The sequence below is a fragment of the Microbacterium sp. NPDC058062 genome (genome assembly GCF_042885375.1).
GTDB classification, from domain to species: Bacteria; Actinomycetota; Actinomycetes; order Actinomycetales; family Microbacteriaceae; genus Microbacterium; species Microbacterium trichothecenolyticum_C.
This window is the reverse complement of sequence record NZ_JBHVSC010000003.1, coordinates 258059-313802: the sequence shown is the minus strand read 5'-3', so window position 1 is coordinate 313802 and position 55744 is coordinate 258059. Positions and strand designations below refer to the sequence as shown.

Genomic DNA, 55744 nt, shown 5'->3' with positions numbered 1-55744 from the left:
TTTCCGGCGCTGGCTCCCACGATTCAGTACGGCGATGAGGGCGCCCACACTGACTTCAACATCTACGCCGGCACAGGCGCCGACGCCAGGCTCGACGAGATCCGCTTCGACGGTGTCGCTCTGGAGGATCTGCTCGCTGAAGAGGGGATCGAGTTCGCGAATGAGGCGGCCGCCATCATGAGGATGCCAGCACCTGACGCTGCCGTTCAATTGCGGTCGGTACTCGACAAGCTGTTCGCCCGCCACACGGCAACATGACTGCCCGATGGTCAAGCTCATCCGATTCGTTGCGCGCTGACGCACCGTCATTCGACCAGAAAGCCGGTGCGCCGGTCGATATCCGAAAGAAACGCGGATCTCGGAACGGACATGCTCGCACGACCCCGTCGAACTTGCTGTCCGTGGCGAGCTGCTCGATGGCGGCATCGAGCCGGTCGCGGCGCGCCTTGATCTGCAGCACCCTCTCGTACTCGGCCTCGAGTGCGGCCTGCGACGAAGGAAGGCTCAACCGCTGGTGCATGAGCCGCCGATCGTGATTACCGGTCCAAGTGGACTCCACCGCTACGCGTGAGGCATTTGGCTCTAGCCGTCGAAGACCTCCCCGCTCGCGAACGCGGCGTCGGTGGAAACCAACTGTACAAGCGCTCGGGGGCACTCGCTGAAAACATCGCGGTCGACCGATGGCCCTTGAGCCGGTCCAAAGTGCGCCGCGACGCGGTAGCAGGTGTAGACCTCGGTCGGCCCCGAGTACTTGTGATCGGCATCGGTTGGGCTGGCAACCCGCGGCCCTGAAGCAATGAAAACTGACGCTTCGGCTGACCTTGCGGTTGAGGACATGTCGTACAGGACGACACCACCATCGTCCAGATCTATGTCACGTGCTCCGGATTCGCTCCCATCCCATCGAGCGCCTGGGAGGGCGGCTAGGTAAGTCGCGGGTTGATTCTCCGTGGGATGGAACATGAGCTCGGACAACGGATCCTCGAATGCCGCAATCTGGCGCCACAATACGTTGTCGATCCCACTGCTGTGCCCGTGGTACTCCGTTGCGCAACCAGCGAGTGAAACGACCACGATGGCTCCGCAGAGCACTGCTGCCGCCCGACCACGCTTCCTCACCGCCATTGGACCTCCACCTTCTCACCATCCCACGTGCGTTCCTCAGATTGAACTCGCCGACGTTGCGGATCGCCCGTCACGGTCGCGGGCAGAACGTTCGTCCTCGTCAGTGATCGTTCGTGACGACTCGATACGGCGGCTGACTCGGAACCTGCTGACCGTGGTCAGCCGCCGCACTGCCGGTGGTGCTCGTTAGCTGCCCGCGCTGCACGCCCACGGGAGGGGATCGGTTGTTCCCCAGTCGAGCGACACCCAGCACTTGTCGGGCGCCGTCCAATTGCGGCTGAGCGACAGAACACCTCGGCTGTTCGCGCCGGGGCCGGGCCATACGACCGACGGAGTAGCGCCCATGCAGTCGGTCAGGGGCATGGATGTGTTCGTCTCGCACGTGTGGCGCTCGACAGCCTGGATGTTCGCGTCGATCTTGCTCCAGGTGTCCTGGCCCCGGTCAGGGAACAGCGACAGCATCACCTCGTTTGACCCCCAGGACGAATAAGGCATCGCCCAAGGCTGCGCCATTCCCACGCTGACGCTGCTGCGCGTGCACTCGTCGGACAGGTCGTTGTAGTCGCCGTAAAACCCGATCTGGCCGGGCGCATAGACGTAGTCGTTGCCATCCATCACCATGGCAAACCAATTGAATACGTCATTTGATGCCGCCGCCCAGTCCTTGTAGTCGCCCCACCCGCACCATGGACGGTAGCCATAGGTGACGGGCGGCACATAGAACGGTGGTGGCGTCCGCATACTGGTCCAAAAGTCCACGGTGAACTCCATACCCCAGTGATTCGGCATGTTGTATACGTTGCTGGTGAATGTGTCCGGCCAGCTGTACTTTTCGATAATGTTGATGGTGGAGCCCAGATCGAGAATCTGAACCTCGGCGACCTCCGGATCCCAGCGCCCCGCCGCGGAGGCGGCGGCAACCCCGGCTTCCGGCGGTGCCTCTGCCGTGGCTGATGGCCTGAAGTCGCTCGAAGGGTTCGGCGCGCTCGCATGGAACTCCGGGTAGCCCGTGACGATCACTCGCGCGGCGGCGTTCCGAGCCTTCGTGTCGTCGGCAGACGCATCCGCCGACAGATAGGCATTGACAACTTCTGGCTGAGTGCCTGTCAAGCGCTCCATCTCCGCCAGGAACTCGTCCATCGTCTGATTAGTCCCCAGCCAGTAGTCGCCCACTGTCGAGTCGCTCTCGAAGTGATAGCCCAGAACGGGCGCCCCGAGAGCCGACTGGATCCTTGTCGCGTCCTCCAAGCTCAATGCATGGTCGAAAGGGGCAGCTTCAAACTTCTTCTCCGGCCGTGGAGAATCGCCTTCAGAACTCTGCGCGGAAGCGCGCGCTGGTGCGGCCACCAAGAGCGCTGATAGGAGAACGGCTCCCGTCAACACCCCACTGGCCAATTTCCGAACAGTTGACGCCGGTTTGAGCATTGTCCCTCTTTTCGATCTGATGACCCAGTGACAACGAGGTATCGATCTGCGAACGTCTCCTAATCTCACGCAAAGCCGCCGCAGCGTCTCTCCTCATTCTGTTATGTCCCGCATGCCCGCCCGTCGGACATGTGCCCGCGACTTTGACCAGTTCTCTTCGATGATTGCTAAAGTGCCACGATCCAGGCTTACAGAGGTGTCGAGGTGCGTGACTGAGACGGTTCTCCTGGCAACCAATCTGCGTCCGCGGCCCCCACCGTCTCGGGCACGTTCTCAAGCGCCGCGCTCGCACTTGACGTTCGCGCCGGGGCCCGGGTCGATCATTGCGGAGGCGGCTGCGCGCCCGGCCCACGAAGACTTCACCCAGCCACTCAAGAGCGGGTTGCGGCGCGACTTTGTCGAATGTCCGTCAAGAGCGGGGAACGTGGGTCGGTGGCCGACGAGTGCGTTCGGTTAGCGACGCGATGATCCGTCTGGGCCGCAGGCGGTAGCTCCACCGACAGCCAACGCTCCTAATGCCTGCGTTGGTGGCGGCCCCGATGGCGTCGCGTGGTGTTGCTAGTCGGTCGCAACCCATGCGGAGAGCGTTGTGACGGCTTTGCGGCCTTCGGTGGTGAGGACGTGGCGGTAGGGGTCGGAGGCTTCGGGGCTGCCGTGGCCAGAGACACCAGCAGCGGCGGCCCAGGGGATGCCGGCGTGCTCTGACAGGGTGACGTAAGTGTGTCGGAGCCAGTGGGTCGTCGCGGCGGGTTCGTCGATTCCCGCGCGGGTGAGGATGGCGCGGAGGTGGTCGTTGTCGTCGGAGTTGGTCTGGGGTGCGCCGTTGTCGCGGTGCCAGACCAGCCCGTAGGGACTTGGGCTGTCCTCGGTGTCGCGAAGCCGTCGAAGTTGATCGGCGACGGCGGGGGTGAGGGGGATCTGTCGGGGTGTGTCGTTCTTGGGGCGCACCAGGACCAGCCGGCCTTCCAAAGGGATGGCTTCGAGGGAGTCGGAGATCTCCAGGATTCGCTGCTGGCAGTTCCCGGCGCGGATCTTCCCGCAGGTCCCGCCGCAGCCGTGCTGGAAGGACGCCTCGGTGAGCGACCAGGACAGTTCCGCGACGGCGTGGTCGAAGTCGATGTCTTCCCATCGCAACGCCATCGCCTCACCGCTGCGCAGCCCGGTGAGCAGCCCGAGCGTGACCCGGGCATCCTCCACGCCGAGGAGCGCCTTGGCTTGTTCGCGGGTGAAGGAGTCCTTCGCCTTCCCCACCCGGCCGCGTCGGGGCGGGGCGAGCATGGCGACGTTCTCACCGGAGATGACCCGCTCGGATTTCGCGTACTCGAGCATCGTGACCAGGGTGCGGTGCGCGCTGGCGACGCTGGAGTACCCCGCCCCTGACGCGCGAATCGCGGCATGCATCCGCCGCACATCCGCCGGCGTCAACTCGGACACCACCCGGCGGCCGAGGGAGGGGAGCACCTTGGTGCGCACGTTGGACCGGTAGTTGGTCAGCGTCTTCGGCTTCGCCCGCTCGGCGACATCGGCCAGCCATGCGTCGGCGAGTTCGGCGACCCGGGTGGAGCGGTCCATCACCATGCCGAGGGAGTCGCGTTCCCGAATCATCGCGTTGAGCTTCTTGACCGCCTCGTCTTTGCTCTTGGACATCCGGGCCTTCTGTACCCGTTTCCCGGTGGTCTCGTCGAAGCCGACATCGAGCACCGCGCGCCACATTTTGCGGGATTCGACCCAGTACAGGGCGCCCTGGCCGTGCTCGCGCGACTTAGGCATGGCCGTCACGATAGCAACGGTGTACACAAAGGTGTACACATGCGGGTCGCGCTACAGCACGTGCTGTGAGAAACCGACCCTCGGAGATCCGCGGAAAATCAATGCTCGTACAAGGCATCGAGACCGCGGCGCTTACTTGGGAAGCAGAAGTTCTGCCATTGAACTACAGCCCCGGACGCCGGCATCCCGGCGCTCGCGCGCCTGTTATAGCGCCCGGCCAGCATAACAGCACGGTCCGGATAGGCTGGCTCCGTGCTGCTGAGTGACCGCGACATCCGGCTCGAGATCGACGCGGGGCGCCTCGCGCTCGACCCGTGGGACCCCGCGATGGTGCAGCCGTCGAGCGTCGACGTGCGGCTCGATCGGTACTTCCGGCTGTTCGACAACCACAAATACCCGTTCATCGATCCCGCCGAGGACCAGCCCGAGCTGACGCGCCTCATCGAGGTCGACCCCGAAGAGCCGTTCATCCTCCACCCGGGCGAGTTCGCGCTCGGCTCGACGTTCGAGCAGATCACGCTTCCCGACGACATCGCCGCCCGCCTCGAGGGCAAGTCGTCGCTCGGCCGCCTGGGGCTGTTGACGCACTCGACCGCGGGCTTCATCGACCCCGGCTTCTCGGGCCACGTCACGCTCGAGCTCTCGAACGTCGCGACACTGCCGATCAAGCTCTGGCCCGGCATGAAGATCGGCCAGGTCTGTTACTTCCGACTCACCTCGCCCGCTGAGAGCCCCTACGGCTCGGGGCCGTACGGCAACAGGTATCAGGGGCAGCGCGGGCCCACAGCATCCCGTTCCTTCCAGAACTTCCACCGCAGCGACGTCGGCGCGACGGATGCCGGGAGCCGCGGCGCCTGAAGCGCTCAGGGTTCGGGCTCGACGATGCCCGGCTCGCGCGCGTAGACGTGCACCTGCTCGCCGTCGAGCACGAACTGCAGCGCCGTGCCCTCGGCGAAGCGTTCGCGCAGCTCAGACGGCGCCTGCCGTCCGACCACCAGCGCCGCCTGTGCGGGGAACGGGCCGGCGCCGCACGCGCCGCCGAGGTAGGAGGGGTTGTCGCCCACCCCGCTGAAGACGATCAGACAGGGGACAGCCCCCTGGGTCCCGTCACCCGTGACCTGCGGCTGCGACAGCACCGAGAGGCCGTAGAACGACTCGAAGGCGAGGGAGTCCTCGGTCGGACCGCCCCAGACCTCCTCCGGCCAGTCGGCGTCGGGGTCCACTCCGAGCACGCCGACCCGGCCCGCCTCCATGCTCTGCACGAGCACCGTCAGTCCGACGCCGACGAGCATCGCGACGACGACCGAGGCTGCCCACACGACAGGTGTGCGCCGCCACCACGGGCGGGCGGTCGCCCCCTCGACAGGGTCGGAATCGTCGACGTCGCCGGCATCGCTGCCCGAGCCGGCAGCATCCGTCCCGCCGCCCGCGGGGCCGCCCGAGCTCAGAGCATCCGCGAGAGAGCCGCGCTCGTCGCGATCCGGGGTGATCGGGTCCGCTGCGGCCGGGGCATCCGTCTCCTCCGATGCGGGCAGGGCGAGCGCCTGCAGTTCCGCGACTTCCTCGTCGTCGTCGGGGGCTGAGCCACGCGGGGATCCGCCGTTGGTCGAGACGCGCGCGCTCGCCGCGACGTTCGCCGCGCTCGCGGCTGCGGCCTCCTCCTCGAGCTCGCGCAGGCGGGCGAGTGCGGCGGGGTCATCGAGGATGTCGGCGTCCGGTCCGTACGCGCGCATGCGCAGCTCGGCGAGCTCGTCGCGCGAGGAGTCGGTCGGCGTTGACATCGATGCCATCCTTCCCCATCGCGCCCGGCGCGCTAGCTTCCGACGACGAGGGCGAGCGACGTGTCGCCGCAGGCGAGCACCGAGGTGCCACCGGGCAGCGTGACAGGGGCTGGCGACAGCGCCCGCACGGCGGCGGTGAGGTCGTCACCGCGGAGCATCGATCCCGGCTCGCGGCGCGCGTCGGTCGAGGTCACGACCCTGCCTGAGGCGTTGACGAGGGTCGCGGGCAGCTCGCCCGCGCGCAGCACCGGAAGGAGCACGCGTTCCAGCCGGTCGACCAGGGCGTCCGCTCCGACGACGCCGATCATCGCACCGCCACGCACCACGGGCGTGGTGATCGTGACGGTGTAGTCGTCCGTGCACACGTAGTCGACGTAAGGGCCGGTGAGGTGCCGCGCGCCCGTCGTCTGCGGAACGCGCCACCACTCGAGTGCGGTGTAGTCGCGGAACTGCTCGTGGGTCGGGTCGTCGATCGTCGCCAGCCGCCGCACCCCGTGGGTCGAACCGGTGGTTCCGAGCCACCAGGCGAGGTGCCACTCGGCGTCCGTCAGCACACCCGGCGCCGCCACGAATCCCGCGCCGGTGAGCAGCGTGTCTCCCGAGACGGCCGGCACGGCGAACGCCTCGACGAGCGGATCGACCGTCTCCGCCGTCAGGGCGGGGGCCGAGGCGAGCTGCTTCTCGAGCAGATCGCGCCACCCGTCGATCATGGCGAAGATGCCGTCGATGGTCGCGGCGACACTGATCGCCACGTCGGCCGGAGGCCTGGTCGCGATGGTGGTCATGGGACGTCCTTCGGGTCGGATGCTGCGTCCTCGGTGCGCGCGTCGATGCGCGCTCGCTCGTCGATGAGCCATTCGAAGGCGCTGTTGATATGTGTGATCGTCTCCGCGCGGGCCTCGTCGGGTGCGACGTCGCGGATGGCGTCGATGACCCGCGTACGGGCGATGGCGCTGCGGTCACGGTACTCCTGCTCCCGCAGGCACATCCAGAGGAGGGAGCCCGCCTCTCCCTGCAGGCGCATCTCCTCGTGCACGAGGCGGGGCGACTGGCTGACCGCCGCCACCTCGAGCTGGAACCGGCTCACGGCGCGCCTCGCGCCGCCGGCCGTCGTGAGATCCGCGGCGTCGGCGATGCGGACGAGCGTCTCGATGTCGTCGTCGCTCGCGCGGTTGGCGGCGGTCTCGGCCGCTGTGCCGGCGATCGCCGAGGTGTGCAGGGCGAAGTCGCGCAGCTCGATGCGGCTGAGCTCGCGCAGGCGCCGCTCCAGCAGACGGGTCGCGGCGTCGCGGTCGAAGGTGACGAAGCTGCCGCCGTCGCGGCCGCGCCGCGTCTTGACGAGCCCTTTGTCGCGCAGCACCTCCAGCGCCTCGCGTGCGGTGACCAGGGCCACTCCGAGGCTCCGCGAGAGGTCCGCCTCGCTGGGCAGGCGCTCGCCGTCGTGGAGGACGCCGGTCACGATCGCATCGGTCAGCCGCTTCTCGACGAGCTCGGCCCTGCCGGTGCCGTCCAGCGGGGCGAAGACGACGGCACGGGCAGCGTCGACTCTTCCCGTCGCGTGCGGCATGGGACCCCCGGGTGGATGGCGGAGGAACGCGTCCTCCGCAACTGTGACCCGACCGTAACACGGCCATCCCTCTTTTGACATATGGATCCATATGATTAACTTCCATCGACATCGAGGGAGACGTCCATGACCGAGCAGCAGCCTGCGATCCGGCTGACCGGACTCACGAAGGAGTTCGGTGCCGTCACCGCCGTCGACCACGTAGACCTCGAGATCGCCGCCGGCGAGTTCTTCTCGATGCTGGGACCATCGGGTTCAGGCAAGACCACCGTGCTGCGACTGATCGCCGGCTTCGAGCAGCCGACCGACGGCACGATCCAGCTGTTCGGGCAGGACGTCACGAAGAAGGCGCCCTTCGACCGCGACGTGAACACCGTCTTCCAGGACTACGCGCTCTTCCCGCACATGACGGTGCTCGACAACGTCGCCTACGGCCTGCGCGTCCGGGGGATGGGGCGTGCGAAGCGCCGCGATCTGGCGATGGCGGCGCTCGCCGCGGTGCGGCTCGACCAGATGGCGGCGCGCAAGCCCTCGCAGCTCTCGGGCGGTCAGCGCCAGCGGGTGGCGCTCGCCCGCGCCACCGTCGTGCAGCCGAAGGTGCTCCTCCTCGACGAGCCGCTCGGCGCGCTCGACCTCAAGCTCCGCGAGCAGATGCAGGTCGAGCTCAAGCAGATCCAGCGCGACCTCGGCATCACCTTCATCTTCGTGACCCACGACCAGGAGGAGGCGCTGACGCTCTCCGACCGGATCGCGGTGTTCCACGACGGCCGCATCATCCAGCTGGGCACTCCGCAGGATCTCTACGAGCGTCCGGCGTCACGATTCGTCGCGGACTTCGTCGGCACCTCCAACCTGTTCGACCACGAGCGGTCTGCGGCCCTCATCGGGCGTGAGGGCGAGCACTCGATCCGTCCGGAGAAGCTCAGGCTGGCCTCGGCGGCGGCCTCGGCGCCCGGCGAGCATTCGGCCGAGGGCACCGTGGTCGAGTCGATCTACGTGGGAAGCGGCATCCGTCGCGTCATCGATCTGGATGCCGGCATGCGGGTGACCGTGCTCGAACGCAACGACCGCACCCGCCTGGCCGACGACGATCGCGGCAACCGCGTGCACGTGACGTGGCACGACGAGGACGTCGTCTCGCTGATCCCGCCCGGCACCTGATCCATCCCGACCTGGGCGCCCGCGCCCCGGAGCACACAACAGCACAGCCCGATATCAACAGCACCGAGAGGAACCACATGTTGCGCACATCACGCGGACGGCGCATCGCCGCGACCGCCCTGGCGGTCGGTTCGATCGCCGTCCTGGCCGGCTGCGGCACATCCGGCGGCGGGGGCAGCGCCCCCACCCAGGCCGTCGACGAGCTCGGAGACTACGAGGACGGAGTCTCGATCATCGCGTGGGCCGGCTACGTCGAGGACGGCAGCAACAGCCCCGACTACGACTGGGTCACGGGCTTCGAGGAGAAGACCGGCTGCCAGGTCACCTCGAAGACGTTCAACACCTCCGACGAAGCCGTCAATCTCATGAAGACCGGTGAGTACGACGTCGTGTCGGCATCGGGCGACGCGTCGCTGCGCCTCATCGCCGCCGGCGACGTGCAGCCGGTCAACGTCGACCTCATCCCGAGCTACGCGGGCATCTACGACTTCCTCAAAGACCAGCCGTGGAACACCGTCGACGGCGAGCACTACGGGGTCCCGCACGGGTACGGCGCCAACCTGCTGCTCTACAACACGGACGTGGTGACTCCCGCGCCCACGTCGTGGGACGTCGTCTTCGACAAGGCGGCCGACCACACGGGCAGGATCACCGCCTACGACAACCCGATCTACATCGCCGATGCGGCCGTGTACCTGATGGCCCACCAGCCCGACCTCGGGATCGAGAACCCGTACGCGCTCGACGAGACGCAGTTCCAGGCGGCGGTCGACCTGCTCAAGGAGCAGCGGCAGCACGTGGGCGAGTACTGGTCGGACTACCTGAAGGAGGTGCAGGCGTTCGAGACCGGCGACTCCGTCGCGGGCACCACGTGGCAGGTGATCCAGAACGTCCTGGCCGGCGAGGGCGCGACCACCGACGTCGTCCTGCCCGACGAAGGGGCCACCGGCTGGTCGGACACGTGGATGATCTCGTCGACGACCAAGAGCCCGAACTGCTCGTACGCGTGGCTGGACTGGATCTCCAGCCCCGAGGTCAACGGCGTCGCGACCTCGTACTTCGGTGAGGCGCCGTCGAGCCAGGCGGCCTGCGACTACCGCGAGGACTGCGAGGCGTACCACGCCGGTGACGCCGACTACGCGTCGCAGATCTGGTACTGGACGACCCCGATCGCCGAGTGCCTCGACGGCCGCACCGACGTCGAGTGCATGGATTACTCGGCGTGGACCGAGGCCTGGTCCGAGATCAAGGGCTGACTCACGCAGCGCGCCGGGGGCGGACGGATGCCTCCGCCCCCGGCTTGAACGGACCCCGAACCGGAGGCACTCGATGACCGACACCGCGACCGCCCCGCCGCCCGCCCGCACGGTGCCGCCGCCGCGAGCGACGCCCGCGCGGCGCTCGTCGGCGTGGCTGAGCGCGCACCCGCGGTTCCGGCTGGCGTTCCTGCTCACCGCCCCGCTGTTCTGGCTGGTCGTGGTGTACATCGTGGCGCTGGCCCTGCTGCTGGTCACGGCGTTCTGGCAGGTGGACTCCTTCACCGGCGAGATCATCACCGACTGGACGCTCGACAACATCGTCACCGTCGTCACGGGGTCGCTCTATCAGACGGTGACGCTGCGCACGGTCGGGATCGCGCTCCTGGTGACCGTGATCGACGTCGCGATCGCCCTTCCCATCGCGTTCTACATGGCGAAAGTCGCCTCGCCACGGGCGCAGCGCCTCCTCGTCATCGCCGTCCTCATGCCGCTGTGGGCGAGCTACCTCGTGAAGGCGTACGCGTGGCGGTCGGTGTTGTCGCAGGAGGGCATCCTCGAGTGGATCCTCGCCCCGTTCGGCCTGCACACGCCGGGCTACGGCCTCACGGCGACCATCATCACGCTGTCGTACCTGTGGCTGCCGTACGTGATCCTCCCCATCTACGCAGGGCTCGAGCGCGTGCCGGACTCGCTGCTCGAGGCGTCCGCAGACCTCGGGGGGAAGTCCTGGCGGACACTCGGATCCGTCGTCCTGCCGCTGGCGTTCCCGGCGATCATCGCGGGCACGATCTTCGCCTTCTCGCTGTCGCTCGGCGACTACATCACCGTCAACATCGTGGGCGGCACCAACCAGATGCTCGGCAACCTCGTCTACACGAACGTCGGCGCGGCCAACAACCTGCCGCTCGCCGCGGCGATCGCGCTCATCCCGATCGTCATCATCTTCGGCTACCTGGCCCTCGTGCGGCGCACCGGCGCCCTCAACAACCTCTAGGACCCGCCGATGCGACTCTCGCGACTCTCCCGCACCGTGCTCGGCGTCGTCACGGCTCTCATCCTGCTGGTCGTCTACCTGCCGCTGTTCGTGGTCCTCGTCAACTCGTTCTCGACGTCGACGTCGCTCAGCTGGCCGCCACCGGGGTTCACGCTGGAGTGGTGGGGCAAGGCGTTCCAGAGCACCGGGGCGATCGAGGCGGTGGGCACGAGCGTCGCGATCGCGCTGGTCGCGACGGCGATCTCGCTCGTGCTGGGCACCCTCATCTCGCTCGCGCTCCAGCGGTTCGAGTTCTTCGGCCGCGACGCGATCTCGCTGCTGATCATCCTGCCGATCGCGCTGCCCGGCATCATCACGGGCATCGCTCTGAACAACTTCTTCCGCACCATCATGGGTGTGCCGCTGTCGATCTGGACGGTGGTGATCGCCCACGCGACCTTCTGCATCGTGACGGTCTTCAACAACGTCATCGCCCGCCTCCGGCGCACCGGCACGAACCTCGAGGAGGCGTCCGCGGACCTGGGGGCCGGCATCTGGACGACGTTCCGCCTCGTCACCTTCCCGCAGCTGCGCTCGGCGCTGCTCGCGGGGGCGCTGCTCGCGTTCGCGCTGAGTTTCGACGAGATCATCGTCACGACGTTCACCGCAGGGTCCGGGGTGACGACGCTGCCGATCTACATCCTCAACAACATGTTCCGCCCGAACCAGGCGCCGGTCGTCTCGGTCATCGCCGTGGTGCTGGTGATCGTGTCGATCGTGCCGATCTATCTCGCGCAGCGGCTGTCGGGGTCGGAGCAGACCCGCCGCTGACCAACGGGCGGAGAGATGGGCGGCGGGCGATCCCCAGATCGCCCGCCGCGGGGTGAGACCCCGTCCCCACACGTCAGGCCCACCCTCGGCGCGGTCCGAGTCCCCACACAGGATTGACGCGCCGACGCTTACTGCAATCTGCAGTATAGGGTCGTTCCAACGTCAGCGGGATACCCTTTACGTTCCGCGCCGACGACCCGAAAGCCGGCCGGAAAGGAGCCTGTCGTGCCCGAACGCGAGCCCTCGATCACGGGTTACCTCACGCTCGGCCTCCTGGCCGGGCGCGACTGGTCGGCCTACCAGCTCGCCGAGCAGCTGGGGCGCGGCGTCTCGGAGCTCTGGCCGTCCGCCGATCGCGGGCGCTATGCCGTGCTCAACCGTCTGCACTCCGCCGGGTTCGTCGAGACCCGGCAGGAGCACACGGGCAAGCGCGCCCGCACGATCTACTCCATCACGCCGGAAGGGCGCGAGGCGCTCGCCGCGTGGCTGCGCACCCCGGTGCGCCCGCCGACCCTCGAGTTCGAGGGGATGGTGCGGGTGCTCCTGTCGGACCAGGGCTCACTCGACGACCTACGCGCGACGCTCGCGCTCACGCGCGAGCAGGCGCTCGCGAACCGCGAGATGTTCGCGCGGTACGCCGCGTTCATCAGCGAGACCGGCGGCACGTTCCCCGAGCGCAAGCATCTGTTCGCGCTCGCCAACACGTTCATGATCGGCCACTACGAGCACGTCATCTCGTGGACCGAGTGGGCCGAGCAGCAGATCGCCGACTGGCCCGACGCGGTGGCGCCCGCCCACACCCACGGCGGGCAGGTGCACGACATGCTCGCGCCGGGCCGCGAGGCGCTCGCCGGCGACCACGCCACCGACTGGTGATCCCTCGCGCCTACGGTCGCTGGGCGTAGACGATCACCCGGTCACCGTCGCGGACGAACTGCAGCGTGGTGCCTTCGGGGAACTCGTCGAGCAGAGCCGGAGGTGCCTGGGGGGTGACGACGATCGTCGTCGACGAGGGACCCGACCCGGTGGCGCACGACCCGGCCGACAGGCCGAAGTTGACCGACGCCGAGTCGTAGACCCATAGGCAGCTGCTGTTGGTGCCGTTGCCGAAGTCGCGGGCCGAGGCGATCGCGGTCAGGCCGAGGTACTCGTCGAACGTCACGCCGTCCGGCGGCCGCGCGCCCCACATCTGCTCCGGCCAGAGCCCGTCGGCGTCTTCGCCGAGATCCGCGACCTGCTCCCGGCCCGGCGGCAGCTGCACCGACGCGACGCCCGCCCCGAGAAGCGCGGCGATCAGCAGTGATCCGCCCCACAAGAGCGCGCGGTGCCGCTCCCACCACGGGACCGGCACGACGGGCCCGGGGGCAGGCGGTTCGTCCTGCCTTGTGGTGAGAGGCGCGGCCTCGGCCACCACAGGGACGTCAGCCTCCTCCGCGCCGACGGCGCGCGCTTCGAGCTCACGGAGCCGGCTCAGCGCCTGCGGATCGCCGTCGATGTCGGCATCCGGTCCGTAGGCGCGCAGCCGCAGCGCCTTCAGTTCGCCCGCGGCGTCGTCGGTCAGGTCGTCGGACATCGGCGACATCTTCGTCGATCGCGGCGTCCGGGAACCGAACGGGCAGGTGTCCGATCGGTGAACATCCTGCGGCGCGCGCCACGGAAGCGCGCACCGGCTCAGTGGGCGGTGCGCACCCCGACGAGATCGTGCACGAGCACGGCGGCGGCCCGAGCGCCCTGGCCCGCGGCGACGATGAGCTGCTGCGGGCCCGGGGACGCAGCATCCCCCGCCGCATAGAGCCCCGGCACCGACGTGCGTCCGGAGCGATCGGTCACCAGGTTGCCGAACCCGTCGCGCTCGAGGTCGATCCCGCCGACGAAGTCGAGCGCCGGGTGCCACTGCGGGCGCACGAACCCGCCCTCGATCTCGACGCGCGCGCCGTCGACGAGGCGTACTGCTGTCACGGTGCCGCGGTCGCCTTCGAGGTCGTCGATCTTCCGTCGTTCGACGATGATCCCGGATGCTGCGAGCTCGGCCTCTTCGACCGTGTCGACGGCATCGGTGCCGTTGGTGAAGACCGTGAGCCGGTCGGTCCAGCGGGCGATGAGCCGGGCACGCGCGGCGAGGTCGCGGGTCTCGCCGATGAGGGCGAGCGGCCGGTCCTGGAGTTCCCACGCGTCGCACGCGGCGCAGCTGAAGAGCGTCATGCCGTAGAAGGCGCGCAGGCTCGGGATGGCGGGGAGCGTCTCACGCAGGCCCGTCGCGACGAGAACCGAACGCGCGGCGACGGCGGGCGGGATGCCCGCGCCCCTGCCCTGGAGCGCCGCGAGGAAGCGGAGTCCCTCGCCGCAGTCGCGCTCCTGCAGCGCGGTCACCACGGTGCGGTCGAACACCTGCACGTTCGGGTAGGCGGCGAGCTCGGCGCGTGCGAGCTTGCGCAGCTCGAGCGGCGGAACGCCGTCGCGCGTGAGGAAGCCGTGCGAGCGCAGGGTCGCGGCGTTGCGCGGGCGGCCGGCGTCGATGAGGACGACGGACGCGCGGGCGCGACCGAGGTTGAGCGCCGCCGACAGTCCGGCGGGGCCCCCACCGACGATGACGACGTCGACCTCGGTCGAGGGTGCGGGAGGAGTGGAATCAGTCATGGCCGTCTCCTTGGGGAGGAAGCGCCGCGATGACGGGGTGGTCCTTCGCGATGACGCCGGTCTTGGCCGCATCGCCGGGCGACCCGATGTCGTCGAAGAACTCGACGTTCGCGGTGTAGTAGTCCTGCCATTCCTCCGGCAGGTCGTCCTCGTAGTAGATCGCCTCGACCGGGCACACCGGCTCGCAGGCGCCGCAGTCCACGCACTCGTCGGGGTGGATGTACAGCGACCGCTCACCCTCGTAGATGCAGTCCACCGGGCACTCGTCGATGCAGGCGCGGTCCTTCACATCGACGCACGGCAGGGCGATCACATAGGTCACGGGACGAGCGCTCCCCGCGAGATCGCGACCTGCTCGTCGCGGGGCACGACCTTGACGCGCTCGCGCGTGTGGAGGTGGTTCGCACCCAGCTCGCGCTCGTGCGCGTCGAGGGCGAGCCAGCCGTCCCACGTCGTGTAGGCGACCTCGCGCTCGTCGAGCACGTCGAGCACGTCTCCGTCCACTGTCGGAGCGCCGAGGCGGCCGGCCGCGACGTCCGCCACGAGGTGGGCGATGGTCTCCATCGCGTCGGACTTCGTGTGGCCGATGAGGCCGACCGGTCCGCGCTTGATCCAGCCCGTCGCGTAGAGCCCGGCGATCACGGGGGCGTCCGCGTCACCCGTCACCGCAGCATCCTTCACACGTCCTTCGACGTTCGAGACGACGCCGGCCTTCTCGTCGAACGGCGCGTCGATGACCGGCGTGCCGTAGTAGCCGACGGCGCGGTAGACCTGCTGCACCGCGATCTCGCGGAACTCGCCGGTGCCGCGGACCGCGCTGCCCTCGCCCGTCGGCTCGGTGCGCTCGAAGCGGAGGGCTTCGACCTTGCCGTCGCCGAGCACCTCGACGGGCGAGTGGTAGAAGTGCAGGTGCAGGCGACGGCTCGCGCCGGTCGACTCGCGCGTGCGCCAGCTCTGCAGGATGCGGAGCATGACCTTGAGCTGGTTGTTCGACGGCACGAGGCCCTCGAGGTAGGCGAAGTCCTCGTCGTGCACGACGATGTCGACGTTCGGCACCTCGCCGAGCTCGCGCAGCTCGATCGGCGTGAACTTGATGTCGGCGGGGCCGCGGCGGCCGAAGACGTGCACGTCGGTGACGGCCGAGGCCTCGAGGCCTGCGAGCACGTTGTCGGCGATCTCGGTCGAACGCAGGTCCACGGCGTGCTTGGCGAGCACACGGGCGACGTCGAGCGCGACGTTGCCGTTGCCGATGACGGCGACCTCGCGCTGGTCGAGCGTCCACTCGGTCGGGACGTCGGGGTGCCCGTCGAACCACGCGACGAAGTCGGCGGCGCCGTACGAGCCCTCGAGATCGATGCCCGGGATGTCGAGCGCGGCGTCGCGGATCGCGCCTGTGGCGAGGATCACGGCGTCGTAGCGCTCCTGCAGCTCGTCGATCGAGATGTCGCGGCCGACCTCGACGTTGCCGATGAAGCGCGTGGTGCCGGCATCCAGCATCTCGTGCAGCGAGTTGACGATGCCCTTGATGCGGGGGTGATCGGGCGCGACGCCGTAGCGGATCAGTCCGTAGGGCGCGGGGAGCGACTCGAACAGGTCGATGGCGACGGTGCCGCCGGCCTCGACGACCGAGTTGGTGAGGATGTTGCCCGCGTAGATGCCGGCGGGACCGGCGCCGACGATCGCGACGCGGAGGTTCTGGAGGCTCGAAGAAGTCACTGTGGTTTCTTTCGGGTCAGGCGGAGAGCGCGAGGGCGGCCGTCAGGCGCGCCGCGGCGGGGTGAGCGGGTCGTACTGGGAGAGATCGAGGGTCGCGAGTTCGGCGGGCGCGTACGGGCTGAGCCGGACGACGTCGCCGACGACCACGACGGCGGGGGAACGGATGCCTCGTTCCGCGGCCTGGTGCGCGATGGTCGAGAGTGTGCCGACGGTGACCCGCTGGCGGGGTCCGTACCCGTCCTCCACGACGGCGACCGGGCAGTCCGCACCGCGCTCGCCGCGGGCCAGCGTGATCGCGGAGTTCGCCAGGGTGCCGATGCCCATGAGCAGCACGACGGTGTGGTCGCAGCCGCCGCCGAGCGACTCGATCTGGTCGTGCGCGGTGGCCACGGTGAAGGCGGTCGCCACGCCGCGGTGCGTAAGTGGGATGCCGGCGATCGCGGGCACGGAGATGGCGCTGGTGATGCCGGGCACGACCTCCACGGGCACGCCGGCCTCCTGGCAGGCGTGGAGCTCCTCGCCGCCGCGGCCGAAGACGTACGGATCGCCGCCCTTGAGGCGGACGACCGTCTTGCCTTCCTGGCCGAGGTGCGCGAGGAGCGCGTTGATCGCGTCCTGCGGCACGGCGTGGTGGCCGGGGCGCTTGCCCACGTCGACGACCTCGGCGCGGAGTTCCACCCCGTCGGCCTTGAGGCCGTCGAGCACGGCGCGCGCGCCGAGCCGGTCGGCGACGACGACGTCGGCCGCCTCGAGGGCGCGGAGGCCCTTCACCGTCAGCAGGCCGGCGTCACCGGGGCCGGCCCCGACGAGCCAGACTTTGCCTGCGGCGGTCATCGCGAACCTCCCGAGATGAGCAGGCCCCGGCGCTTCAGCATCCGTCGCTCGAGCGGTCCGAAGAAGACGAGCTCGATGAGCACGCCGATCGCGAGGATCACGAGGATCGTGCCGAGCACACCGGCGAGGTCGGCGAGGTCGCGGTTGTTCTGCAGCATCGACCCGAGGCCGAAGCCGATCGTGCCGCCCATCGCGATGATCTCGGCGGCCATGAGCGAGCGCCACGAGAACGCCCAGCCCTGCTTGAGGCCGGCGAGGTAGCCGGGGAGTGCGGCGGGGAGGATGACCGCGGTCGCGAGCTGCCAGCGCGACGCGCCGAGCACGGTGCCGACGCGGCGCAGCTGCGGCGGCACCTGGTCGATGCCCGCGATGAGGCCGTTGACGATCGAGGGGATCGCGCCCATGAGGATCACGAAGTAGACGGTGGCGTCCGACAGGCCGAACCAGATGATGGCGGCGGGCACCCACGCGACCGACGGCAGCACCTGCAGGCCCGAGATGATCGGCCCGACGGCGCGGCGGATGGGGCGCACCTCGGCGAGCAGCAGGCCGATGGGCGTGCCGACGACGATCGCGATGAGGAAGCCGATGATGCCGCGCTCGAGGCTCGTGGTGACGGCCTCCTGCAGGCGGCCGGAGTCCCACGCCTGCCCGAGGGCCGCGGCGACGTCCGCCGGGCCGGGGATGATGTCGGGGCGCGGCTGCGCGATGACGACGTACAGCTGCCAGACGACGACCAGCAGGATGACGAAGACGATCGGCGGCACGACGCTCGCGGCGAACTGGCGCCAGCGGCTCGGGCCGCGCTCGGCGTCGGTCTGGAGGCGGTCGAGCCCGGCTTCGAGCGAACGGAGGTCGTCGGAATGAGCGGATGCTGCGACATCCGTCTTCGAAACGGTCAGGGTGTCATGCGGCATTGCGGCGGATCTCCTTCCGCAGCTGGTCGGTGATCTCCACCGAGAGGGCGGCGACCTCGGGCGACTCGATACGGCGTCCGCTGGTCTTCGTGATCTGCCACTGCTGCACGACGCGACCGGGACGGCTGCCCAGCAGCACGACGCGCTGGCCGAGGCGGGCCGCCTCGCGCACGTTGTGCGTGACGAACACGATGGTCCGGCCGGACGCGCGCCACACGCGCTCGAGCTCCTCGTGGAGGAGGTCGCGCGTGATGGCGTCGAGCGCGGCGAACGGCTCGTCCATCAGCAGCACGGGCCGGTCCTGGGCGAGGGCGCGCGCGAGCGCGACGCGCTGGCGCATGCCGCCCGAGAGCTCGTGCGGACGCTTCTCCGCGGCATCCGCCAGGTTCACGGTGTCGAGCAGGGCGAGCGCCTTCTCGCGGCGCTCGCCGCGGGCGACGCCGCGCAGGCGGAGTGCGAGCTCGACGTTCTTGCGGGCCGTGAGCCACGGCATGAGCGCCGACTCCTGGAACATCACGGCCGAGCCCTCGGTGGGCGTCTCGATGCGGCCCGCGCTGGGCTTGTCGAGACCCGCGACGAGGTTCAGGAGGGTGGACTTGCCGCATCCCGACGCGCCCAGCAGGCACACGAACTCGCCGGGGGCGATGTCGAGCGACACGTCCTCGAGCACGACGGGCCCGGTGCCGAAGCGCTTGGAGACGCCGTCGATGCGCACGGCGGGCGTGGGCGCGGGGGCCGCGACGGGCACCGGCGTGACGCTGTCGAAGCTGGGCGCCAGCGGCTTGGTCGTGCCCGCCGGCGCCGGCGGGCCGGAGTGGGTGGGCGCGCCCGCCCCCGGGACCGCGTGCGCGGACCCGGAGGCGGAGGCGGGAGCGGTGCTCATGTTCAGTCCTCGCCGAGCCCAGCTGCCGAGACGGTGTCAGCGCCCTCGGCCTCGAGCTGCTTGTTGAGCAGGCGCAGATCGAAGAGACCCTCGATCGACCCCTTCTTCTGGGTGCCGGCCTCGATGCCGTTCTCGACGAGCGTCTCGAACGTGTCGGCGTGCGGGTCGACTGAGAACGACACGTGCTCGAGCGCACGGGCGATGACGTCGTCGGCCAGCGGCTTGCCGGTGTCCTTCTCGATCTTGTCGTTGATGACGGCGGGCGCCTCGTCGGGGTTGTCGGCGATCCACTGCACGGCCGCCTCGTGGCCCTTCAGCAGATCGGCGACGACGTCGGGGTGCTCGTCGAGGAACTGCTTGCGCACCAGCAGCACGGTCGTCGGGAACTCGCCGTCCTCCCAGAGGTCGGCCTCGTCCTGCAGCACGTGCGCACCGGCGTCGATGATGAGACGCGAGACCCACGGCTCGGGCAGCCAGGCGCCGTCGAGCTGGCCCTGCTGGAACAGCGTCAGCGTCTGTGCGTTCTCGGTCGGCGTGATGTGCACGTCGCCGCCGCCCGCGGTGTCGGTCTCGAAGCCCTCGTCCTCGAGCCACACGCGCGCGGCGACGTCCTGCGTGTTGCCGAGCTGGGGCGTCGCGATCGTGGTGCCCTCGAGGTCGGCCGGGTCGTCGATGCCGTCGCGGACGACCAGTGCCGCGCCGCCGGTGGCGGCACCGGCGACGATGCGCGCGGACTCGCCGCCGGACTGGATGAACGTGTTGATCGACGGGTTGGGACCGATGTACGTCGCATCGATCGCGCCCGCCGAGAGCGCCTCGATCGCGGCCGGTCCGGCGTTGAAGACCTGCGTCGTGACGTCGACGTCGCCGAGGGCGTCATCGAACAGGCCCTCTTCGAGGCCGACGAGCGCCGGTGCGTGCGTGACGTTCGCGAAGTAGCCCAGGCGCAGCTCGCTCACCGGCGCGCTGTCACCGCTCTCGCTCGGGCTTGCCGCGGCGGAGGCGCAGCCGGCCATCATCGCTGCCACGAGTCCCAGGGTTGTGATTGCGGTCGCAGTGCGGATTTTGTTCACGGTGTCGCCTCCTTAGTTCGGGTGTTGCTCAGTGGGTGGTCTGTGCGCGACAGGTCAGTCGCGCACGATGCCGGCGGCGAGCGTCGCGCCGTCGGACGGATGGATCACGAGGAACGAGCCCCCGTGGCGGCTGGCGGCATACGGCTCGAGCGGCAGGTCGGCCGCCAGCCGCAGCCGCACGCGGCCGATGTCGTTGGTCTCGAGCGTCTGCGCCGGCCCGTGGGTGAGCGCATCGAGGTCGTAGCGCGACTCGATCTGCGCGACGATGGCCTGCACGGTCGCGGTGCCGTGCTTGACGAGGACACGGATGCCGGGGGTCAGCGCCCGCGCGTCGAGCTGGAACAGCTCGGCATCGAACTCGCGGCGACCCGCAGGGAGCGTGCCGGCGGCGACGACGAGCGCGCCGCGCGCGGTGTCGATGTCGCGGTCGAACTCGAGGGAGACGGACTGCGGGGCCGTGGCCTCCTCGACCTCGGCGCCGGCGGCACGGATGCCGGTGACCGTCGTCGCCGAGCCGCCCGGGAAGATCTCGACCCGGTCGCCCACGCGCACGACGCCGCTCGAGATGCGGCCGGCGACGGCGCGGTAGTCGCGCAGGCGCTCCGCCTCGGCGGGGTCGATGCCGGGGGCGAGGCCGCCCTGCGGGCGCAGGACGAGCTGCACCGGGAGGCGGAACGGCTCGAGCTCCCGCTCGGTGTCATCGGCGGCGGGAAGGGTCTCGAGCAGTTCGAGCAGCGCCGGCCCCTCGTACCAGGGCGTGCGCTCCGAGCGGTCGACGATGTTGTCGCCCTCGAGGGCCGACACCGGGATGACGTGCAGATCCTCGATGCCGAGCTCGGCGGCCACGGCCTCGGCCTGGGCGGCGACCTCGGCGAACGTCTCCTGCGAGAAGCCGACGAGATCGATCTTGTTGACGGCGACGATGACGTGGGGAACGCGCAGCAGGGCGACCACGGCGAGGTGCCGCTTCGTCTGCTCGAGCACGCCCTTGCGGCCGTCGACGAGCACGATCACGGCGTCGGCGGTCGTCGCACCGGTGACCATGTTGCGCGTGTACTGCACGTGCCCGGGGCAGTCGGCGAGGATGAACGACCGCGCGCCCGTGGAGAAGTAGCGGTAGGCGACGTCGATCGTGATGCCCTGCTCGCGCTCGGCGCGCAGGCCGTCGGTGAGGAGGGCGAAGTCGAACGCGCCGTGCGCGAAGCCGCGGTCGGCCGAGGTGCGGGCGACCTGCTCGAGTTGGTCGGCGAGGATCGCCTTCGAGTCGTGCAGCAGGCGGCCGACGAGCGTCGACTTGCCGTCGTCGACCGAGCCCGCCGTGGCGAACCGGAACAGCGTGGGCTGGGCGGTGAGAGTCGCGGTCATCAGAAGTACCCGTCCTTCTTGCGGTCCTCCATGGCCGCCTCGCTGAGGCGGTCGTCGGCGCGCGTCGCGCCGCGCTCGGTGATCGTGGAGATGCCCACCTCGGCGACGATCGCGGCGAGGTCCGCAGCATCCGATTCCACCGCTCCGGTGCAGCTCATGTCGCCGACCGTGCGGTAGCGCACCGTGCGGCGCTCGACGGTCTCGTTCTCGCGCGGCGGCGAGAACGGGCCGACGGGGCGCCACATGCCGTCGCGGGCGTACACGTCGCGCTCGTGCGCGAAGTACAGCGGCGGCAGCGCGATGCCCTCGCGCTCGATGTAGCGCCAGACGTCGAGCTCGGTCCAGTTCGAGATCGGGAACGCACGCACGTGCTGACCGGGGGTGTGGCGGCCGTTGTACAGGCTCCAGAGCTCCGGACGCTGGTTGCGCGGGTCCCACTGGCCGAACTCGTCGCGCAGCGAGATGATGCGCTCCTTGGCGCGGGCCTTGTCCTCGTCGCGACGGGCGCCGCCGAAGACGGCGTCGTGGCGGCCGGCAGCGATCGCGTCGAGCAGCGGCAGTGTCTGCAGCGGGTTGCGAGTGCCGTCGGCGCGCTCCTGCAGGCGGCCGTCGTCGATGTAGTCCTGCACGCTCGCGACCTCGAGGCGGATGCCGAGACGCTCGACGGTCTCGTCGCGGAAGGCGATGACCTCGGGGAAGTTGTGGCCCGTGTCGACGTGCAGCACGGGGAAGGGCACCTTGCCGGGCGCGAACGCCTTCGTCGCGAGGTGGAGCACGACGACCGAGTCCTTGCCGCCGGAGAACAGCAGCACGGGCCGCTCGAACTCGGCGACGACCTCGCGGATGACGTGGATGGCCTCGGCCTCGAGCAGGTCGAGGGCCGAGAGCGCGGTGGGGGCGGCGATCGTTCCGGTCATTCGTGGAGCCCGCATTCGGTCTTGGCCGAGCCGGCCCAGCGGCCGGATCGGGGATCTTCGCCGGGCGCGACCGGCTTCGTGCACGGCTCGCAGCCGATCGAGGGGTAGCCGAACCCGACGAGCAGGTTCACCGGAGCCTTGTGCGCGGCGGCGTACTCGAGCACGTCGTCGAAGCTCCACGCCGCGACGGGGTTCACCTTGACGAGCCCGTTGCGCTCGTCCCACGTCACCAGCGGCGTGTTCGTGCGGGTCGGCGCCTCGTCGCGGCGCACGCCCGTGAACCACAGCTCGTACCCGCCGAGCGCATCCTGCAGGGGCGCGACCTTGCGGCGCGCGCAGCACAGGCCCGGGTCGCGCTCGAAGAGCTTCGCGCCGAACTCGGCGTCCTGCTCAGCGACCGTCTGGTCGGGGGTGATGTCGACGATCCGCACGTCGAGTGCGCGCTGCACCTCGTCGCGCGTCGCGTAGGTCTCGGTGAAGTGGTAGCCGGTGTCGAGGAACAGCACGTCGACGCCGGGCAGCTGCTCCGCCACGAGGTGGGGGAGCGCGGCGTCGGCCATCGAGCACGCGACGGCGGCAGCATCCGTCCCGAAATTGCGCGCGACCCACGCGACCACGTCGGCAGCGGATGCCTCGTGGTCGGTCAGGCTGCCGAGCTCGAGGTTGCCCTGCTCGGCGAGAGCCTGCAGCTCTTCGCGGGTGCGCTTGACGGCGACGCGGGGGGCGAGGGAGACGGTCACTGGAGGGCCTCCTCGTCGGCGCGGTGCGCCCACTGGGCGAACGTCTCGTCGGCGGTGACGTCGCGCTCGGCGAGGAATCGCTTGACCACGCCCTCGGTGTAGTCGGCGATCCCGTCGGCGGCGACCTTCAGGCCGCGCACCGTGCGGCCGAGACCGGCGTCGTCGCGGTCGGCGTTCACGAGCCCGCCGCCGAGATGCACCTGGTAGCCGGGGACCTGCTCGCCGTCGATCGTGACGAGCTGGCCCTTGAGGCCGATGTCGGCGGTCTGGATGCGCGCGCAGGAGTTGGGGCAGCCGTTGACGTGCAGCGAGATCGGATGCGGAAGCTCGAACTGCTCGAGACGCTTCTCGAGATCGAGCACCGCCGCCGTCGCGTACGCCTTGGTCTCGACGATCGCCAGCTTGCAGAACTCGATGCCGGTGCACGCGATCGTGCCGCGGCGGATGAGGCTCGGCCGTGCCGACAGGCCGAGCTCGTCGAGGCCCGCGATGAACGGCTCGACGTTCTCGTCGGGGATGTCGAGGAAGACGAGCTTCTGGTGCGGCGTCGTGCGCAGGCGCGTCGAGCCGTGGGCCTCGACCAGATCCGCGAGCTTCGCGAGGGTCGGGCCGGAGACGCGGCCGACGATCGGCGTCGCGCCGATGTAGGAGCGGCCGTCCTTCTGCTTGTGCACGCCGACGTGGTCGCCCTGCGTCAGCGGCTTGGGCGCGGCGGGGCCGTCGGGCAGTGCGTAGCCGAGGTATTCGTCCTGCAGCACCTGGCGGAACTTCTCGGCACCCCACTCGGCGAGCAGGAACTTGAGGCGCGCCTTGTTGCGCAGGCGGCGGTACCCGTAGTCGCGGAAGATCTGCGCGACGCCGTGCCAGGCCTCCGCCACCCGCTCGGGCGCGACGAAGACGCCGAGGCGCTCCGCGAGGCGCGGGGTGGTCGACAGGCCGCCGCCGACCCACAGGTCGTAGCCGATGCCCAGCTCGGGGTGCTCGACGGCGACGAACGCGACGTCGTTGATCTCGTGCACGACGTCTTGGCTGGGGTGGCCGGTGATGGCCGACTTGAACTTGCGCGGCAGGTTCGCGAGCGACTCGTCGCCGATGAAGCGCGACGTGATCTCGTCGATCTGCGGCGTCGGGTCGATGAGCTCGTCGGCCGAGATGCCGGCGACGGGCGAGCCGAGGATGACGCGGGGCACGTCGCCGCACGCCTCGGTGGTGCCGAGGCCGACAGCTTCGAGGCGGCGCCAGATCTCGGGGACGTCCTCGACGCGGATCCAGTGCAGCTGGATGTTCTGGCGGTCGGTGATGTCGGCGGTGCCGCGGCCGAAGTCGTTCGAGATGCCGGCGATGACGCGCAGCTGCTCGGTGGTGAGCTGGCCGCCGTCGATGCGCACGCGCATCATGAAGTACTCGTCCTCGAGCTCTTCGGGGGTCAGGGTCGCGGTGCGGCCGCCGTCGATGCCGGGCTTGCGCTGCGTGTAGAGCCCCCACACGCGGAAGCGGCCGTGAAGGTCGGTCGGGTCGATCGACGCGAATCCGCCCTTCGAGTAGATGTTCTCGATGCGGTCGCGCACGCTCAGGCCGTTGTCGACCTGCTTCCACTCCTCGTTGCCGTTGAGCGGGGTCGTGCCGTCGACCTTCCACTGGCCGTTCGGCTTCGACGACGGGCGCGGCGGGCGCACGGCCGCGCGCGGGCGTTCTGCGGCTGCGCGCGCTTCGGTGTCGCTGATGGTCACGGTGGCCTCCGGGGTGAATCCCGGGGCGTCCCCCGGGCGGGACCCTATCGAGTCCATTCCGTGAGGCTAGAAGCGGTCGTGCGTGTGACCTATCCGAGCGTCAAGAGGCGTTAACCGACGTAATGGTGCGTCACACAGTTGCGGGTGCGGGTCTTTGTGGACTCGGTCCGACTACTTCGCGGCTTCGTTGTAGCGATCGACCACGATGTCGACGAGGGATGCCGGGGGCTCGTCGTCGCCGAGAAGTGGCGGCGCGACCGGGGCTCCGGCCGCGAGCCGCACGGCGAGGTCGTGGAAGTAGCCCGGGGCGAGGAGATAGTCGGCCACGACGACGCGCTCGGCGTTCGTTCCGGCGTCTGCGACGGCGACGTCGACGCGGGGGTCGGCGGCGGCGAGGAAGCCGACCGTGACCTCGCGGTCGAGCCGGGCGCTCAGCATCCGTCCGATCTCGCGGCAGTCCTCGTTCGCGCGGTCGTCGGTCGAGCCGGCCACGGCGAGGACGAGGGCGTCGTCGGAACCGACGGGACCGAGGCGCGCGAGGAGCGCGTCGACGAGGCGCGGATCAGGCCCGAGCGCCGGAGCGATGACGACCCCGTCGCGGCCCGCGGACTGCTCGATGAGGTCGACCCGCACGTGGTAGCCCGCAGAGAGCAGCAGCGGCACGATGACGACGGGCGTGCCCTCCGGGATCGCGTCGAGGGATGCCGCGACATCCGGCTGCTGCACATCCACATGCCCGAGCCGCACGGTGACGTCGGGCAGCCGCCGCGCGACCGCGTCGACCAGCGCCGCGACCGCGGCCTGCCCCGCCGGCGACGACGTGCCGTGAGAGATGGCGAGGAGTGCGGGCCGGGTCATGTGGCCCATTGTGCCCCGCGCGTGTGACGCGCGTGTGACGGCGAAGGGTTACCCCGCCGGTGGGATGTCCGGACTTCGCAGGGTTTCAGGGCTGGGTCACCTGCGAAACCTGGACCGGTGCGGGTCCGAGGGCTGTCTCGGCATGGTCGCTCTCCGGGCGATGTCCGGACTTCGCACGATATCGGGTCGGTTCTCCCGCGAAACCTGGACCGCGGCATGAACGCCGAAGGGCGGTCCCAGCGTGTGCGGGACCACCCCTCGGGCGAGTGGATGCTGCGGCTCAGGCCGCGCCGGATTCCCGGCCGCGGGAGAACCCGGCGTCGAAACCGCGCTCGTACGCCTGCTGCGTGCGCCTGCCTCCGCGACCGTGGTGGCCGTGGTGGCCGTGACCGTGTCCGTGACCACCGTGGCCCTCGTGGTCGTGGTCGTGGTCGTGGTGGCTGTGGCCGGCGTGCGGGTGGTGGCCGTGGCAGCCCTCATCGCCGTAGCCGCGCATGGGCTCGTCGAAGCGCTCGGCCGGGTGGCCGGGACGCCCGGGCGCGAAGCCGCGGTGGCGGTTGCGGCCGTAGCCGTCGTGCACGTCGGGGTCGAACGGACGCGGGCGCCCGCCGAAGCCAGGGCCGAAGCCGGGGCCGAAGCCACCGAAGCCCGGACCGAAGCCCGGACGGAAGCCGGGGCCGAACCCGGGGCGTCCGAAGCCGCCGAAACCGCGCTCGCGGCCGGTGGCGTTCTCGTCCCAGCCGAGCTCGCGGGCGATGGCCTCGAGCGAGCCGGTCAGGGCTGCGTAGGCCTCGTCGTCGCCGACGGCGGCAACCACACGGGCGCGGAGTCCGTCGACGATCGCGCCGATGCGCTCCTTCTCAGAGCGGCCGAGGTCGGTCAGGACCCACGTTCCGTCGCCCTGCTCCTCGACCCAGCCGCGCTCCTCGAGGCCGCGGAGGCGCTTGCCCTTGCGGGCGAGACGCTCACGGAACTCGGGCGCGTCGACGTCGCCGGACAGCACGTTCAGCACCATCCAGTCGCGTCGCGTCATGCCCTCTGCCTCGAGCGCCGTCGCGAACTCGCGCGTCAGCAGGCGGTCGACCGCACGCAGCCAATAGCCGAGCGGACGCTTCTCGGTGGGGGTCTGGTTCTCTTCGTTGTCATTGATGTCGTTCATGGGGAAGTCCTTTCGGGGGCGGCTCGGAGGGCCGCCGGGTGATACATGTCGAAGTGCATGTACATGCAGTGTGACATGCATTTCAGATCCATGTCAAGTCGCATGTAAATTGGGAGAATGCCGTCCACTCCCGACGACCCGTCCGACGCGATCGCCGCCGCCCTCGCCCGCCTCCGCGGACGACGAGGCCCCCGTCCGCCGTGGATGGAGGGTGCGGGCCCGCACTCCTCAGGCCCGCACGCGCACGGACATGCCGGACCGCACGGGCACAGCGGCGATGGCGGGGAGCACGTCCGCGCCGACGGCACGGTGCACGGCTTCGGCGGCCGCGGTCCGTGGGGTCGCGGGGGACCGGGCCCCGGCTTCGGCACACCGCCGTGGGCCGGGGGAGGTGGCCGCTTCGGCGGCCCCGCGCGCATGAGACTGCTCGAGGCGCTGGCCGCAGCATCCCATCCGCTCTCGGTCGGGGAGATCGCCGACGCGGTGGGCGTCGATCAGCCCCGGGCGTCGCGGCTCGTGCAGCAGTCCGTCGAGCTCGACCTGGTGCGGCGCGAGGCGGACCCCGACGACGCCCGCCGCACGCGGGTCGCGCTGACGGATGCCGGAACCCGTCTGGTGCGCGGGTTCCGCGGTGAGCGGCGCGAGGCGATCGACTCGGCGCTCGCCGCCTTCACCGATGAGGAGCGCACCGAGCTCGCCCGCCTGCTGACGAAGCTCGCCGACTCCTGGCCCGGCGCCTGACCGGCGGCCTCACCTCACGACCGCTGCACTGTCCTGCGAGTGCGGCGTCGGACGACGCGGCACTCGCAGGAGACTGCAGCACAAGACGGGGGCGTCCCCGGCTCGCTCGACGACCCAGTTCCGAACGGATCAGAAGCTGGTGACGAGGTCGCCGAGCACCGCCTCGAGCTTCGACGGGTCGGTGGCGTCGTAGTAGTGGGCGCCGGTCGCGCTCGAGATGGACTGCAGCGTCGCCACGTCGGCGTCGGCGCCGTAGGCCAGCGTGAAGATGAGCACCGGCGTGGCGTGGTGCATGTCCTTCAGGTTCGCGAGCATCTGGTCGGCACTGATCGTCGGCGCGTTCGGGGCGTCGTTCTCGCCGTCCGAGAGCAGCACGATGGCGTTGATGTGGTCGCTCGACCACGACGCCGCCTGCTGCGCGGCGAAGGTGTCGACCGCCTGGTAGAGCGGGGTGTCGCCCATCGAAGTGAGGCCGCCGAGCGCGCCGAGGAAGCCGTCGCGCGACGAGCCGATGTCGGCGACGGGAGACACGAGCCCGGGCACCATGGCCCCGTCGGGCGCCTGCGCGAAGGCCGCGAGCCCGACGTCGTCGCCGTTCGTGAAGTGGCCGAGGGCCGCCTCGATCGCCTTGCGGGCCTGCGTGAGCTTCGTGTCGCTCGCGGAGATGGGCTCGTCCATCGACCCCGACACGTCGAGGAGGAAGAGCACGTTCGCGCGCTTGCGGACGTCGGGGAACGACGCCTGCACGGCGGTGACGACGTCGGCGCCGGGGAAGGCGAGCGTGCCGCCCTGATCGCCGTCGAGCTGCCCGACCTGCTGCACGCCCTCGTCGAGGTCGCGGTTGAGGTCGCGGTAGCCCGCGGCGCGCACAGCCGCCTGACCCTGCGCGGTGTGCGTGAAGCGGATGAAGTCCGCCGCCGCCTCCGACTCGACCGGGTCGATCCACGCGCCCGTGAGGCGCATCACCGGGTTGTCGGCGGTGTAGTAGCCGTCGGCCGGGTAGATCGGCACGAGCTGCTCCGCCGGCGGGTCGGCCTGCGTGCGCGTGATGCCGTCGCGGCTCGTGATGCCGCGGTTGTAGTCCCACACCGACTTCTCGTCGACGATGACCGCCGAGAGGAAGTCGGCGGTGGAACCGGATGCCTCGGCCTGGCGTGCGTGCCAGAGGAAGTGCTCGGGCGTGGCCATGTAGTGGCTCGTCGCGTTCTCGTTCGCATGCACCTCCGCCTGTACGGCGGGGTCCTGCACCTGGGCGGCGGTGAAGTCCGTCATCGATCCCGCGGCGGTGCCGTAGGACGCGAACATGGCGGCCTCGCCGCTCGTCGCGACGAGCGGGCTCGTCTTGCCGAGCTTGAACGCGCCCCACTCGGGGTGGCCGAGGCCGCTCCACAGATCGGGGTCGCCCGCCGACTCGAAGATCTCGGCCCACGTCGGCGCCTCGGCATCCCATCCGATCGCGGACGCGAGGTTCTCGGGCATGGCGAGCACGATGTCGGAGGCCGCGACGCTCGTGCCCTCGGCACGAAGGTTGGTGGCGCCGTCGGCCTGCGCGACGTCGACCCACGTCGACGAGTCGGGCAGCCACACGGTGGGCTTCTGGTCGTCGGCGAGGTTCGGGAAGCCGGTCGCGACGACGGCGGCGGCCACACCCGACTTCTCGCGGCTGGTCGTCACCGTCACGCACGAGCCGGCCACGTTGCGCGGCTGGCTGTTGTACGCGGCCGCGAGTCCTTCGACCATCTCCGCGTTCTCGAACGACGACAGCACGTTGACCGTCGCGCACGGCTCCGCTCCGGCGGTGGCGGCCGGCTCGTCCTCGGGGAAGACGATCGGCTCGGCGACCACGGGTGCCTCGGGAGCAGGGTCGGCGGCCGGCTGCTCGGCGCCGGCGAGGTTGGAGATGATCGCGTACGACACCGTGCCGATCGAGCCGACCAGCACGACGATGCCGACGATGGTCGTCGCGATGATCGCCTGGCGGCGGCGCTTGCGACGGCGCTCGCGGCGCTCGTCGATCGCGGACGGCTTCGTGGATTTCGAGGCCCCACCGGGGGTCGAGAAGGTGGGAGAAGGGGTCGGCGAAGAGGCCGAGGGCGTCGGTGTTGTCTTCGGGTCGGAGGTCTGGCCCCTGCGGGGGCCGGGGACGTCCTCGTCGCCGCGCGTTCCATCGCGCATGGGAGCATCCTCAAAAGCGGGTGCGGCCGTGAAGCCGGGCGGGGGGTCACCGGCCGGGTAGTCCGGTCTGGCGACAGCCTAGCCCGAGTGAACTTGCGAGACGAGCGCGAGAAAACCGTGAGATCACCGTGAAGCGGTGTTCAGCATGCCGATCAGAACTGCCGTCCACCAGGCAGTTTGCGATACGACGGCGCTCCAGACGCACCACAACTTCAACCGGGCCGGCAGCGACGAGAAGCGCACCGCACCAGGCAGGCGATCGAGTTCGTCGGTCAGCCGCGTCATGGCGACGCCGTTCATCGCCGCCACCAGCACGGCGATCATCTTGACGGCGGTGAGCGGCTGCGAGAGGTCGGGCTGGAGGAACGCGCCGGTCGCGAGCAAGCCCGCGATGCCCAGCCACGCCAGGGCGGTCACCGGGGGCTCCGTGCGGCGGAGGTCGTCGAGAGAGGTGCGGCGCAGCATCCAGAGCAGTCCGCTCATCTCCAGCAGCACCGCCGCCCCGAGGCCGACGATCACGGATGCCAGGTGGCCGAACAGGGCGGGCGCGTGCAGCCAGTCGTGCGGCACGACCGACGTGCCGATCCACAGGGACAGCAGCCACGCGATCAGCACCCACCAGTAGCCGACCGCACGGCGGTGACGCGCGGCGCGCAGGCGCTCGGCGCGTTGGCGCTGGATCAGCGGGGTCGTCACGGTGCCTCTCGGGTTCGGCGAGGTGAGGCGCGCGTGCGCGACGACCCCCCGTGCGCATGCTGCCCGAAAGCGAGGGTATCCGATGCGACGGATGTTGCGATCGGCAGGAGGGACCCCAGGGGTCAGCCGGCGATGTCTTTGGGCCGCAGCTTCACGGGGAGCAGGAGCAGGAGCCCGACGAGCAGCACGATCACGATGCCGAGGATGCCGTAGTGCGTCGCGCCGAACACACCGATGAACGTCGCCCACAGCAGCGGCGAGAGGAAGCTCATCACGCGGCCGGTGGTCGCGTAGAGGCCGAAGACCTCGCCCTGCATCCCCGCCGGCGTGACGCGTGCGAGCAGCGACCGGCTCGACGCCTGCGCCGGTCCGACGGCGGCCGACAGGATGATTCCGCCCACCCAGAACACCGGCTTGCCGCCCTCGCGGAGGAAGAAGACGAACAGGGCGCTGACGATGAGGATCGTGAGCGCGGTGATGATGACCGCGCGTGCGCCGAAGCGGTCGTCGAGGCGGCCGGCGATGATCGTCGAGACGCCCGCGACGAGGTTCAGGGCGATGCCGAACGCGATGACCTCGGTGGCGCTGAACCCGAACGACACTGCGGCCAGCACGCCGCCGAACGCGAAGACGCCGGCCAGGCCGTCACGGTAGACCGCGCTCGCGATGAGGAACCAGAAGGTCGGCCGGTGCTCGCGGAAGAGCGCGATGATGTCGCGCACCAGCACGACGTAGCCCGCGAAGAACCCGACCTTCTTCCGGCCCGGGTCGGCCGGCGATTCCGGCACGAGGAAGACGAACGGCAGCGCGAAGACGATCGTCCACACCGCCGCGCCGACGGCGATGAGGCGGTAGGCGAGGCCGTCCGACACGTCGAGGCCGAACCAGTCGAACTGGTTGAGCACGACCACGATCGCGAGCGCGATGATGCCGCCGATGTAGCCCATGCCCCAGCCGAGCCCGCTGACGCGGCCGATCGTCTTCGGCGTCGAGACCTGCACGAGCATCGCGTTGTAGTTGACGCCCGCGATCTCGGACGAGACCGATCCGAGGGCGACGAGGATCGCGCCGAGCCAGAAGAACTGCGGTTCGGAGTACACGAAGAAGAGTGCGAACTGCAGGAGCGCCAGCACGGCGGTCGCGCCGACGACCCAGCGCTTCTTCGTGCCCGCGGCGTCGGCGCGCTGGCCCAGCACCGGGGCGAGCAGGAGGATCAGGATGCCGGCGGCGAAGGTGACCCAGCCGTACCACTCCGACAGATCCGCGAGGGCGCCGCAGTACGCGGTGCCGGCGTCGGCGGCGCTCGAGCACACCATGTCGCCGTTCGCGTTCTGCTGGGCGACGTCGGGCGGCAGGAACGCGTCGGAGACCAGATACAGCGAGACGAAGACGAACGTCAGGATGACCGAGTTGAAGGGCTGCGTCGCCCAGTCCCAGAGCGCCCACGCGAACACGCGCCGACGGGGCACCGGCGTGTCGTCGAGACCGTCGGTGTTCAGGGCCGCGGTCGACAGCACGTGCTCGGTCGAGGCGCCGGGCTCCGCCGGAGAAGCAGGCTGCGACGGCGTGCCGGGCTCGTCGGAGCCGGGGGCGGGAGAGCTCATGTTCGTCACACTAGGGCCCTTCGGTGAACTGGTGCGGAATCAAGGTAGCGCTCAGAAGCACCGCGGTGGTTTGCTTCGTTCATGACAGGGGATTCCTCGCCCGAGACGAAGTTCAACGGTCGTCTCGCCATCCTTCTCGCCATGGCGATGTTCGTGCTCGTCGTCGACACGTCGATCATGAACGTCTCGATCTCGGCGGTGGTGAAGGAGCTTGGCACGACCGCCAGCGGCGTGCAGGGCGCGATCGCCCTCGAAGCCCTGGTCTCGGCGGCATTCATCCTCATCGGCGGCAAGACCGGCGACCTCATCGGGCGCAAGCTCGCGTACATCCTGGGCCTCTGCGGCTACGCGGTCGGCGCGGTCGCGATGACGTTCGCGACGAGCCTGACCGCCGTCATCATCTTCTGGGCGGTCATCGGCGGGATCGGAGCATCCCTCCTCCTCCCGTCGATGCAGTCCCTCATCCACGGCAACTTCTCCGGCGGCCACCAGAAGCGGGTCTACGCGCTGGTGGGTGCGTCGGCCGCCATCGCCGCGGCCGTCGGCCCGCTCCTCGGCGGGTTCATCACCACTTTCTGGTCGTACCGGGTCGCCTTCGGTCTCGAGGCGGTCATCATCGCGATCGTCCTGCTCGGCGCCGGCCTCGTGAAAGACGTCAAGTACACGGGCGACCGCTCGATCGACCTCGTGGGCGCGGCCCTCTCCGTCATCGGCATGGGCGGCGTCGTGCTCGGCATCCTGGTGTGGCAGGAGGGCGGCGGGTACGTCGGCATCATCATCGGCCTCGGCGCGGTCGCGCTCGGCGGGCTGGCGTGGTGGCTCAATTCGCGCAAGAAGAAGGGCAAGCCGGTCCTCCTCGACCCCGCGCTCTTCGCGTCGAAGCCGTTCCGCACCGGTGTGAGCGGGCAGCTGCTGCAGCAGATCGCCCTCGGCGGCACCATGATCGTGCTGCCGCTCTACCTGCAGATGGTGCTCGAGTACAACGCGCTGCAGGCCGGCCTCTCGATCGCGCCGCTGTCTCTCAGCATGTTCGTGGTCGCCCTCTGGGCCGGCCGGCGCGCGAAGGGACGCCCCGCGAACCTCATCTTGCTCGGCTTCTCCCTCGCCGCGGTCGGACTCATCGCCATCGTGCCGCTTGTGCCCGTGGCCGACACCGGGTGGTGGCTCACGATTCCGCTCATCATCACCGGATGCGGTCTCGGCCTGCTCGTCTCGCAACTCAACAACTTCACCCTCTCGCCGATCTCCGACGAGCGCGTCAGCGAGGCCGCCGGCGTCAACTCCGCAGCCGGATCGTTCGGGCTCTCATTCGGTCTCGCATTCGCGGGTGCCATCATGCTGGCGACCCTCGCGGTGTCGTTCACCTCGCTCGCCTACTCGAGCACGGTGCTCACCAGCGAGCAGCAGACGCAGGTCGCCACGGTGCTCGAAGAGGATGCGGAGCTCATGTCGAACACGGGGCTGACCGAGCTCCTCGCCGACGAGTCGCCGGAGGTCTCGGACGAGATGGTCCGCATCAACGACGAGGCCCGTCACATCGCGCTCCAGGTCGCCCTGCTCATCCCGATCCTCGCGGCGGTGCTCGGCGTGCTCAACGGCTTCCGCATGCGGCGCCTGCCCGACCCGAAGCCCAACGAGGCGGTGGAGGGGATGCTGGGCGGCTGAGCCGTCGCTTCAGCGACCTGAGTCCTCGTGCGCCAGAGCGGCGCAACGGGCCAGAGCGACGGGCGCCGTCCGCGAGAGGCGCCGATGCCGGCAGCACCTGACATGCGTCCGCGCTCTCGAGCGCGTGACATTGCAGTCGCGGTACCCCTAGCGTCGGACGCATGAGCACACCGGACGGCGCCCTCTTCACCGATCCCTTCCACAACGAGTTCGGCACCTGCTCGATGCAGAACCGGTCGCTCCTCAACCGCCGTGCGCTCGACTGGCTCGACGACGTGCTCGCGGCGCGCTGACGACCAGCGGCGGGCGAGAGCCCTAGGTCGTCAGCATCCATCCCTCACCCGTAGGGTGACGACATGACCGACGAACGAGACGGCGCGCGACCCCGCTCGCGCAAGCAGCAGCGGCGACTCGAGGAGTTCGACGGGCAGGAGGAGGCGTTCGTCCGCTACTTCAAGGAGCGGGTCTACGCCACCTTCACGGGCCTGGCGATCGTGCTCGTGGTGTCGGCGAGCGATCACGCCGAGCCCGACCACGCGTTCTTCGCGCTCGTGCTGGGCGTCGTCGGCATCACGGCCGCCGGGTTCGTGTCGGACATCGTGTCGCACCTCGCGGTGCACCAGGAGTTCCCGAGCGGCGGGGAGTTCGCGGTGCTCGGGCGCATCGCCGGGGGAGCGCTCGGCACCGTCGTCGTGCCGGGCATCCTGATCGCGCTCGCGTGGCTCGACGTGATGCACCTCGAGACCGCGCTTCGCGTCTCGAGCATCGTCTACATCGCCACGCTCGGCGTGATCGGATGGGCGGCCGTCCGCCGCGCGCGGCTGTCATGGGCGCAGAAGCTCGTCGCCCTCGGCATCCTTCTCGCCCTGGGCCTGCTCGTGATCGGGCTGCAGACCCTCGCGCACTCGATCTGACAACGGCCTCGGCCAAGTTGAGCCGTCTCGTATCAACTTTGATTTGACGGATGCTGCGACCCGGGCGTATGGTTGAGCCATCGCGACTCAACCTCATGGTGGGCCGCGAGAAGACTTCCCCGTAAACCTCGGGTGGCAGCATCCGTCTGCGCCCTTATGAAGGAGAGATACACATGGCACGTGCTGTTGGAATCGACCTCGGTACGACCAACTCGGTCGTGAGCGTCCTCGAGGGCGGCGAGCCCAAGGTCATCGCGAACGCCGAGGGCTTCCGCACGACCCCGTCGGTCGTCGCGTACACGAAGGACGGCGAGGTGCTCGTCGGCGAGACCGCCAAGCGCCAGGCCGTCACCAACGTCGACCGCACCGTCTCGTCGGTCAAGCGTCACATGGGCACCGACTGGGGCTTCGACGTCGACGGCAAGCGCTGGACACCGCAGGAGATCTCCGCGCGCATCCTCCAGAAGCTGAAGCGCGATGCCGAGCAGTACCTCGGTGACACCGTCACCGACGCCGTCATCACCGTCCCCGCGTACTTCAACGACGCCGAGCGCCAGGCCACCAAGGAGGCCGGCGAGATCTCGGGCCTCAACGTCCTGCGCATCATCAACGAGCCCACCGCGGCCGCCCTGGCCTACGGCCTCGACAAGGGCAAGGAGGACGAGCTCATCCTCGTCTTCGACCTCGGTGGCGGAACGTTCGACGTCTCGCTGCTCGAGGTGGGCAAGGACGACGACTTCTCGACCATCCAGGTGCGTGCGACCGCCGGTGACAACCGCCTCGGCGGCGACGACTGGGACCAGCGTCTCGTCGACTACCTGATCAAGCAGTTCAAGGACACCACCGGTGTCGACGTCTCGGGCGACAAGATCGCGCTGCAGCGCCTCAAGGAGGCTGCCGAGCAGGCGAAGAAGGAGCTCTCGTCGTCCACCTCGACGAGCGTCAACCTGCCGTACCTGTCGCTGACCGACTCGGGCCCCGTGTCGCTGAGCGAGACCATCACGCGCGCCAAGTTCGAGGACCTCACCAAGGACCTCCTCGACCGCACCAAGAAGCCCTTCGAGGACGTCATCCGCGAGGCCGGCATCAAGGTCGGCGACATCGACCACGTCGTGCTCGTCGGCGGCTCGACCCGCATGCCCGCGGTGTCGGAGCTCGTGATGAAGGAAGCCGGCAAGGAGCCCAACAAGGGCGTGAACCCGGACGAGGTGGTCGCCGTCGGCGCCGCCCTCCAGGCCGGTGTCCTCAAGGGCGAGCGCAAGGACGTCCTGCTCATCGACGTGACCCCCCTGAGCCTCGGCATCGAGACCAAGGGCGGCATCATGACGAAGCTCATCGAGCGCAACACCGCCATCCCGACCAAGCGGTCGGAGACCTTCACGACGGCCGACGACAACCAGCCGTCCGTCGCGATCCAGGTCTTCCAGGGCGAGCGCGAGTTCACCCGCGACAACAAGCCGCTGGGCACGTTCGAGCTGACCGGCATCGCGCCGGCTCCGCGCGGCATCCCGCAGATCGAGGTCACCTTCGACATCGACGCGAACGGCATCGTGCACGTGTCCGCGAAGGACAAGGGCACCGGCAAGGAGCAGTCGATGACGATCACCGGTGGCTCGTCGCTGCCGAAGGACGACATCGAGCGCATGGTGCGCGAGGCCGAGGAGCACGCCGCCGACGACAAGAAGCGTCGCGAGGCCGCCGAGGTGCGCAACCAGGCCGAGACCCTCTCATACTCGATCGAGAAGCTCATTAAGGAGAACGAGGACAAGCTCCCCGCCGAGGTGAAGACCGAGGTGCAGGGCGACGTCGACGCTCTCAAGACCGCGCTCGCGGGCGAGGACGACGAGGCCGTGAAGGCCGCGTTCGACAAGCTGAACCAGAGCCAGGGCAAGCTCGGCGAGGCCATCTACGCCTCGAGCCAGGCTTCGCAGTCCGCTCCGGACGCCGCCCCCGGCGACGCCGGCGACGGCCAGGCCTCGACCGACTCCGATGAGGACGTCGTCGACGCCGAGGTCGTGGACGAAGAGGACGAGAAGAAGTAACCATGGCGAACAAGAACCACAACCCGGAACCGGTCGAAGAACCGGGCGACGGCGACGAGGTTCGGCCTGAAGGTGTGGGGTCGGAGGCGAACGCCTCCGGCCCCGCGCCGCAGGACGGGCAGGACGAGCTCACGGTCGACGACATCCTCGGCGCCGCGCAGAACGCCGACGCCGCGGCCGAGGACGCCGTGCTCGCCGACCTCGAGTCGCAGCTGCTGAACGACCTCAAGCGCCTGCAGGCCGAGTACGCCAACTACCGCCGCCGCACCGAGGAGCAGCGCGAGGTCGAGATCGAGCGCGCCCAGGGCGCGGTCGCGAAGGGCATCCTCCCGGTGCTCGACGACCTCGACCGCGCTGAGAAGCACGGCGACCTGGAGCAGGGATCCGCCTTCGCGGCGATCGCCGACAAGCTCCGCGGCGTCGCCGAGCGCATCGGGCTCACCACGTACGGCGCGGCCGGCGAGGCGTTCGACCCGCAGCAGCACGAGGCGATCTTCCAGGTGCCGACGCCCGGCGCGACCGAGACCACGATCGTCGAGGTCGTCGAGATCGGCTACCGCCTCGGCTCGGTGGAGCTGCGTCCGGCGAAGGTCGTCGTCGCGGTTCCCGCCGAGTAACCCCAAGGAGGCTCCATGGCCAGTCAGGACTGGTTCGACAAGGACTTCTACTCGGTGCTCGGCGTCTCGAAGGACGTCAGCGAGGCGGACCTCAAGAAGACGTATCGCAAGCTCGCGCGGAAGTACCACCCCGACTCCAACCAGGGTGACGCGGCCGCCGAGGCGAAGTTCAAGGAGGTCAGCGAGGCGTACTCGGTGCTCTCCGACGCGGAGCAGCGCAAGGAGTACGACCAGATCCGCGCGATGGGCTCGGGCGCTCGATTCACGTCGGGCGGCCCGGGCGGCGCCGGCGGCTTCGAGGACGTCTTCTCGATGTTCAACCAGGGCCGCGGCGCGCGCTACCAGAGCGCCGAGGACTTCGACGACATCTTCGCGATGTTCAACCAGCAGCAGGGCGGCACCGGCTTCGGCTCCGGGCGGTTCGGGCAGACGAGCGGCGGCTATCGCGGCTTCGGCGGCCCGACGCGCGGCGCCGACGTCACGGCGCGCACGACGATCGACTTCGTCACGGCGACCAGGGGCGAGACCATCACGCTGGCAGGCGAGGACGGCAAGCCGTTCAAGGTGAAGATCCCCGCAGGCGTCTCGGATGGGCAGAAGATCCGGCTGCGCGGCCGCGGACGTCACTCGCCCGACGGCGGTGAGAACGGCGACATCGTCGTGCAGGTGACTGTGCGCCCGCACCCGGTGTTCACGCGCGACGGGCTCAACCTGCGCGTCACCGTGCCGGTCACGTTCACCGAGGCCGCGCTCGGCGCCACGATCGAGGTGCCGACCCTCGGCGGCGATCCGGTGCGGCTGCGTGTCGCCCCGGGCACGCCGTCCGGCCGCGTGCTGCGGGTCAAGGGCCGCGGCGTCGAGACCGCCAAGGGCACCGGCGACCTCCTCGCCGAGGTGCAGGTGGCTGTGCCGTCCCACCTCGACGAGGCCGCCCGCGAAGCGCTCGAGCGCTTCCAGAGCCTCGAGTCGAAGGAGAACCCGCGCGCCGACCTCATGGCCAAGGCGCAGGGCTAGACGATGATGCGGGTCGCCCGGCGACCCGCATCCGGAGGATGGTGAGAGAAGGATGACCGAGGACGACATCGACGAGGATGCCCCGATCTTCGCGATCGCCGTCGCCGCCGAGCTGTCGGGCATGCACCCGCAGACGCTGCGTCAGTACGACCGGCTCGGGCTGGTCGTGCCCGCCCGCACACAGGGCGGGTCACGGCGCTACTCGCTGCGCCACGTGGAGCAGCTGCGCGAGGTGGCCCGCATGTCGTCGGACGGCATCGGCCTTCCCGCGATCGTGCGCATCCTCGAGCTCGAGAATCGCGTACAGGAGCTGCACGGCCGCGTCCGCGACCTCGAGGACCGCATGCGCGCCGAACTCGAGAAGCGGCCGGGTGCCCGTGTCTTCGCCGCCGGATCCACCGGCGCGGTCGTGACGCTGCGTCACGGCACGCGTGTGCGCCGCGCGACCGAGGTCGTGGTGTGGCGTCCGCGCACGGCGCTCGCGCAGCAGAGCGAACCCCCGGACGAGACCCCGGCGGACTGATTCACCAAGAGGGAGGGGACGGATGCCGTCCCCTCCCTCTTCGTGTGCGCCCGGGGTCGTGCGTCAGGCGCGTCGCGCCCGTCTCATGGCCAGCAGGAGCCCCACCGCGATCAGGCCGACGGCTCCGAGCGGGACGAGGGGAGAGAGCCCGCCGCCGCCCGTGGCCGGAAGCGGACGTGTGCTCGCCGTGTTGGTCAGCGTGAGCTCCGCCGTCTGCGGCGTGCGCACCTCCGACATCGGCAGCGTGACCTTCCCGTCCTCGTCGGGGATGAGCGTCTCACCGGCGACCGTCCATGTCGGCGTTCCCCAGTCCACTCCGGGGATCGACGGCAGGTCGGCTTCCCGGGCCTCGATGATCGTGCCGACCGGGAAGTACGGCGACGTGATCGTGACGTTCGGCTCCAGCTCGATGCGGGGCTGCGCGACGCCGTTGAGCCACCAATCGGCAGGGAACGTGGTGCCCGCCGGGACCGACGATCCGCCGTTGCCGGCGACGACCTTCGTCACCGCCCAGCGGGTCATCGCGACCACCGAGTTGGTGACTTCGAGCACCGGCGGCGTCTCGCCGGGGCCGATCTCGACGAAGCTCGCCGGGCTCCACGTCGTCTCGCCCCACTCGTAGCCCTCTGGCAGCGCGGACGGGTCAGGCTCCTCCTCGAGGACGTTGACGATCGTGCCGATGGGGAAGAAGATCGGGTTGCCTTCGCCGTCGACCGGACCCGCCGGCGTCCCGTCGGCAGGAAGCTCGAACCGGCCCACCAGCACGTCGCGGCTCGGCAGGTGCGCCACGTAGTCGATCGTGAACGAGTCGACGAGGAGGTCGTCCGGGTCGAGGCCGTCCATGCTCTTCTGCACGAGGAACGTTCCCTCGATCAGCGACGCGTCGTTGGTGAGCGTCGCGTGCACCACGGCCTGGTCGTCGACGCCGATCGTGAGCTGTTCGAGGTCGAACGCGGCGCCGAGCCAGGAGACGTGCTGGATCGTCGGCGCCGCCTGCTCCTCATACGTCACGACGGTGCCGTAGGGGAACAGCAGCGGCTCGCCCGCGTCGTCGACGGGGCCGACCGGCGCACCGTTTCCGGGGACCCGCAGCACGCCCTGCTGGATCACGTCCTCGGGCTCGGTCGTCGGGAAGTACGCGGTCCAGGCGACGGTGAACTCGAGGCCCGGGGGCACCTGGTCGGGCGGGACGCCGTCGAACTCCTTCGAGATCGTGAAGGTGCCCTCCTTGAGCGCGTTCGTCACCTCGATCTCGATGTCGGCTTCCGAGTCGGGCGGCAGCGGGATGTCCACGATGTCGCCGAACCCGTCCGGCTGGTACGGAGTCGTCACGCCGTCGATCGTGACGTGGAAGACGGGCGGCACCCAGTCGTCGACGTTCGCCACGGTGTCGCCCTCGAACGTCGGCGGGAGCTCGGCGAGCTCCAGCGTCTCGGTGCCCGTCTCGAGGTCCTCGATCAGCTGGGGCACACCCACCGGCAGGGGAAGGGTCGCCCGCTCGGGGGCGGGGTTCGTGTTGTAGGTGACCTCGTAGCCGAACCGCGGGTCAGCGGCCGGGCCGGTCGCGGACTTCACGATCGTGATCGTACGGCCGTCGTCGGTCGGGGTGACGAAGTTCGTCAGCTCGACGGCCACGGTCGTGTCGGCATCGGTGATCACGAACGTTCGCCCGGGGTTCCACCCGATCCCGCTCCAGTCGTACCCCGGCGGCGGATCGATGCCGTCGAGGTTCTCGGTGAGGATGATGCGCGTGCCCACCGGGAAGGCGATCGGGGCGCCGTTCCCGTCGACGGGGACGGCAGGCGTGCCGGTGAAGGACACGTTCATCGTGCCGGTGCCGATCTGCTCGCCGCCGTAGCGGGCGATCCACGTGACGGGGACCGTCCCCTCGAGCACAGGCGGTTCGCCCGACGCATCGTCGATCGACTTCGAGACACTGAAGGTGCCCGTCAACCGGGTCGCCGTGTTCGTGACGACCACCTGGGCGGTGCCGGTGCCGACGATCAGCGGGTTCGGGTCGATCTCGACGTCGCCCCACTCCCAGCCGGGGACGGTCTGGGGCGTGATCTCCTCGAAGGTGATCTCCGTGCCCTCGGGGAACCGTTCGCCGGCGGGGACCGGAGTGCCGTCGGCGGGGACCTCGAGCGAGCCGACCGTGACGTTGTCGTCCGGGTCCACGGCGCGGTAGTTGACGGTGAACGTCGCGCCCTCGGGGAGATCGCCGGGCCCGATGCCGCCGGACAGGGCCTTGCGCACCACGAAGGTGCCGCTCGCGTCGTCGCACGAGATCTCACCCGAGAAGAGGAACGAATGGACCTCGCCGCCCTGGATGATGACGTTCTGACCGATCACCTGGCCGTCGAGCGGTGCCGCGTTCACGGTGACCGAGGCGTTCGGCGCGTAGATCGAGCCGTCGATGCGGGCCTGTCCGGCGGTCACGGTGACGTCACCGGTCAGCTGCGAGAGGTCCCACACGATGTACGGCGAGTGCACGCCCTGCGGATCCGCCCGCGCGCCGATCACCTCGGTCGTCCCCGCGGGCACCCGGATGACCAGCGGGTTCGACACGCCAGGTGTCGGTCCGGGGGAGAACTGGATGAGCGACGCGCCGGCGATGTCGGCGTAGTCCACGATGTTCGGCTGGTCCGGGCTCAGCTTCTCGAGGACGACGCGGTCGCCCGCGTCCTCGGCCACGCCGACGTGGTAGCCCACGCCGGTGGTGGGGTCGGCGATGTCGTCGAAGCAGCTCGACGCCTCCTCCCACGACGCGTCGCGGTTCGCCTCGACGTAATCGGCGACCGCCGTGGCGGAGGTGTTCGCCGTGTAGATGCTGCCGTTGCCGGTCGCACCGGACGGGGGCGCAGCATCCGCCGGATACTGCTGGTGGGTCGCGTCGATGAGCGGGGTCTGGTCGGCGTTGGAGGGGTTCTGGTTGAGGCGCAGCCAGTCGGCACGCGGGAACGCCTGCCAGCCGCCGTCGCGCTGCACCATCTTGAGGTCGCCCCACAGCGCCGGGTCGGTCGTGCCGGCGCTCGTGATGGCGAGGATGCCGGTGCTCGCCGTGCTGTACTCGCCGACGAGGAACCGGGTGGGGTCGCCGTCGACCGTCGGCAGATCGTAGTTCCCGGTGCCGGCGGACACGTGGATGATCGTGTACTGCCCGCTGCTGCCCTGCACGGTCGCAGTCCCGCCGACCGCGATGCTGCCCTCCGTCTCCTGGTTCTGCAGCAGTGCGTCCTCCCGGGCGTAGACCGTGAAGCCGCCCGCGATCGCGAAGGGGTTGACGGAGTCGGGGTACGCCGCGGCGGCCGGCTGCGGATCGATCGCGCCGACCGCCACCGCGCCCGTGGCGGCGAGCAATGTCGCGGTGAGACCGGCGACCAGGCGGCGCAGACGCGGGCGGTCGAAACCAGGCATGTACGAGACCCCTCTCCCACCGAGCCGCGAGGGGGCGCCGCCCGGTCCTCGTACCCTATCGGTCCTGATCAACCGGACAATCACCGGCTCGACCCGCGCCGGCATCGGGCGCATGATGGAGGGCATGGCGACCCTCGAGGACGTCCGCGCCATCGCTCTCGGGTTCCCCGACGTGATCGAGCGCGTCGACGGGCACCGCGGCGGGGCGGGCTGGCGTACGCCCGCAGGACTCTTCGTGTGGCAGCGCGGCCCGAGCGGCCGCGACCTCGATCAGCTCGCGGCGCTCGGGCGCGAGTGGCCGCCGGGCGACGTCGTGGGCGTGCGCACAGACGGCGCGCAGGTGAAGGAGGCGCTGCTCGAGACCTCCCCCGACGCGTTCTTCACGATCCCGCACTTCGACGGCTACCCGGCCGTGCTCGTGCGCCTCGACGCCATCGATCTCGAGCAGCTGCGCGAAGTCATCACCGATGCGTGGCTGCTCAAGGTGACCAAGCGCGTCGGGAACGATTGGCTCGCGGCGCACCCGCCCGTAACCGGATAGCGCTCAGAGCACTCCCGCGTCGTACCTCGTCTCGCCGGCCACGACAGTTCGCACGACCCGGGCGGTCAGCAGCGACTCGGGACCGTCGGCGAACGGGTCGGCGTCGACGATCGCGAAGTCCGCGGCGAGTCCCGCCTCGAGCCGTCCGCGCGTCGCACCGTCGCCCACGGAGGCGGCAGCATCCCGTGTCGCATGTCCGAGCGCCTGGGCGAGCGGCAGCGCGAAGTGCGGGTGCCGCGGGGCGAACGAGTCGTCGAGCGCGGAGCGCCGGGTCGCGGCGATGTACATGTTCGGGAGGGCCTCGTGCGGCGCCGTGGGCGCGTCGGTCGAGAAGGCGAGCAGGGCGCCCGCGTCGACGTACTCGGGCCACGCGAACGCGCGGTCGACGCGCTCGTCGCCGAGCATCGCGGCCCAGTTGTCGAAGATGGCCGGGTCGGCGTGCACAGGCTGCATGGATGCCGTCACCCCGAGTCGCGCCATGCGCTCGGCCGTGCCGGGGGAGGCGTACTCGAGGTGCTCGATGCGATGGCGGCGGGTGCGGTCCCCGTTCACCGCGGCGGCGTGCTCGAGCGCGTCGAGGGCGATGTCGCTGGCGAGATCGCCGATCGCGTGCAGCGCGATCTGCAGGCCCGCCGCGTCGGCGGCGACGACGACCGGGGTGATGTCGGCGAGCGACCAGATGGGTTCCGCGTTCGAGCCGTTGGAATACGGATGCCGCATCGCGGCCGTGCACGCATCGATCACGCCGTCGATCACGAGCTTGATGCCGACGATCCGCAGCCAGGGCGAGCGCACCGTCTCGGCGAGTTCCGCGGCCCGGGCGACCTGGGCGAGGTTCGCCGCCTCGTCGCCGGTGTTCTCGACGAACCAGTGGGCGGCGACGCGCACCGGCAGGTGCCCGCCGCGCCGCTCGGCCGCCCGCTGGAACGCGGCGAGCCCGAAGTCGTCGAACGCCATGTCGACCGCCCCGGTCACGCCGGTGGCGGCGTAGGCGGCGAGCGTCCGCTCGACCGCGGCGTCGCGGGCGTCGTCGTCGGTCTGCGCCGCCAGGAAGGCCCACACGTGCGTCTGCGCCGCCGTCTCGTACAGCATGCCGTCGGGCTCGCCGTCGGCGTCGCGGCCGATGCTTCCGCCGAGGGGGTCGGGCGTGTCGCGCGTGATGCCGAGCTCGGCGAGGGCCGCCGAGTTCACCCAGCACGAGTGGTAGTCGTTCGCGTCGAGGTAGACCGGCACGTCCGCGACCGCGGCGTCGATCATCGCGGCGGTGGGCCTGCCGCCGGGGACCGAGTCGAACAGCCACCCGCGTCCCAGCACGCGCGCGGCGTCGGGCTGCGCCGCCCGTGCGGCACGGAGGCGCTCCTGGATGTCGGCGAGCGTCCGGGCGTCGGTCAGCCCGACCCGCCCCAGGGCCTCGCCCATCATCACGAGATGCGTGTGCGCGTCGGTGAACCCGGGAAGCAGCAGCCGGCCGTCGAGGTCGATGGTGGTGGCCTCCGCGCCCGCCGCGGCGTGCGCGCCCTCCGTGTCGCCGGCGAACACGACCCCGTCGCCCGCGACGACGAGGGCCTCGGCCCACGGCTCCGCACCGGCCGTGAAGATGCGTCCTCCGGTGTAGATGGTGGTGGTCATGCGTGGAGCTCCTCGGTCTCGGCGGCGGGTGTTTCGACAGCGGCTTCGGCCGCGGCATCCTGCTCCACCCTCGTCGAGATCGCCGCGACGATCGCCGCCGGGATCGCGAGCACGAAGCTCGCCACACCCAGCACGACGGTGAATCCCTGGTAGCCGAACGCCTCGACAAGCGCCGCGCCGATGACCGGCGTGAGGGCCGATCCGACGAGGTACACCGCGAGCAGGGGGCCCGACCAGCGGCCGTCCGCGTCGAGCGCGGCCGAGGTGGAGACGAAGTACATGAAGGCGATCGCGTAGATGGTGTTCCAGACGATGAAGAGCGTGATGAACGCCGTCTGGTCGCTCGCGAAGCCGAGCGCGATCTTCAGGGCACCACCGGCGACGAGGAGCACCACGAGGGGGACCGCGCGGCCGAGGCGGTTGCCGACGATCATGAGCAGCACGGAGCCGACGAGTCCGCCCGCGGTCGCGCCGCTCAGTGCGAGACCCAGCCCCTCGGGCGTGAGCCCCGCCTGCTCGCCGCCCATGACGCCGGCCATGGCCCACAGCGAGTCCTCGCTCGCCGCCCACAGGGCGAAGGTGACCAGCAGGACGAAGCCGGCGATCGTGACCGTGCGCGAGGCGGTGCGCGCGCGGACGCTGCGCACGACGCCCGTCTCGGGGATCGTGACCGGCATGGCCTCCGGCACCGCCGCGCCCGCCTCCGGGTCGATGACCGGCGCGACCGGCAGCCAGCCGACGGCCACCAGGCCGATGAGGCAGAACAGCGCGAGGGCACCGAAGACGTCGACCGGAGCGAGGCCGATGAGCGGGATCACCGCGAGCACGATCGTGATGACGCCGCGGTTCGCGAGGCCGTTGAACCCCGCCACGCGGTCGGGGTTGCGGAACGCGGCGAGGGCGGCGCCCGCGGCGGCGACGGCGCAGCCGGCGCCGACCCCGCCGACGAGGAGCCCGGTGATGGCGACGCCCGCCGACGGGACGAGCGCCGCCGCGACGAACCCGATGAGCCCGGCCGCGAGACCGATGCGCGCGACGGTGCGACGGTGCGCACCCGCGCACAGCGGCGCGGTCGCGAGACCGGTGATCGCGGTGGCGAGCAGCGTCGCGGTCACGATCCAGCTCGCGGTGAGCACGTCAACGGCGAAGCCGGTCTGCAGGGCGGTGATCATGTACGGCGAGAGGTTGACGCCGAGGTAGCCGGCGATGCCGATGGCGAAGGTCGCGGCTGCGGTCGGGAACCGCAGGGGCACGCGAGCGGTGAGGTCGTTCATACGGGATCCTTCTGTCGTTTCTGCACGACGGTGTGCGACACCCGGCCAGCCTGGCCGGTAAACGAACGGTATTCGTTTATTGTTGCACGCGTGTGACGGATCCGGGAAGCCCCGATTTCGGCAGACCCGCCGAAGCTAGGCTGACCGGGAGGGAGGAAGACGGATGCCGCGTCCTCGCGTGAACCTGCTGTCGGTCGATCTGATCGCCGACGCCGCGATCGACCTCGCCGACTCCGGCGACACGTTCGGGGTCAACGCCCTCGCCCGCAAGCTGGGGGTGACGCCGTCGTCGCTGTACAACCACGTCGACGGCAAGGACGCCATCATCGAGCTGATGCGCTCACGCCTCGGCGCGAGGTACTTCCCCGAGCCGATGACGGGGGAGTGGGACGAGATCGTCACGGGGACCGTGCGGGGCCTGCGTCACCTGTACGCCGACCACCCGCTGATCGTGCCGCTCATCGTCGGCAAGACGATCACCGACCCGGGCGTCATCGGCAGCTATGACCGGCTCGCCACCGCACTCGTCGACGCGGGCGTGCCCGACGACGAGGTGCTCGCGATCGTGGCCATCGTCGACGCCTACGCGATCGGCTTCGGCCTCGACCTCGCCTCGCCCGACGAGATCTGGCAGCCGACGGTGCCGACCGCCACGCTCGGACGACTGATCACGGATGCCGCGCACGGCGCAGAGCGCAGCGACGCCGCCTTCGAGATCGGCCTCGAGATGCTCGTCGCGTCGCTGCGCCTGCGGCTGCAGAACCGCCGCTGAGCCTCAGCTCGCCGCGTCGACTCCGCGGTGCGTGCGGAACAGCTCCCAGTCGGCCCGCGAGAGGTCGGCATAGGCGTACGCCCACTTCAGGATCGCCTCGCCCGCGACCTTGCCGCCGCCGACGTAGCCGGCAACCGCGGCCGACAGTGGGGACTGCCCGTGCGCGCGGGCCAGCGTCGCCGCGCACGCGTCGGCGTACCAGAGGAAGGCGGAGTCGTCGAGCTCGTCCATGTCGAACCCGCCCTTCTTGTCGCGGAACTGCCGTACGTAGAAGTCGCGCTGCGCGCCGTAGGTCGAACGACGCAGGTAGCCGAGGAACGGGTCCGACACCGACTGGAGGATCCGCTGCATGCCGACCACGCGACCGCCGTCGCCGAACTGGTCGATGAAACGCGAGACGACTTCCGGCTGCTCCGCCTTGCCGTACTCGATCAGCACGCTCTTGCCCGCCTCCTTGCCCTGCAGCAGGAGGACGCCGTCGTCGCCGTCCTGCATGGAGATCACGAAGCACCGCGTGCCGACGCTGCCCACCCCGACCACGCGCAGGGCGATGTCGGAGAGACGGTACTTCTGCAGGAGCGCCCGGATGTCGATGTTCGCCGACTGGACGTACTGGTCGAAGACCCCGAGGACGCGCTCCTCCGACTGCGCGTCGATGTGGGTCATCGTCGGGGGCGCCTCGACGAAGACGACGCGGCCCTCGTCGTCGACCTGCGTCATCTTCTTCGCCGCCCGTGCGCCGGTGCGCTTCTCCGCCTCCTTGATCGCGGAGTCGATGGCCGCCTGGGTGTCGGCGTCGACGGCGCGCTCGGCGGCGAGGGCGTCGAAGCGGTCGTAGTACCGCTTGAGCGGGCTGCGCTTCGCGCCCGTGCCGAGCGCGCGGGCGTAGACCCGCACCGCATCCAGAGATGCCTCGCGCACCACCGAGTCCGCGCGTCCAGTCGACTGCCCCGCGATGACGATGCTGGTCACCAGCCGCTTGACGTCCCACTCCCATGGCGCCCACGCGGCCTCGTCGAAGTCGTTGAGATCGAAGACGAGGGATCGCTGCGGGGAGGCGTAAAGGCCGAAGTTCGATACGTGCGCGTCGCCGCACGACCCGACACTCACCCCGCTCGACGGCGAGCGGGCGAGGTCGGCGGCCATCAGCGCCGCCGTGCCGCGATAGAACGCGAACGCGCTCGCCGCCATGCGCTCGGTGCGCAGCGGCACGAGCTCGGGCACGCGGTCCGCATCCTGCGCGTCGAGGATCCCCATCGGATCGCGGTCGTTCGTCGGAAGCTCGGCGAGCGCCTCGCGGGGATTGCGCTCACGGGCGGCGCGGCCTTCGGCGACGTGGTCGGCGTAGGACGGCAGCGGGGCCCACGTGCGGCCGATGGGCGAGGCGTCGATCGTAGACATGGGCCCAGTGTGGCACTGCGCGGCGCCGACTCGGAAGAGCGGTACCCTGACGCCGTGACCCGCGCCGCGCAGCCCGCTCCGCCCCCCGCGATCTCACCGAGCCTGCGCGTGCTCCTGGTGCTCGCCGCGAGCGTGGTCGTCCTCGCGGGCGTGTACTTCGCGCGCAGCCTGATCGGCCCGCTTGCCCTCGCGATCGTCCTCGTCGTGATCTGCGAGCCCATCCGGCGGCCGCTCGAGCGGCGCGGCTGGCCCCGCTGGGCCGGTACCACCGCGGTCATCCTGCTCGCCTACCTGGTGCTCGCGATCATGGGCGTCCTGCTGTGGGTCGCCGGCGTGCAGTTCGCCGGCCTCGTGTCGGACTATCTCGACCAGCTGCGCGGCAGCCTCGACGACTTCCTGGCGTGGCTCCAGTCCGTCGGTCTTGACCAGCAGGCGACGGATGCTGCCGCCTCGGTGCTCGATCCCAAGGCGCTGCTGGGGCTCGTGGGGAGCATCGGCGGCACGGTGATCGGGGTCGTCACCGCCCTGTTCTTCGTCGTCTCGTACATCATCTTCACGGCCGCCGACGCCGCCCGGTATCGCGACGCGGAGCGGGTCTTCGGCGCCGGCCGCCGCCCGGTCCTCGCCCGGATCGGACGCCTCAACACCGGGGTCCGCCGGTACTACGTCGTGAACGCGTCGTTCGGCGCGATCGTCGCGATCATCGACGGCCTGGCGCTCTGGGCCCTCGGCGTGCCCGCACCGATCGTGTGGGCCGTGCTCGCGTTCGTGACGAACTTCATCCCGAACATCGGGTTCGTGCTCGGCCTGATCCCGCCGGCGGTGCTCGCGTTCGTCGTCGGCGGCTGGCCGCTGTTCCTCGCCGTCATCGCGATCTACTGCGTCGTGAACGTCGTGCTGCAGGTGCTCGTGCAGCCGAAGTTCGTGAGCGACGCCGTCGATCTGAGCCTCACGCTGAGCTTCTTCTCGGTCGTGTTCTGGACCTTCGTGATCGGCCCGCTCGGCGCGATCCTCTCGATCCCGCTGACATTGTTCGTGCGAACGCTGGTGCTCGAGGGCGACCCTGGCTCACTATGGCTGCGGTGGCTGTCCGGAGACCGCACGGCCACGCCGGCGTCCGCCGCCCGCGAATCCCTCTCCGACTCCTGATCCACCCCTCGCCCGCACCACCCGAGTCCTCCCGGAGCCCCCGATGACCCAGACCTCGCTCGATCGACCCACCCCCGAGCAGCCCGCCTCGCCCCGCAGCACGCGGGGGATGTTCGACGCCTCGAGCGAGCGGTCGCTCGAGTCGCTCGCGCTCGGCGTCGGGGCGATCTCGTTCGTCATCGTCGCCCTCGTGTCGCTGGTCGCGTTCCAGTTCCAGGCCGCGCCCATCTCGGGCCCTGGCTCGGTCGGCCAGTTTGCAGCCATCGCCTCGGGCGTCGTCGCCTTCCTGGCGGTGATCGCCGGACGGGTCGTCGTGCACCGTCACGAGGGCGGCCGCCGCTTGGGCGTGCTGGACTACATCGACGTCGTGGCACTCGCCTTCGCGCACGGCGTGATCGCGCTGCTCGGCTGGACGCTGCTCGCGGTCATCCTCGAGCAGGCGTTCATCGGCGCGACGGTCTTCGCGCTGCCGGTGCTCCTCCTCGCGGGTGCCACCGCCGCGATGAGCGGCTATCTCGCGTTCTACTCCGCCACGCACATGGACCTGCAGCTGCTCGCGGTCGTGCTGGCCGTCTTCCTGGTGTTCGGCGTCCTCGCCAGCATGCTCACGGCGAGCGACCCGAACTGGTGGAAGGACAACCTCAGCGCCCTCGGCATGTCGTCGAACGTCTCGGCCTTCGCCTTCAACATCACGATCATCGTCGCCGGCTTCCTCGTGACGACGCTCGCCCGCTACTCCACGCACGGCATCCCGACGACGAACCCGAAGGGCATCGGGCGCGTGCGCGTGACCCTCATCGTGCTCGGCGTGTTCCTCGGCATGGTCGGCCTGTTCCCTGTCGACAGGTTCTTCGCACTGCACACCGGAGTCGCGTCCGGCATGGTCGCCGCATTCGGCGTGCTCGTCATCGCGCTTCCGAAGTGGATCACCGGCATCTCGCGGGCCTTCGTCGCGCTCGGCTGGCTCTTCCTCGCCGTCACGCTGCTGCTCGCGGTCTTCTTCTTCATCGGCTACTACACGCTGACCGCTGTCGAGCTCGTCGCCGGCATCCTCGTGTTCACGTGGATCGTGCTGTTCATCCGCAACGCGGCGGCGCTGCAGCAGGACCAGCAGCAGGGGTCGTCAGCGGACTGAGCTCGCCCGATCCCAGGGGAGTCGCGCGCCGGGCCGCTCGCGGGCGAGGTCGTCCGGCGTGATCAGCATCTCCCGTGCCTTCGTGACGACGAGCCAGGCGGGCAGGACGATGATGCAGAGCATCGGCAGCACGGTCACGTCGTCCACGATCGCGACGGCGACGAAGAGGGCGACCCACCCGTCGCGGGCGATCGCGAGCACGACGCCCAGCACTCCGCACGCGACGGCGAGCGACGGCGACAGGCCGGGCAGCAGCGCGCTGCCGAGGAGGCCGGCGGCGACGCCGAGGAACACCGCGGGGAAGATGCGGCCGCCGCGGAATCCCGCCGATGCCGCGACGACGAGGGCCGCCATCTTGACGAGCAGGATGATGGTGAGCTGGCCCGGCGGATAAGCGCTGGGGTCGGCGAGCAGCTCCGCGCTCTGGTCGAGGCCCTTGAAGAGGGTGATCGGGCCGCCGATCGCGCCGAGCAGACCCAGCACCACGCCGCCGAGCGCGGTGAAGAGCAGCGGATGCCGCAGCGCATGGAAGGCGCGGTGCACCAGCGGGAAGAGATAGATGCCGACGAGGCCGAAAGCGGCCGCCGCGCACGCGATGAGCGCCCCGGTGAGCAGGTCGAGCGGCTGCGGGCCGCCGTAGGGGTCGAACGGCGACTCTGAGCCGAAGCCGCCGCCGGCGAGGTAGGTCGTGACCGAGCCGGCGCCGGCGGCGACGAGCGGCAGGAACAGCTTGTCCCACAGGGACCCGCCCATCTTGAACTCGCCCACCATGCCGGTGAAGACGAGGGCGGCGGCGACCGGGGTGCCGAACAGTGCACCGATGGTCGCCGAGATCGCGAGCGCCCCGATCAGCGCGGGCGGCACCGCCTTCGAGATCCGGGCGAGGATCGCCACCGCCAGCGAGACGTTGATCGCGATGATCGGGTTCTCGGGGCCGAGGCTGACGCCGCCGGCGAGGCTGAGGATGACGACGACCGCGAGGCCGGGGAGCACCGAGAGCTTGAGCGGCGTGGCCGCGAGCTCGGTCGTGGCCGAATCCGGGCCGGCGTGGCCGGGGACGAGCCACACCACCAGCCCGACAGCGATGCCGGTGAAGGTGAGCACGGCGAAGATCCACCACGGTGAGTCGGGCGCGATGCCGAGCGATTTCGGCAGGTTCGTCCAGAGCCCGTCGTCCACCTGGTCGGCGAGGAGGTCGACGGCGCGCAGCGAGAGCGCGGACAGGACGCCGATGAGGATCGCGGGGATCGACAGCAGCACCAGTCGCCTGACGGTGAGCTGCGGTCCCGGTGGTGTGGCCGGTGCGGGCGAGGCGGCGGAGGGGCCGGGCATGGCGCCACGATAGCGGCCGGGGCCCACCGCCGCGAGGAACGCGGCCGACGAGATCCCGCCGGGCGGGGCGCGCCCGCCGGGCTCAGCGACGCGCATACGCCATGATTCGGCTGTGGACGAGCACACCTGGCACAAGCGGACCTCCGGGCCGTTGATCGTCGCGGGCTTCGCGTACCTGGTGGCGTACTCGTGGCGGGTCATCGCCGACCTGAATGGTCCGGGCCGCACCGTCGCGACGACCGTGATCGCTGTGACGTGGGCGATGTTCATCGCCGACTACCTCGTGCGCCTCTCCCTGGCGAAGGACAAGCGGGTGTGGTTCCGCAAGCACCTGGCCGCCTTGACGTTCGCCGTGATCCCGGTGCTGAGGCTCGTTCGCCTGCTCCGCGTGCTGACGTACGTGCCGGGGATGAGGACGACCGCCGGCGGCGCGCTGCGCACGAAGATCCTCGTCTACGGCGTCGGCGCGTCGCTCATCCTCATCTACCTCGCATCCCTCGCGGTGCTGGAGGCCGAGCGTCACGCCCCGGACGCGAACATCACGACCTTCGACATCGCGATCTGGTGGTCGTCCGTCACCGTCACGACGACGGGTTACGGCGACTACACGCCGGTGACGGGCGCAGGCCGATGGGTCGGCGTCGGGCTCATGTTCGGCGGGGTGGCGCTCGCGGGTGTGATCACGGCGACGCTCGCCTCGTGGGTGCTCGAGCGGGCCGCCCGTGAGCACGACGACGAAGAGCCGGCGACGCGCGCCCAGCTGCGCATCCTGACCGAGAAGCTCGACGCGTTCATGGCGCCTCCGGCGCCGGGCACCCCAGGCGGTGCGCCCGGACCGGAGCGCGGCCCGGGACCGGAGCACGGTCACGGGCCGATGGGCGACGGCGGCGACGACCGCCCGGGCGGCTGATCCGCGGGGATCCGAGCGCGCGGCGGGGCGCAGCATCCATCCCCCTCACGCAAGAAGGCCGCGTCCCCCGTGGGGGAGCGCGGCCTTCTCGACGCGATGCGTCAGGAGAGCAGCTTGGCCTTCGCGGCGGCGAACTCCTCGTCCGACAGGATGCCCTGAGCGTGCAGCTGCGCGAGCTGCGTGATCTTGGCCATCATGTCGTCCTCAGCGGGCGCGGCAGCCGGCGCAGGAGCAGGAGCCTGGGCGGCCTGGGCGTTGGCGACGGCCTGCGCCGCCGCCTGGTCCATGGCAGCCTGCTGAGCCTGGGCTTCGTAGGCCTGCTGCTGCGACTGGTCGTAGTACTTCTGCTGCTGGTGGCGCGCAACGCTGCCCGAGACTGCCGTTGCCGTGCCGGCGACGACAGCGGTGCGGGCGGCCATGCCGATCAGGCCGGGACGGCCCATTCTTCCGAGTGGCATGTGTCTTTCCTCCTTCAGTCCGCGTTCTCGGCGAGGAACGCGTTGACGATCGGTGCCGGGATGCCTTCGCGGGCGATGACCGCGCCACCGGCGTCGTAGAGCGCCGCGGCGAACGACTTCGCCCACAGCAGCTCGACGACGAGGATCGCGGCCGACGAACCCGGCTCGAGGTTCTCGGCGAGGTACAGGATGTCGTCCTGGCCCGCGAGTCCGGCGAGGTCGAGCGCCGGAGCGCCGTCGTCGATCGTGTCGGAGAGTTCCAGCACCTCGATCTCGCCCTCGGGTGAGCGGCGGGCGAACACCAGGTCGAGCACGTTGACCGTGCCCGCGGCGACGAGGTCGTCGATCGCCTGGAGCACTGCCGGACCCGGGCGGTCGCCCTCGAAGCCGATCGCGTAGAACTCGATCGGACCGTAGTCGAAGGTCGTCATGTCTTCTCCTGTTCCGGTGCCGGCTTATGCCAGCGCCTTGGCCTTGAGGGCGTCGAACTCAGCCTGCGAGATCGCGCCCGAGTCGAGCAGCGACTTGGCCTTCGCGATGTCGTCGGTCGCGCTGGAGCCGCCGGAGCCCGCCGTCTGGCGGATGTAGGCGTCCTGTGCAGCGCGGAGTTCCTGGGCCTGCGCGATCGACCGCTTCTGCATGCCGTTGCCGCGGGCGATCAGGTAGATCAGCGCGGTGAGGAACGGGACGAAGATCAGGAACAGGATCCAGATGGCCTTCAGCCAGCCGTTGAGCGAGTCGTCGCGGAAGAGGTCGCCGATGATCGAAAACAGCACCATCAGGTACGCCACGAAAACGAAGATCCAGAAGAACCAGAGAATCAGTTCCCCAATATTGCCCATGCGAGGTAGCCAATCGTCGGGACGGACCGGAGCCCGCCGCTGTGAGGTTGTGACTCGCGCCCCTTGCGCGCGCCGTGGTCGCGACACTACCCCCAAACACGCCGTCTGCACATGACGCAATCTGAACGATTTCTGTACGCATTGGCGGCATCATGATCCTCATGACGGATGAACCCGAGAGCTCCGACGCCGGCGTGACCGCCGCGGTCGTCGACGAGCGCCCCCGCCGCTTCTCCAAGGTGCTGGCCGGGCTCGACCATCCGCTCGCGACGGGGTTCCTCGTCACGATCGGCGTGCTCGGCGCGATCGTGCTCGGCACGGCGATCGGGTCGATCTCGACGATCCTCGTCTACATCATCCTGGGCATGTTCCTCGCGATCGGGCTCGACCCGATCGTGCGCATGCTCGAGCGCCACAAGGTCAAGCGCGGCGCCGGCATCGCGATCGTCTTCGGCGGCTTCGCGCTCATCGCGGTGGCCTTCTTCGTCTTCGTGCTGCCGCCGGTCGTCGCCCAGATCGTGCAGCTCGTCCAGGCGATCCCCGAGGCCGTCGAGAACATCCCGCAGTCCGACTGGTTCTCGCGGCTCACCCCCGACGCGCAGGTCGCCGTCCTCGGCGCCCTCGAGCAGATCTCCGCGTGGATCTCGGCGCCGTCTACCCTCGCGGCGCTCGGCGGCGGTGTCCTGGCGGTCGGCGTCGGGTTCGTCGCAGCCATCTCGGCGAGCTTCGTCGTCATCGCGCTGACGCTGTACTTCCTCGCGTCGCTCACCGCCGCGAAGCGCGCGTTCTACGACCTCGCTCCGGCCCACAGCCGCGTGCGCCTCGCGGACCTCACCGAGCGCATCACCGACTCCGTCGGCAGCGCCCTCATCGGCTCGGTCATCCTGTCGTCGATCAACGCCGCCGTGGTCTTCGTCCTGCACGTCGTGATCCAGCTGCCGTTCCCCGCGCTCATGGCCGTGATCGCGTTCGTGGTGACGCTGATCCCGCTGTTCGGCTCGGTGATCTTCTGGATCTTCGCGTCGATCATCGCGCTGTTCACGAGCCCCCAGCAGGCGCTGATCTTCTTCATCGCGTACCTCGTCTACATCCAGATCGAGTCCTACGTCGTCAGCCCGCGCGTCATGAACAAGGCGATCGAGATCCCCGCCGCGCTCGTCCTCATCGGCGCCCTCGCCGGCGGCGCGCTCGCCGGCATCGTCGGCGTCCTGGTCGCCCTGCCCGTGATGGCGTCGATCCTGCTGATCATCCGCGAAGTCGTCGTGCCCCGGCAGAACCTCAAGGTCTAGCCGGCTCCCTGCGTGTGGCGGACGGATGCCTCGGGCCGAGGCATCCGTCCCCAGAAGCGTCAGTTCAGGGCAGAGGTGAGGCGCATCAGGCCGTCGAGGAACGTGGCCTTGGCGGGCTCGCGGCGCCACTCCTCGAGGGTGAGCTCGCGGCCGGCGTCGCGGTAGGCCTGCTCGACCTCGCGCATGCCGGCGACGAACGACTTGCCGCGCACCATGAGCGACACCTCGCTGTTGAGGCTGAACGAGCGGATGTCCATGTTGCTCGAGCCGATGACGGCGATGTCGTCGTCGATCGAGAAGTGCTTCGAGTGCAGGATGAACGGCTCCGGGTACAGGAAGATCCGCACGCCCGCCTCGAGGAGCACCTGGTAGTACGAGCGCTGCGCGTGCCACACCATGAACTGGTCGCCGATCTCGGAGACGAACAGCTGCACCTCGAGCCCGCGCTGGCACGCGCTCGTGATGGCGTAGACCATCGCCTCGTCGGGCACGAAGTACGGGCTCGTGAGGATGACCTTCTCGGTCGCGCCGTAGATGAGCGACAGGAACAGGCGCAGGTTGTTCTCGGTGTCGTAGCCCGGGCCGCTCGGCACCACCTGGCACTGCAGCGCGTCGGGCGCGGTCGACACCGGCAGCTGAGCCGGCGGCACCTGGGCCGTGGCCGAGAGGTCTTCTCCGGTCTCGATGAGCCAGTCCGACAGGAAGACGGTGTTGACGGATGCCACGACCGGCCCGGTCAGCCGCGTCATGAGCTCCTGCCACTTGAGGCCGCGCTTGATGTTCTTCTCAGAGTCGTAGTGCCGGGCGATGAGGTTCTGCGAGCCCATGAACGCGACGCGGCCGTCGACGACGACGATCTTGCGGTGGTTACGGAGGTCGGGGC

General features: G+C 70.0%; 52 protein-coding genes (2 of these 52 cut by a window edge). 21 read left to right on the top strand and 31 right to left on the bottom strand.

Annotated features, from left to right (window positions below):
- Positions 1-258: the 3' portion of a hypothetical protein gene (locus ACFVSU_RS10645; protein WP_387142096.1), read on the top strand. 51 nt of this gene lie to the left of the window's left edge; 258 of the gene's 309 nt are visible here — the last part of the coding sequence; its start codon lies off the left edge, out of view; its stop codon occupies positions 256-258.
- 1053 nt (positions 259-1311) lie between these two features.
- Here the strand turns inward: ACFVSU_RS10645 and ACFVSU_RS10640 are convergent.
- Both ACFVSU_RS10640 and ACFVSU_RS10635 read right to left on the bottom strand, forming a co-directional pair.
- Positions 1312-2265: a hypothetical protein gene (locus ACFVSU_RS10640; protein ID WP_387142093.1), complete on the bottom strand. Its 954-nt coding sequence runs from the start codon at positions 2263-2265 to the stop codon at positions 1312-1314.
- Between the two features lie 843 nt (positions 2266-3108).
- Positions 3109-4320: a tyrosine-type recombinase/integrase gene (locus ACFVSU_RS10635; RefSeq protein WP_387142090.1), complete on the bottom strand. Its 1212-nt coding sequence runs from the start codon at positions 4318-4320 to the stop codon at positions 3109-3111.
- Positions 4321-4572: 252 nt separating this feature from the next.
- On the opposite strand from ACFVSU_RS10635, the gene dcd reads away from it, so the two are divergent.
- Positions 4573-5178: a dCTP deaminase gene (gene dcd / locus ACFVSU_RS10630; protein ID WP_045299427.1), complete on the top strand. Its 606-nt coding sequence runs from the start codon at positions 4573-4575 to the stop codon at positions 5176-5178.
- A gap of 5 nt (positions 5179-5183) precedes the next feature.
- Here the strand turns inward: dcd and ACFVSU_RS10625 are convergent, their stop codons facing one another.
- The 3 genes from ACFVSU_RS10625 to ACFVSU_RS10615 are packed head-to-tail and all read right to left on the bottom strand — an operon-like array spanning position 5184 to position 7668.
- Entirely contained in the window at positions 5184-6101 is a 918-nt protein-coding gene (locus tag ACFVSU_RS10625) for a hypothetical protein (protein ID WP_387142087.1), read from the bottom strand.
- Between the two features lie 32 nt (positions 6102-6133).
- Positions 6134-6886, bottom strand: coding sequence for a cache domain-containing protein (locus ACFVSU_RS10620; protein WP_387142084.1), 753 nt, complete (start codon positions 6884-6886; stop codon positions 6134-6136).
- Positions 6883-7668 carry a FadR/GntR family transcriptional regulator gene (locus ACFVSU_RS10615; RefSeq protein WP_387142081.1) on the bottom strand — a complete coding sequence of 262 codons (786 nt, stop codon included), beginning with the start codon at positions 7666-7668 and terminating at the stop codon, positions 6883-6885. Before ACFVSU_RS10615 ends, ACFVSU_RS10620 begins: the two co-directional genes overlap by 4 nt.
- 126 nt (positions 7669-7794) lie before the next feature.
- Between ACFVSU_RS10615 and ACFVSU_RS10610 the strand changes: the two genes are divergently transcribed.
- The 5 genes from ACFVSU_RS10610 (at position 7795) to ACFVSU_RS10590 (ending at position 12768) form a co-directional block, all read left to right on the top strand.
- Positions 7795-8829: an ABC transporter ATP-binding protein gene (locus ACFVSU_RS10610; protein ID WP_387142078.1), complete on the top strand. Its 1035-nt coding sequence runs from the start codon at positions 7795-7797 to the stop codon at positions 8827-8829.
- A 77-nt stretch (positions 8830-8906) separates the two neighbouring features.
- A complete protein-coding gene (locus tag ACFVSU_RS10605; protein ID WP_387142075.1) occupies positions 8907-10085 on the top strand; it encodes an ABC transporter substrate-binding protein in 1179 nt (392 codons plus the stop codon).
- 73 nt (positions 10086-10158) lie between these two features.
- Complete coding sequence (locus tag ACFVSU_RS10600; protein ID WP_387142072.1) at positions 10159-11082, top strand: ABC transporter permease; 924 nt, start codon at positions 10159-10161, stop codon at positions 11080-11082.
- A 9-nt stretch (positions 11083-11091) separates the two neighbouring features.
- Complete coding sequence (locus ACFVSU_RS10595) at positions 11092-11892, top strand: ABC transporter permease (protein WP_387142069.1); 801 nt, start codon at positions 11092-11094, stop codon at positions 11890-11892.
- Between the two features lie 225 nt (positions 11893-12117).
- Positions 12118-12768: a PadR family transcriptional regulator gene (locus tag ACFVSU_RS10590; RefSeq protein ID WP_387142066.1), complete on the top strand. Its 651-nt coding sequence runs from the start codon at positions 12118-12120 to the stop codon at positions 12766-12768.
- 10 nt (positions 12769-12778) lie between these two features.
- Here ACFVSU_RS10590 and ACFVSU_RS10585 read toward each other — a convergent pair whose 3' ends face one another.
- From ACFVSU_RS10585 to ACFVSU_RS10520, 14 genes are all read right to left on the bottom strand, one after another.
- Positions 12779-13465 (bottom strand): hypothetical protein, encoded by a 687-nt coding sequence (locus ACFVSU_RS10585; RefSeq protein WP_387142063.1) that lies wholly within the window; start codon positions 13463-13465, stop codon positions 12779-12781.
- A 98-nt stretch (positions 13466-13563) separates the two neighbouring features.
- A complete protein-coding gene (locus tag ACFVSU_RS10580; protein ID WP_387142060.1) occupies positions 13564-14529 on the bottom strand; it encodes an NAD(P)/FAD-dependent oxidoreductase in 966 nt (321 codons plus the stop codon).
- Positions 14522-14851, bottom strand: coding sequence for a ferredoxin (gene fdxA / locus ACFVSU_RS10575; protein WP_387142057.1), 330 nt, complete (start codon positions 14849-14851; stop codon positions 14522-14524). Before fdxA ends, ACFVSU_RS10580 begins: the two co-directional genes overlap by 8 nt.
- Complete coding sequence (locus ACFVSU_RS10570; protein ID WP_387142054.1) at positions 14848-16245, bottom strand: FAD-dependent oxidoreductase; 1398 nt, start codon at positions 16243-16245, stop codon at positions 14848-14850. The genes fdxA and ACFVSU_RS10570 overlap by 4 nt, the downstream gene beginning before the upstream one ends.
- 42 nt (positions 16246-16287) lie before the next feature.
- Complete coding sequence (gene cobA, locus ACFVSU_RS10565) at positions 16288-17079, bottom strand: uroporphyrinogen-III C-methyltransferase (RefSeq protein ID WP_387142051.1); 792 nt, start codon at positions 17077-17079, stop codon at positions 16288-16290.
- A complete protein-coding gene (locus ACFVSU_RS10560; protein WP_387142048.1) occupies positions 17076-17996 on the bottom strand; it encodes an ABC transporter permease in 921 nt (306 codons plus the stop codon). The genes cobA and ACFVSU_RS10560 overlap by 4 nt, the downstream gene beginning before the upstream one ends.
- Positions 17986-18879 carry an ABC transporter ATP-binding protein gene (locus ACFVSU_RS10555; RefSeq protein WP_387142045.1) on the bottom strand — a complete coding sequence of 298 codons (894 nt, stop codon included), beginning with the start codon at positions 18877-18879 and terminating at the stop codon, positions 17986-17988. Before ACFVSU_RS10555 ends, ACFVSU_RS10560 begins: the two co-directional genes overlap by 11 nt.
- A gap of 2 nt (positions 18880-18881) precedes the next feature.
- The gene (locus ACFVSU_RS10550; RefSeq protein WP_387143478.1) at positions 18882-19898 is read right to left on the bottom strand and encodes an ABC transporter substrate-binding protein; all 1017 of its coding nucleotides are present in this window, start codon (positions 19896-19898) and stop codon (positions 18882-18884) included.
- Positions 19899-20006: 108 nt separating this feature from the next.
- Positions 20007-21317, bottom strand: a complete 1311-nt coding sequence (locus ACFVSU_RS10545) for a sulfate adenylyltransferase subunit 1 (RefSeq protein WP_387142042.1) — start codon at positions 21315-21317, stop codon at positions 20007-20009.
- Positions 21317-22234, bottom strand: coding sequence for a sulfate adenylyltransferase subunit CysD (gene cysD, locus ACFVSU_RS10540; RefSeq protein WP_387142039.1), 918 nt, complete (start codon positions 22232-22234; stop codon positions 21317-21319). Before cysD ends, ACFVSU_RS10545 begins: the two co-directional genes overlap by 1 nt.
- The gene (locus ACFVSU_RS10535; protein ID WP_387142036.1) at positions 22231-22974 is read right to left on the bottom strand and encodes a phosphoadenylyl-sulfate reductase; all 744 of its coding nucleotides are present in this window, start codon (positions 22972-22974) and stop codon (positions 22231-22233) included. Before ACFVSU_RS10535 ends, cysD begins: the two co-directional genes overlap by 4 nt.
- A complete protein-coding gene (locus tag ACFVSU_RS10530) occupies positions 22971-24698 on the bottom strand; it encodes a nitrite/sulfite reductase (protein WP_387143475.1) in 1728 nt (575 codons plus the stop codon). Before ACFVSU_RS10530 ends, ACFVSU_RS10535 begins: the two co-directional genes overlap by 4 nt.
- 177 nt (positions 24699-24875) lie before the next feature.
- A complete protein-coding gene (locus tag ACFVSU_RS10525; RefSeq protein ID WP_387142033.1) occupies positions 24876-25562 on the bottom strand; it encodes a sirohydrochlorin chelatase in 687 nt (228 codons plus the stop codon).
- A 280-nt stretch (positions 25563-25842) separates the two neighbouring features.
- Positions 25843-26721, bottom strand: coding sequence for a MarR family winged helix-turn-helix transcriptional regulator (locus ACFVSU_RS10520; protein WP_387142030.1), 879 nt, complete (start codon positions 26719-26721; stop codon positions 25843-25845).
- A 117-nt stretch (positions 26722-26838) separates the two neighbouring features.
- Between ACFVSU_RS10520 and ACFVSU_RS10515 the strand changes: the two genes are divergently transcribed.
- Positions 26839-27462 (top strand): MarR family winged helix-turn-helix transcriptional regulator, encoded by a 624-nt coding sequence (locus ACFVSU_RS10515; protein ID WP_387142027.1) that lies wholly within the window; start codon positions 26839-26841, stop codon positions 27460-27462.
- 129 nt (positions 27463-27591) lie between these two features.
- Here the strand turns inward: ACFVSU_RS10515 and ACFVSU_RS10510 are convergent, their stop codons facing one another.
- From ACFVSU_RS10510 to ACFVSU_RS10500, 3 genes are all read right to left on the bottom strand, one after another.
- A complete protein-coding gene (locus ACFVSU_RS10510) occupies positions 27592-29637 on the bottom strand; it encodes a substrate-binding domain-containing protein (protein ID WP_387142024.1) in 2046 nt (681 codons plus the stop codon).
- A 123-nt stretch (positions 29638-29760) separates the two neighbouring features.
- Positions 29761-30333: a hypothetical protein gene (locus tag ACFVSU_RS10505; protein WP_387142021.1), complete on the bottom strand. Its 573-nt coding sequence runs from the start codon at positions 30331-30333 to the stop codon at positions 29761-29763.
- Positions 30334-30455: 122 nt separating this feature from the next.
- Positions 30456-31937 carry an MFS transporter gene (locus tag ACFVSU_RS10500; protein ID WP_387142018.1) on the bottom strand — a complete coding sequence of 494 codons (1482 nt, stop codon included), beginning with the start codon at positions 31935-31937 and terminating at the stop codon, positions 30456-30458.
- Positions 31938-32018: 81 nt separating this feature from the next.
- On the opposite strand from ACFVSU_RS10500, the gene ACFVSU_RS10495 reads away from it, so the two are divergent.
- From ACFVSU_RS10495 to ACFVSU_RS10465, 7 genes are all read left to right on the top strand, one after another.
- Positions 32019-33602 carry an MFS transporter gene (locus ACFVSU_RS10495; RefSeq protein ID WP_387142015.1) on the top strand — a complete coding sequence of 528 codons (1584 nt, stop codon included), beginning with the start codon at positions 32019-32021 and terminating at the stop codon, positions 33600-33602.
- A gap of 161 nt (positions 33603-33763) precedes the next feature.
- The gene (locus ACFVSU_RS10490) at positions 33764-33895 is read left to right on the top strand and encodes a hypothetical protein (RefSeq protein ID WP_387142012.1); all 132 of its coding nucleotides are present in this window, start codon (positions 33764-33766) and stop codon (positions 33893-33895) included.
- 63 nt (positions 33896-33958) lie between these two features.
- A complete protein-coding gene (locus tag ACFVSU_RS10485; RefSeq protein WP_387142009.1) occupies positions 33959-34516 on the top strand; it encodes a hypothetical protein in 558 nt (185 codons plus the stop codon).
- A gap of 173 nt (positions 34517-34689) precedes the next feature.
- Positions 34690-36558 carry a molecular chaperone DnaK gene (dnaK, locus tag ACFVSU_RS10480; RefSeq protein ID WP_387142005.1) on the top strand — a complete coding sequence of 623 codons (1869 nt, stop codon included), beginning with the start codon at positions 34690-34692 and terminating at the stop codon, positions 36556-36558.
- Between the two features lie 2 nt (positions 36559-36560).
- Positions 36561-37175, top strand: coding sequence for a nucleotide exchange factor GrpE (locus ACFVSU_RS10475; RefSeq protein ID WP_387142001.1), 615 nt, complete (start codon positions 36561-36563; stop codon positions 37173-37175).
- Between the two features lie 15 nt (positions 37176-37190).
- On the top strand, positions 37191-38189 hold the full coding sequence (locus tag ACFVSU_RS10470; protein ID WP_375870384.1) for a DnaJ C-terminal domain-containing protein: 999 nt from the start codon (positions 37191-37193) through the stop codon (positions 38187-38189).
- Between the two features lie 52 nt (positions 38190-38241).
- Positions 38242-38712 (top strand): heat shock protein transcriptional repressor HspR, encoded by a 471-nt coding sequence (locus ACFVSU_RS10465; protein WP_387141998.1) that lies wholly within the window; start codon positions 38242-38244, stop codon positions 38710-38712.
- Between the two features lie 63 nt (positions 38713-38775).
- Here ACFVSU_RS10465 and ACFVSU_RS10460 read toward each other — a convergent pair whose 3' ends face one another.
- Positions 38776-42129 carry a collagen-binding domain-containing protein gene (locus tag ACFVSU_RS10460; RefSeq protein ID WP_387141995.1) on the bottom strand — a complete coding sequence of 1118 codons (3354 nt, stop codon included), beginning with the start codon at positions 42127-42129 and terminating at the stop codon, positions 38776-38778.
- Positions 42130-42253: 124 nt separating this feature from the next.
- Here ACFVSU_RS10460 and ACFVSU_RS10455 point away from each other — a divergent pair, with 124 nt between their 5' ends.
- A complete protein-coding gene (locus tag ACFVSU_RS10455; RefSeq protein WP_387141992.1) occupies positions 42254-42670 on the top strand; it encodes an MmcQ/YjbR family DNA-binding protein in 417 nt (138 codons plus the stop codon).
- A gap of 3 nt (positions 42671-42673) precedes the next feature.
- Here the strand turns inward: ACFVSU_RS10455 and ACFVSU_RS10450 are convergent, their stop codons facing one another.
- Both ACFVSU_RS10450 and ACFVSU_RS10445 read right to left on the bottom strand, forming a co-directional pair.
- Entirely contained in the window at positions 42674-44299 is a 1626-nt protein-coding gene (locus ACFVSU_RS10450; RefSeq protein ID WP_387141989.1) for an amidohydrolase, read from the bottom strand.
- A complete protein-coding gene (locus ACFVSU_RS10445; protein WP_387141985.1) occupies positions 44296-45573 on the bottom strand; it encodes an MFS transporter in 1278 nt (425 codons plus the stop codon). The genes ACFVSU_RS10450 and ACFVSU_RS10445 overlap by 4 nt, the downstream gene beginning before the upstream one ends.
- 163 nt (positions 45574-45736) lie before the next feature.
- Here ACFVSU_RS10445 and ACFVSU_RS10440 point away from each other — a divergent pair, with 163 nt between their 5' ends.
- Positions 45737-46345, top strand: coding sequence for a TetR/AcrR family transcriptional regulator (locus ACFVSU_RS10440; RefSeq protein WP_387141982.1), 609 nt, complete (start codon positions 45737-45739; stop codon positions 46343-46345).
- 3 nt (positions 46346-46348) lie between these two features.
- Here the strand turns inward: ACFVSU_RS10440 and ACFVSU_RS10435 are convergent, their stop codons facing one another.
- Entirely contained in the window at positions 46349-47746 is a 1398-nt protein-coding gene (locus tag ACFVSU_RS10435; protein ID WP_387141979.1) for a DUF2252 domain-containing protein, read from the bottom strand.
- Positions 47747-47800: 54 nt separating this feature from the next.
- On the opposite strand from ACFVSU_RS10435, the gene ACFVSU_RS10430 reads away from it, so the two are divergent.
- Both ACFVSU_RS10430 and ACFVSU_RS10425 read left to right on the top strand, forming a co-directional pair.
- Positions 47801-48895: an AI-2E family transporter gene (locus tag ACFVSU_RS10430; RefSeq protein WP_387141976.1), complete on the top strand. Its 1095-nt coding sequence runs from the start codon at positions 47801-47803 to the stop codon at positions 48893-48895.
- 43 nt (positions 48896-48938) lie between these two features.
- A complete protein-coding gene (locus ACFVSU_RS10425) occupies positions 48939-50030 on the top strand; it encodes a DUF998 domain-containing protein (RefSeq protein WP_387141973.1) in 1092 nt (363 codons plus the stop codon).
- Here ACFVSU_RS10425 and ACFVSU_RS10420 read toward each other — a convergent pair.
- Positions 50019-51362, bottom strand: a complete 1344-nt coding sequence (locus tag ACFVSU_RS10420; protein WP_387141970.1) for an ion channel protein — start codon at positions 51360-51362, stop codon at positions 50019-50021. The two genes, ACFVSU_RS10425 and ACFVSU_RS10420, sit on opposite strands and share 12 nt — an antisense overlap.
- A 112-nt stretch (positions 51363-51474) precedes the next feature.
- Between ACFVSU_RS10420 and ACFVSU_RS10415 the strand changes: the two genes are divergently transcribed.
- Complete coding sequence (locus tag ACFVSU_RS10415; RefSeq protein WP_387141967.1) at positions 51475-52272, top strand: potassium channel family protein; 798 nt, start codon at positions 51475-51477, stop codon at positions 52270-52272.
- A 101-nt stretch (positions 52273-52373) separates the two neighbouring features.
- Here ACFVSU_RS10415 and ACFVSU_RS10410 read toward each other — a convergent pair whose 3' ends face one another.
- Genes ACFVSU_RS10410 through ACFVSU_RS10400 form a run of 3 tightly spaced genes read right to left on the bottom strand, consistent with a single transcriptional unit; the run spans position 52374 to position 53572 of the window.
- Positions 52374-52715 carry an SHOCT domain-containing protein gene (locus ACFVSU_RS10410; protein WP_387143472.1) on the bottom strand — a complete coding sequence of 114 codons (342 nt, stop codon included), beginning with the start codon at positions 52713-52715 and terminating at the stop codon, positions 52374-52376.
- Positions 52716-52744: 29 nt separating this feature from the next.
- Complete coding sequence (locus ACFVSU_RS10405) at positions 52745-53161, bottom strand: DUF6325 family protein (protein WP_310240253.1); 417 nt, start codon at positions 53159-53161, stop codon at positions 52745-52747.
- A gap of 24 nt (positions 53162-53185) precedes the next feature.
- Positions 53186-53572 carry an SHOCT domain-containing protein gene (locus tag ACFVSU_RS10400; RefSeq protein WP_387141964.1) on the bottom strand — a complete coding sequence of 129 codons (387 nt, stop codon included), beginning with the start codon at positions 53570-53572 and terminating at the stop codon, positions 53186-53188.
- A gap of 161 nt (positions 53573-53733) precedes the next feature.
- On the opposite strand from ACFVSU_RS10400, the gene ACFVSU_RS10395 reads away from it, so the two are divergent.
- A complete protein-coding gene (locus tag ACFVSU_RS10395) occupies positions 53734-54861 on the top strand; it encodes an AI-2E family transporter (protein WP_387141961.1) in 1128 nt (375 codons plus the stop codon).
- Between the two features lie 59 nt (positions 54862-54920).
- Here the strand turns inward: ACFVSU_RS10395 and cls are convergent, their stop codons facing one another.
- On the bottom strand, positions 54921-55744 hold the 3' portion of the coding sequence (cls, locus tag ACFVSU_RS10390) for a cardiolipin synthase (protein ID WP_387141958.1). It continues 652 nt past the right edge of the window; 824 of the gene's 1476 nt are visible here — the last part of the coding sequence; its start codon lies off the right edge, out of view — the gene reads right to left on this strand; the stop codon is at positions 54921-54923.

What these genes read in the sequence shown, in the direction of transcription:
- ACFVSU_RS10600 (WP_387142072.1), top strand. Translation starts at nt 10,159, where the DNA reads ATGACCGACACCGCGACCGCCCCGCCGCCCGCCCGCACGGTGCCGCCG.
- ACFVSU_RS10455 (WP_387141992.1), top strand. Translation starts at nt 42,254, where the DNA reads ATGGCGACCCTCGAGGACGTCCGCGCCATCGCTCTCGGGTTCCCCGAC.
- ACFVSU_RS10585 (WP_387142063.1), bottom strand. Translation starts at nt 13,465, where the DNA reads ATGTCCGACGACCTGACCGACGACGCCGCGGGCGAACTGAAGGCGCTG.
- ACFVSU_RS10635 (WP_387142090.1), bottom strand. Translation starts at nt 4,320, where the DNA reads ATGCCTAAGTCGCGCGAGCACGGCCAGGGCGCCCTGTACTGGGTCGAA.
- ACFVSU_RS10435 (WP_387141979.1), bottom strand. Translation starts at nt 47,746, where the DNA reads ATGTCTACGATCGACGCCTCGCCCATCGGCCGCACGTGGGCCCCGCTG.
- dnaK (WP_387142005.1), top strand. Translation starts at nt 34,690, where the DNA reads ATGGCACGTGCTGTTGGAATCGACCTCGGTACGACCAACTCGGTCGTG.
- ACFVSU_RS10410 (WP_387143472.1), bottom strand. Translation starts at nt 52,715, where the DNA reads ATGGGCCGTCCCGGCCTGATCGGCATGGCCGCCCGCACCGCTGTCGTC.
- ACFVSU_RS10595 (WP_387142069.1), top strand. Translation starts at nt 11,092, where the DNA reads ATGCGACTCTCGCGACTCTCCCGCACCGTGCTCGGCGTCGTCACGGCT.
- ACFVSU_RS10495 (WP_387142015.1), top strand. Translation starts at nt 32,019, where the DNA reads ATGACAGGGGATTCCTCGCCCGAGACGAAGTTCAACGGTCGTCTCGCC.
- ACFVSU_RS10500 (WP_387142018.1), bottom strand. Translation starts at nt 31,937, where the DNA reads ATGAGCTCTCCCGCCCCCGGCTCCGACGAGCCCGGCACGCCGTCGCAG.
- ACFVSU_RS10405 (WP_310240253.1), bottom strand. Translation starts at nt 53,161, where the DNA reads ATGACGACCTTCGACTACGGTCCGATCGAGTTCTACGCGATCGGCTTC.
- ACFVSU_RS10525 (WP_387142033.1), bottom strand. Translation starts at nt 25,562, where the DNA reads ATGACCCGGCCCGCACTCCTCGCCATCTCTCACGGCACGTCGTCGCCG.
- ACFVSU_RS10445 (WP_387141985.1), bottom strand. Translation starts at nt 45,573, where the DNA reads ATGAACGACCTCACCGCTCGCGTGCCCCTGCGGTTCCCGACCGCAGCC.
- ACFVSU_RS10400 (WP_387141964.1), bottom strand. Translation starts at nt 53,572, where the DNA reads ATGGGCAATATTGGGGAACTGATTCTCTGGTTCTTCTGGATCTTCGTT.
- ACFVSU_RS10440 (WP_387141982.1), top strand. Translation starts at nt 45,737, where the DNA reads ATGCCGCGTCCTCGCGTGAACCTGCTGTCGGTCGATCTGATCGCCGAC.
- ACFVSU_RS10475 (WP_387142001.1), top strand. Translation starts at nt 36,561, where the DNA reads ATGGCGAACAAGAACCACAACCCGGAACCGGTCGAAGAACCGGGCGAC.
- ACFVSU_RS10615 (WP_387142081.1), bottom strand. Translation starts at nt 7,668, where the DNA reads ATGCCGCACGCGACGGGAAGAGTCGACGCTGCCCGTGCCGTCGTCTTC.
- ACFVSU_RS10555 (WP_387142045.1), bottom strand. Translation starts at nt 18,879, where the DNA reads ATGAGCACCGCTCCCGCCTCCGCCTCCGGGTCCGCGCACGCGGTCCCG.
- ACFVSU_RS10510 (WP_387142024.1), bottom strand. Translation starts at nt 29,637, where the DNA reads ATGCGCGATGGAACGCGCGGCGACGAGGACGTCCCCGGCCCCCGCAGG.
- ACFVSU_RS10640 (WP_387142093.1), bottom strand. Translation starts at nt 2,265, where the DNA reads ATGGACGAGTTCCTGGCGGAGATGGAGCGCTTGACAGGCACTCAGCCA.
- ACFVSU_RS10420 (WP_387141970.1), bottom strand. Translation starts at nt 51,362, where the DNA reads ATGCCCGGCCCCTCCGCCGCCTCGCCCGCACCGGCCACACCACCGGGA.
- ACFVSU_RS10610 (WP_387142078.1), top strand. Translation starts at nt 7,795, where the DNA reads ATGACCGAGCAGCAGCCTGCGATCCGGCTGACCGGACTCACGAAGGAG.
- cysD (WP_387142039.1), bottom strand. Translation starts at nt 22,234, where the DNA reads ATGACCGGAACGATCGCCGCCCCCACCGCGCTCTCGGCCCTCGACCTG.
- ACFVSU_RS10485 (WP_387142009.1), top strand. Translation starts at nt 33,959, where the DNA reads ATGACCGACGAACGAGACGGCGCGCGACCCCGCTCGCGCAAGCAGCAG.
- ACFVSU_RS10545 (WP_387142042.1), bottom strand. Translation starts at nt 21,317, where the DNA reads ATGACCGCGACTCTCACCGCCCAGCCCACGCTGTTCCGGTTCGCCACG.
- ACFVSU_RS10425 (WP_387141973.1), top strand. Translation starts at nt 48,939, where the DNA reads ATGACCCAGACCTCGCTCGATCGACCCACCCCCGAGCAGCCCGCCTCG.
- ACFVSU_RS10625 (WP_387142087.1), bottom strand. Translation starts at nt 6,101, where the DNA reads ATGTCAACGCCGACCGACTCCTCGCGCGACGAGCTCGCCGAGCTGCGC.
- ACFVSU_RS10550 (WP_387143478.1), bottom strand. Translation starts at nt 19,898, where the DNA reads ATGATGGCCGGCTGCGCCTCCGCCGCGGCAAGCCCGAGCGAGAGCGGT.
- ACFVSU_RS10470 (WP_375870384.1), top strand. Translation starts at nt 37,191, where the DNA reads ATGGCCAGTCAGGACTGGTTCGACAAGGACTTCTACTCGGTGCTCGGC.
- ACFVSU_RS10515 (WP_387142027.1), top strand. Translation starts at nt 26,839, where the DNA reads ATGCCGTCCACTCCCGACGACCCGTCCGACGCGATCGCCGCCGCCCTC.
- cobA (WP_387142051.1), bottom strand. Translation starts at nt 17,079, where the DNA reads ATGACCGCCGCAGGCAAAGTCTGGCTCGTCGGGGCCGGCCCCGGTGAC.
- ACFVSU_RS10395 (WP_387141961.1), top strand. Translation starts at nt 53,734, where the DNA reads ATGACGGATGAACCCGAGAGCTCCGACGCCGGCGTGACCGCCGCGGTC.
- ACFVSU_RS10580 (WP_387142060.1), bottom strand. Translation starts at nt 14,529, where the DNA reads ATGACTGATTCCACTCCTCCCGCACCCTCGACCGAGGTCGACGTCGTC.
- ACFVSU_RS10450 (WP_387141989.1), bottom strand. Translation starts at nt 44,299, where the DNA reads ATGACCACCACCATCTACACCGGAGGACGCATCTTCACGGCCGGTGCG.
- ACFVSU_RS10620 (WP_387142084.1), bottom strand. Translation starts at nt 6,886, where the DNA reads ATGACCACCATCGCGACCAGGCCTCCGGCCGACGTGGCGATCAGTGTC.
- ACFVSU_RS10605 (WP_387142075.1), top strand. Translation starts at nt 8,907, where the DNA reads ATGTTGCGCACATCACGCGGACGGCGCATCGCCGCGACCGCCCTGGCG.
- ACFVSU_RS10465 (WP_387141998.1), top strand. Translation starts at nt 38,242, where the DNA reads ATGACCGAGGACGACATCGACGAGGATGCCCCGATCTTCGCGATCGCC.
- ACFVSU_RS10560 (WP_387142048.1), bottom strand. Translation starts at nt 17,996, where the DNA reads ATGCCGCATGACACCCTGACCGTTTCGAAGACGGATGTCGCAGCATCC.
- ACFVSU_RS10490 (WP_387142012.1), top strand. Translation starts at nt 33,764, where the DNA reads ATGAGCACACCGGACGGCGCCCTCTTCACCGATCCCTTCCACAACGAG.
- ACFVSU_RS10520 (WP_387142030.1), bottom strand. Translation starts at nt 26,721, where the DNA reads ATGAACGACATCAATGACAACGAAGAGAACCAGACCCCCACCGAGAAG.
- ACFVSU_RS10460 (WP_387141995.1), bottom strand. Translation starts at nt 42,129, where the DNA reads ATGCCTGGTTTCGACCGCCCGCGTCTGCGCCGCCTGGTCGCCGGTCTC.